The sequence below is a fragment of the Lactobacillus sp. ESL1191 genome, assembly GCF_058504435.1.
Window position 1 is genome coordinate 702,111 of the sequence record NZ_CP196365.1, and the last position, 57,671, is coordinate 759,781.

At 44.3% G+C, this 57,671-nt stretch carries 51 protein-coding genes, 1 other RNA gene and 1 pseudogene (2 of these 53 cut by a window edge); 10 read left to right on the plus strand and 43 right to left on the minus strand.

Annotated elements, in window-relative coordinates; translation table 11 throughout:
- Positions 1 to 206: the beginning of a DegV family protein gene (locus ACSYSN_RS03725; RefSeq protein ID WP_491712806.1), read on the minus strand. The gene continues 670 nt to the left of window position 1, outside the view; the window shows 206 of its 876 coding nt (coding positions 1-206); its start codon is at positions 204 to 206; its stop codon lies off the left edge, out of view.
- A gap of 70 nt (positions 207 to 276) precedes the next feature.
- Positions 277 to 696 (minus strand): MarR family winged helix-turn-helix transcriptional regulator, encoded by a 420-nt coding sequence (locus ACSYSN_RS03730; protein ID WP_491712807.1) that lies wholly within the window; start codon positions 694 to 696, stop codon positions 277 to 279.
- A 358-nt stretch (positions 697 to 1,054) separates the two neighbouring features.
- Between ACSYSN_RS03730 and ACSYSN_RS03735 the strand changes: the two genes are divergently transcribed.
- Complete coding sequence (locus ACSYSN_RS03735; protein ID WP_491712896.1) at positions 1,055 to 2,749, plus strand: Rqc2 family fibronectin-binding protein; 1,695 nt, start codon at positions 1,055 to 1,057, stop codon at positions 2,747 to 2,749.
- 38 nt (positions 2,750 to 2,787) lie between these two features.
- Here ACSYSN_RS03735 and carB read toward each other — a convergent pair whose 3' ends face one another.
- The 11 genes from carB to ACSYSN_RS03790 all read right to left on the minus strand — a co-directional run bounded on the left by carB (position 2,788) and on the right by ACSYSN_RS03790 (position 14,577).
- Complete coding sequence (gene carB, locus ACSYSN_RS03740; RefSeq protein WP_491712808.1) at positions 2,788 to 5,964, minus strand: carbamoyl-phosphate synthase large subunit; 3,177 nt, start codon at positions 5,962 to 5,964, stop codon at positions 2,788 to 2,790.
- Between the two features lie 2 nt (positions 5,965 to 5,966).
- A complete protein-coding gene (locus ACSYSN_RS03745; RefSeq protein WP_491712809.1) occupies positions 5,967 to 7,022 on the minus strand; it encodes a carbamoyl phosphate synthase small subunit in 1,056 nt (351 codons plus the stop codon).
- A gap of 4 nt (positions 7,023 to 7,026) precedes the next feature.
- Entirely contained in the window at positions 7,027 to 7,935 is a 909-nt protein-coding gene (locus ACSYSN_RS03750; protein ID WP_491712897.1) for an RluA family pseudouridine synthase, read from the minus strand.
- A complete protein-coding gene (gene lspA, locus ACSYSN_RS03755; RefSeq protein WP_317638193.1) occupies positions 7,928 to 8,392 on the minus strand; it encodes a signal peptidase II in 465 nt (154 codons plus the stop codon). The genes ACSYSN_RS03750 and lspA overlap by 8 nt, the downstream gene beginning before the upstream one ends.
- Before the next feature lie 8 nt (positions 8,393 to 8,400).
- Positions 8,401 to 10,077, minus strand: a complete 1,677-nt coding sequence (locus ACSYSN_RS03760) for a formate--tetrahydrofolate ligase (RefSeq protein ID WP_491712810.1) — start codon at positions 10,075 to 10,077, stop codon at positions 8,401 to 8,403.
- Between the two features lie 254 nt (positions 10,078 to 10,331).
- On the minus strand, positions 10,332 to 10,670 hold the full coding sequence (locus ACSYSN_RS03765; RefSeq protein WP_491712811.1) for an acyltransferase: 339 nt from the start codon (positions 10,668 to 10,670) through the stop codon (positions 10,332 to 10,334).
- An 11-nt stretch (positions 10,671 to 10,681) separates the two neighbouring features.
- Entirely contained in the window at positions 10,682 to 11,911 is a 1,230-nt protein-coding gene (locus tag ACSYSN_RS03770) for a metallophosphoesterase family protein (RefSeq protein ID WP_491712812.1), read from the minus strand.
- Complete coding sequence (locus ACSYSN_RS03775; RefSeq protein WP_491712813.1) at positions 11,908 to 13,035, minus strand: THUMP domain-containing class I SAM-dependent RNA methyltransferase; 1,128 nt, start codon at positions 13,033 to 13,035, stop codon at positions 11,908 to 11,910. The genes ACSYSN_RS03770 and ACSYSN_RS03775 overlap by 4 nt, the downstream gene beginning before the upstream one ends.
- Positions 13,036 to 13,104: 69 nt before the next feature.
- Positions 13,105 to 13,469, minus strand: an RNA gene (rnpB, locus tag ACSYSN_RS03780) — RNase P RNA component class B.
- A gap of 26 nt (positions 13,470 to 13,495) precedes the next feature.
- Positions 13,496 to 13,918 (minus strand): DivIVA domain-containing protein, encoded by a 423-nt coding sequence (locus tag ACSYSN_RS03785; protein ID WP_317638198.1) that lies wholly within the window; start codon positions 13,916 to 13,918, stop codon positions 13,496 to 13,498.
- 92 nt (positions 13,919 to 14,010) lie between these two features.
- Entirely contained in the window at positions 14,011 to 14,577 is a 567-nt protein-coding gene (locus ACSYSN_RS03790) for an SLOG family protein (protein WP_317638199.1), read from the minus strand.
- A 69-nt stretch (positions 14,578 to 14,646) separates the two neighbouring features.
- On the opposite strand from ACSYSN_RS03790, the gene recU reads away from it, so the two are divergent.
- On the plus strand, positions 14,647 to 15,270 hold the full coding sequence (recU, locus tag ACSYSN_RS03795; protein ID WP_317638200.1) for a Holliday junction resolvase RecU: 624 nt from the start codon (positions 14,647 to 14,649) through the stop codon (positions 15,268 to 15,270).
- Positions 15,270 to 17,603 (plus strand): transglycosylase domain-containing protein, encoded by a 2,334-nt coding sequence (locus ACSYSN_RS03800; RefSeq protein WP_491712814.1) that lies wholly within the window; start codon positions 15,270 to 15,272, stop codon positions 17,601 to 17,603. The genes recU and ACSYSN_RS03800 overlap by 1 nt, the downstream gene beginning before the upstream one ends.
- A 45-nt stretch (positions 17,604 to 17,648) precedes the next feature.
- On the opposite strand, the gene nth is transcribed toward ACSYSN_RS03800, so the two are convergent.
- From nth to ACSYSN_RS03835, 7 genes are all read right to left on the minus strand, one after another.
- Complete coding sequence (gene nth / locus ACSYSN_RS03805) at positions 17,649 to 18,278, minus strand: endonuclease III (RefSeq protein ID WP_491712815.1); 630 nt, start codon at positions 18,276 to 18,278, stop codon at positions 17,649 to 17,651.
- Positions 18,278 to 18,919, minus strand: a complete 642-nt coding sequence (locus ACSYSN_RS03810; RefSeq protein WP_491712816.1) for a DnaD domain protein — start codon at positions 18,917 to 18,919, stop codon at positions 18,278 to 18,280. Before ACSYSN_RS03810 ends, nth begins: the two co-directional genes overlap by 1 nt.
- A gap of 75 nt (positions 18,920 to 18,994) precedes the next feature.
- Complete coding sequence (gene asnS / locus ACSYSN_RS03815; RefSeq protein WP_491712817.1) at positions 18,995 to 20,293, minus strand: asparagine--tRNA ligase; 1,299 nt, start codon at positions 20,291 to 20,293, stop codon at positions 18,995 to 18,997.
- 64 nt (positions 20,294 to 20,357) lie between these two features.
- Entirely contained in the window at positions 20,358 to 20,840 is a 483-nt protein-coding gene (locus ACSYSN_RS03820; protein ID WP_317638206.1) for a hypothetical protein, read from the minus strand.
- The gene (locus ACSYSN_RS03825; protein ID WP_491712818.1) at positions 20,809 to 23,616 is read right to left on the minus strand and encodes a helicase C-terminal domain-containing protein; all 2,808 of its coding nucleotides are present in this window, start codon (positions 23,614 to 23,616) and stop codon (positions 20,809 to 20,811) included. The genes ACSYSN_RS03820 and ACSYSN_RS03825 overlap by 32 nt, the downstream gene beginning before the upstream one ends.
- Before the next feature lie 18 nt (positions 23,617 to 23,634).
- On the minus strand, positions 23,635 to 27,252 hold the full coding sequence (addA, locus tag ACSYSN_RS03830) for a helicase-exonuclease AddAB subunit AddA (RefSeq protein WP_491712819.1): 3,618 nt from the start codon (positions 27,250 to 27,252) through the stop codon (positions 23,635 to 23,637).
- Position 27,253: 1 nt separating this feature from the next.
- Complete coding sequence (locus tag ACSYSN_RS03835) at positions 27,254 to 30,727, minus strand: PD-(D/E)XK nuclease family protein (RefSeq protein ID WP_491712820.1); 3,474 nt, start codon at positions 30,725 to 30,727, stop codon at positions 27,254 to 27,256.
- Between the two features lie 76 nt (positions 30,728 to 30,803).
- On the opposite strand from ACSYSN_RS03835, the gene mvk reads away from it, so the two are divergent.
- The 4 genes from mvk to fni are packed head-to-tail and all read left to right on the plus strand — an operon-like array spanning position 30,804 to position 34,814.
- Complete coding sequence (gene mvk, locus ACSYSN_RS03840; RefSeq protein ID WP_491712821.1) at positions 30,804 to 31,712, plus strand: mevalonate kinase; 909 nt, start codon at positions 30,804 to 30,806, stop codon at positions 31,710 to 31,712.
- On the plus strand, positions 31,712 to 32,671 hold the full coding sequence (mvaD, locus tag ACSYSN_RS03845; protein ID WP_491712822.1) for a diphosphomevalonate decarboxylase: 960 nt from the start codon (positions 31,712 to 31,714) through the stop codon (positions 32,669 to 32,671). The genes mvk and mvaD overlap by 1 nt, the downstream gene beginning before the upstream one ends.
- Positions 32,672 to 32,705: 34 nt before the next feature.
- A complete protein-coding gene (locus tag ACSYSN_RS03850; RefSeq protein WP_491712823.1) occupies positions 32,706 to 33,788 on the plus strand; it encodes a phosphomevalonate kinase in 1,083 nt (360 codons plus the stop codon).
- A 9-nt stretch (positions 33,789 to 33,797) separates the two neighbouring features.
- Positions 33,798 to 34,814 (plus strand): type 2 isopentenyl-diphosphate Delta-isomerase, encoded by a 1,017-nt coding sequence (gene fni, locus ACSYSN_RS03855; RefSeq protein WP_491712824.1) that lies wholly within the window; start codon positions 33,798 to 33,800, stop codon positions 34,812 to 34,814.
- 40 nt (positions 34,815 to 34,854) lie between these two features.
- Here fni and ACSYSN_RS03860 read toward each other — a convergent pair whose 3' ends face one another.
- From ACSYSN_RS03860 to ACSYSN_RS03920, 13 genes and pseudogenes are all read right to left on the minus strand, one after another.
- Positions 34,855 to 35,643: an HAD family hydrolase gene (locus ACSYSN_RS03860; protein WP_491712825.1), complete on the minus strand. Its 789-nt coding sequence runs from the start codon at positions 35,641 to 35,643 to the stop codon at positions 34,855 to 34,857.
- A 10-nt stretch (positions 35,644 to 35,653) separates the two neighbouring features.
- Positions 35,654 to 37,045 (minus strand): RsmB/NOP family class I SAM-dependent RNA methyltransferase, encoded by a 1,392-nt coding sequence (locus ACSYSN_RS03865; RefSeq protein WP_491712826.1) that lies wholly within the window; start codon positions 37,043 to 37,045, stop codon positions 35,654 to 35,656.
- Positions 37,038 to 38,003, minus strand: coding sequence for an ABC transporter permease (locus ACSYSN_RS03870; RefSeq protein WP_491712827.1), 966 nt, complete (start codon positions 38,001 to 38,003; stop codon positions 37,038 to 37,040). The genes ACSYSN_RS03865 and ACSYSN_RS03870 overlap by 8 nt, the downstream gene beginning before the upstream one ends.
- The gene (locus ACSYSN_RS03875) at positions 37,993 to 38,757 is read right to left on the minus strand and encodes an SAM-dependent methyltransferase (protein ID WP_491712828.1); all 765 of its coding nucleotides are present in this window, start codon (positions 38,755 to 38,757) and stop codon (positions 37,993 to 37,995) included. The genes ACSYSN_RS03870 and ACSYSN_RS03875 overlap by 11 nt, the downstream gene beginning before the upstream one ends.
- A 105-nt stretch (positions 38,758 to 38,862) precedes the next feature.
- Positions 38,863 to 39,054 carry an LBP_cg2779 family protein gene (locus ACSYSN_RS03880; RefSeq protein WP_491712829.1) on the minus strand — a complete coding sequence of 64 codons (192 nt, stop codon included), beginning with the start codon at positions 39,052 to 39,054 and terminating at the stop codon, positions 38,863 to 38,865.
- Positions 39,055 to 39,113: 59 nt separating this feature from the next.
- A complete protein-coding gene (gene lepB, locus ACSYSN_RS03885; RefSeq protein WP_491712830.1) occupies positions 39,114 to 39,689 on the minus strand; it encodes a signal peptidase I in 576 nt (191 codons plus the stop codon).
- Between the two features lie 66 nt (positions 39,690 to 39,755).
- Positions 39,756 to 40,610 carry a hypothetical protein gene (locus ACSYSN_RS03890; RefSeq protein WP_491712831.1) on the minus strand — a complete coding sequence of 285 codons (855 nt, stop codon included), beginning with the start codon at positions 40,608 to 40,610 and terminating at the stop codon, positions 39,756 to 39,758.
- A 74-nt stretch (positions 40,611 to 40,684) separates the two neighbouring features.
- A complete protein-coding gene (locus tag ACSYSN_RS03895) occupies positions 40,685 to 41,545 on the minus strand; it encodes a hypothetical protein (protein WP_491712832.1) in 861 nt (286 codons plus the stop codon).
- A complete protein-coding gene (locus tag ACSYSN_RS03900; protein ID WP_491712833.1) occupies positions 41,545 to 42,249 on the minus strand; it encodes an ABC transporter ATP-binding protein in 705 nt (234 codons plus the stop codon). The genes ACSYSN_RS03895 and ACSYSN_RS03900 overlap by 1 nt, the downstream gene beginning before the upstream one ends.
- A gap of 10 nt (positions 42,250 to 42,259) precedes the next feature.
- Positions 42,260 to 42,613, minus strand: coding sequence for a GntR family transcriptional regulator (locus ACSYSN_RS03905; protein WP_317636786.1), 354 nt, complete (start codon positions 42,611 to 42,613; stop codon positions 42,260 to 42,262).
- Positions 42,614 to 42,960: 347 nt separating this feature from the next.
- Positions 42,961 to 44,212 (minus strand): annotated as a pseudogene (gene pepT / locus ACSYSN_RS03910) (peptidase T).
- A gap of 14 nt (positions 44,213 to 44,226) precedes the next feature.
- Positions 44,227 to 45,024, minus strand: coding sequence for a Nif3-like dinuclear metal center hexameric protein (locus ACSYSN_RS03915; protein WP_491712834.1), 798 nt, complete (start codon positions 45,022 to 45,024; stop codon positions 44,227 to 44,229).
- Positions 45,011 to 45,700: a tRNA (adenine(22)-N(1))-methyltransferase gene (locus ACSYSN_RS03920; RefSeq protein WP_491712835.1), complete on the minus strand. Its 690-nt coding sequence runs from the start codon at positions 45,698 to 45,700 to the stop codon at positions 45,011 to 45,013. Before ACSYSN_RS03920 ends, ACSYSN_RS03915 begins: the two co-directional genes overlap by 14 nt.
- Positions 45,701 to 45,835: 135 nt before the next feature.
- Here ACSYSN_RS03920 and ACSYSN_RS03925 point away from each other — a divergent pair, with 135 nt between their 5' ends.
- Positions 45,836 to 46,276 (plus strand): 8-oxo-dGTP diphosphatase, encoded by a 441-nt coding sequence (locus ACSYSN_RS03925; RefSeq protein WP_491712836.1) that lies wholly within the window; start codon positions 45,836 to 45,838, stop codon positions 46,274 to 46,276.
- 73 nt (positions 46,277 to 46,349) lie between these two features.
- On the opposite strand, the gene rpoD is transcribed toward ACSYSN_RS03925, so the two are convergent.
- From rpoD to rpsU, 10 genes are all read right to left on the minus strand, one after another.
- Positions 46,350 to 47,471: an RNA polymerase sigma factor RpoD gene (gene rpoD, locus ACSYSN_RS03930; protein ID WP_491712837.1), complete on the minus strand. Its 1,122-nt coding sequence runs from the start codon at positions 47,469 to 47,471 to the stop codon at positions 46,350 to 46,352.
- 13 nt (positions 47,472 to 47,484) lie between these two features.
- The gene (gene dnaG / locus ACSYSN_RS03935) at positions 47,485 to 49,284 is read right to left on the minus strand and encodes a DNA primase (protein ID WP_491712838.1); all 1,800 of its coding nucleotides are present in this window, start codon (positions 49,282 to 49,284) and stop codon (positions 47,485 to 47,487) included.
- A 22-nt stretch (positions 49,285 to 49,306) separates the two neighbouring features.
- Positions 49,307 to 51,373 carry a glycine--tRNA ligase subunit beta gene (gene glyS, locus ACSYSN_RS03940; RefSeq protein WP_491712839.1) on the minus strand — a complete coding sequence of 689 codons (2,067 nt, stop codon included), beginning with the start codon at positions 51,371 to 51,373 and terminating at the stop codon, positions 49,307 to 49,309.
- Positions 51,366 to 52,283 carry a glycine--tRNA ligase subunit alpha gene (glyQ, locus tag ACSYSN_RS03945; RefSeq protein WP_491712840.1) on the minus strand — a complete coding sequence of 306 codons (918 nt, stop codon included), beginning with the start codon at positions 52,281 to 52,283 and terminating at the stop codon, positions 51,366 to 51,368. Before glyQ ends, glyS begins: the two co-directional genes overlap by 8 nt.
- Positions 52,284 to 52,527: 244 nt before the next feature.
- Positions 52,528 to 53,283, minus strand: a complete 756-nt coding sequence (gene recO / locus ACSYSN_RS03950) for a DNA repair protein RecO (RefSeq protein ID WP_491712841.1) — start codon at positions 53,281 to 53,283, stop codon at positions 52,528 to 52,530.
- A gap of 1 nt (position 53,284) precedes the next feature.
- On the minus strand, positions 53,285 to 54,193 hold the full coding sequence (gene era, locus ACSYSN_RS03955; RefSeq protein ID WP_491712842.1) for a GTPase Era: 909 nt from the start codon (positions 54,191 to 54,193) through the stop codon (positions 53,285 to 53,287).
- The gene (gene ybeY / locus ACSYSN_RS03960; RefSeq protein ID WP_491712843.1) at positions 54,193 to 54,717 is read right to left on the minus strand and encodes an rRNA maturation RNase YbeY; all 525 of its coding nucleotides are present in this window, start codon (positions 54,715 to 54,717) and stop codon (positions 54,193 to 54,195) included. Before ybeY ends, era begins: the two co-directional genes overlap by 1 nt.
- Positions 54,717 to 55,673, minus strand: a complete 957-nt coding sequence (locus ACSYSN_RS03965; RefSeq protein ID WP_491712844.1) for a PhoH family protein — start codon at positions 55,671 to 55,673, stop codon at positions 54,717 to 54,719. The genes ybeY and ACSYSN_RS03965 overlap by 1 nt, the downstream gene beginning before the upstream one ends.
- A 15-nt stretch (positions 55,674 to 55,688) precedes the next feature.
- Positions 55,689 to 56,132, minus strand: coding sequence for a GatB/YqeY domain-containing protein (locus ACSYSN_RS03970; protein ID WP_491712898.1), 444 nt, complete (start codon positions 56,130 to 56,132; stop codon positions 55,689 to 55,691).
- Positions 56,133 to 56,280: 148 nt separating this feature from the next.
- A complete protein-coding gene (gene rpsU, locus ACSYSN_RS03975) occupies positions 56,281 to 56,457 on the minus strand; it encodes a 30S ribosomal protein S21 (RefSeq protein ID WP_046306945.1) in 177 nt (58 codons plus the stop codon).
- A gap of 189 nt (positions 56,458 to 56,646) precedes the next feature.
- On the opposite strand from rpsU, the gene ACSYSN_RS03980 reads away from it, so the two are divergent.
- Positions 56,647 to 57,474 (plus strand): pyruvate, water dikinase regulatory protein, encoded by an 828-nt coding sequence (locus tag ACSYSN_RS03980; RefSeq protein WP_491712845.1) that lies wholly within the window; start codon positions 56,647 to 56,649, stop codon positions 57,472 to 57,474.
- A 53-nt stretch (positions 57,475 to 57,527) separates the two neighbouring features.
- Positions 57,528 to 57,671, plus strand: partial view of a peptide-methionine (S)-S-oxide reductase MsrA gene (gene msrA, locus ACSYSN_RS03985; RefSeq protein ID WP_491712846.1) — the start only. Its footprint extends 399 nt past the window's final position; 144 of the gene's 543 nt are visible here — the first part of the coding sequence; it begins with the start codon at positions 57,528 to 57,530; the stop codon falls past the right edge of the window.

Consider the following 57,671-nt stretch of genomic DNA (forward strand, 5'->3'; position numbering starts at 1 on the left):
ATACTACCCATACTTGGTTGCGAAGTCTTGGGGAAGTCTGCCCCCTGTCGCTGCAAGTCAAATAGCTGGTCAGAAGTAATGTTGACCCCTTCCAGGTATTCTTTATTACCAATGATAATTGGAATAGGGACAACGATAATATGGTTGTCCTTGGCTTCTTGTTTGCTTATAACGCTAGTACTATCAGTAACTAATGCAATTTTCATCTAATTTACCTTTCGCTCTATTTGGATATGCAATATAGAAAATTATAGCATAAAATAACAAGCGATTCGACTACTGCTTAAAATGATTTTGGCTGGCAGTCTTATTTAGTAAAGTAGTGAAAATACGATTAAACTCGGTAACTTCTTGGTCTGAAGTGCCAGCAAACAAGGAGTTTTCAATTTCACTCAAAGTTTTTTTTAATTCAGCAACTTTCTTTAAGCCTGCCTGGTTAAGCACGACAGTCTTGCTAGAATCCGTTTCGGAGCGTGTAATCGTGACTAACTCCATGGTTTTCTTTTGTTGAAGTTGTCTACTAAGGGTGGATAATGAAATCTTTAAGTAAGTAGCCAAATCGCCCATTTTCAAAGCCGTATTATTGTTCTGCTGAAAATAAAGCAGAATTCTAGTTTGTGAAAGATTCAAACCACAGCGGTGGCTAATTTCTTTTTTGATATTTTCTGCGATTGTACTGAAAGATAAAATATCCATTTACATACCTTTTCCATTTAAAGAAATAAACAACAAAGTGGTCAACACGGTGGTAAAAAGACCAGACCAGGCAACCACGAACGCGTGAAACAATTAAGAAGTATTATTTTTAGCTTATAATTAATTGTAGCGATAACCTTACGCCTATGTCAACAGTATACCAGTTTTCTACTGTAAATGTCTTACCAAATGCTGTTGTTGATATATCAATAGTAGTAACTTATGTAAATGTCTTACCAAATGCTGTTGTTGATATATCAATAGTAGTAACTTATTTTCAGGTAATGGGTGTGGCACTTTTTTATACTTATGGTCAAATGATTGATATAATAGAGCTCGTTAGTTGAGGTGATAAATGATGGCTTTTGATGGATTATTCATTCACAGCCTGTTAAACAGTATTAGACCGATTTTGGTCAATGGTCGGCTGGCCAAGATATATCAGCCATTTGAACATGATGTAGTTTTGACTTTTCGCAAAGAACGTAAAAATTACCAGCTGCTAGTTTCGGCCAATCCGCAATTCCCTAAATTTTATTTAACTAAGCAGGCAATTCATAATCCTGACCAGGCTCCTACTTTTGTGATGGTTTTGCGTAAGTACTTAGAAGGTTCGGTTTTGCAGGAGATTGAGCAAGTTGGGCTCGACCGCATTGTTAATTTTTCATTCAGCAACCGTAACGAACTGGGTGATCAAGTTAAATTAGTGTTGTCAGTAGAGCTTATGGGCCGCCACAGTAACGTTATTTTGTATGATGCGGCGAGCGGGCACATTATTGACTTACTCAAGCGAATTGCGCCTGAAGAAAATCGGGTCCGGCTCCTTTTGCCCAAGGCCAAGTATGAGTTACCGCCACTAATCCCCGGAATTAACGGCTTTAAGCTGACTGAAAAAGACTTTGAGCAAAAGGCCCAAGCGCTTAATCCAGCAGATTTTGCTAAGCAAGTAAGCGGCTTGGATCGTGATGATCGCCGTGAATTAAGTGGTTACTTAGAGGATGCTTTTTCTTATTCTGCCTTTAAGACCTTTATGGGACAATTCGACCAGCCCCAGCCGAGCGCATTTCTATTAAAAACGCCTGACCATCAGCATAAGCTCTTCCCTTACCTGCCCTACCATTTGGACCTGATTAAAGAGGGCGTTGATCCCGACTTCAATCATGCACTGGAACAATTCTACCTTAACCAGTCCCAACATGATTGGGTTAAGCAAAAGGCGGGACAAGTTGAGCGGGTCGTGAAAAACGAACGAAAAAAGCTTAGCAAAAAAATCTCCAAGTTGGAAAAACAGCTTGACCAAGCGGAGAATTCTGAAAACTACCGGATTTGCGGGGAAATTCTTAACGCCAACTTGGGACAAGTGAAGTCTGGCATGACCAAGATTGTGTTACCAAATTATTATGACAATAACCAACCGCTTGAAATAAAGCTAGATTCAGCCCTCTCTCCTGCCCGGAACGGCCAAAAGTATTTTACTCGCTACAAGAAATTACGCGATTCGATTAAACATGTTAGAGAACAAATTACTTTGGCACAGAGCAATTTGGCTTACTTTGAGACAATTCAAACGGCCATTGATAATGCTGAGCCCCAAGATATTGATCAGATTACTGATGAATTGACCAATCAGGGCTATTTAAAACGTCCGCAGAAGCAGCGCCGGCGCAAAAAAATGACGGAACGTAACTTAAATCGCTTTCGACTTACTTCTGGTAAGCAAGTATTGGTTGGTAAGAACAATTATCAAAATGACTGGTTAACGTTCAAAAAGGCCAGCAAGACTGATATGTGGTTCCATGTTAAAGATATTCCCGGCTCTCACGTCATTTTGCAGGATGACCAGCCTAGCCCAGCAGATATACTTGAGACGGCGGAAATTGCTGCATATTTTTCAAAGGGAAAAGATTCCGCTCACGTGCAAGTTGATTATGTTCAAACTAAGCGGGTCAAGAAACCTAATGGTGCCAAGCCCGGCTTTGTCATTTATACTGGTCAAAACTCTATCGAGGTTACACCTGAAAAAGACCGTGTTTTAAGTAAAAGAATAGACTAAAAAAAGAGGATGCAAGCTGCTTCCTCTTTTTATGAGCGTTAAACCGGCTGAGTGGTCAATGATAGCGACTCTAAGACCGTTAAGATTAATTCCGTTGTTTCAATACTGGAAAAAACCGGGATATGGATATTCAAGGCTTCATCCCGAATCCTGATGGCGTCTCCGCTCGCGGTATCAGACAAGTTAGTGATGTTAACGACCAGAACGATTTTATGCTGGCGAATTTTCTCGAGCAGGTTATTGGGCTCTGAATGGACCTTGCTGACCACGCCAGTAGTAATACCAGCCTCGGCAAAAACGTTGGCCGTTCCCTCAGTTGCCACAATTTTGAACCCCAACCGGTCAAATCGTTGTGCCAATGCTGTCATCTTCTCCTTATCCTCGTCTCTGACCGAAATAAAGATTGTCCCAAAACTAGGAATGCGGAGCCCGCTTGCCTCATAACCCTTATATAAGGCCTTGGCCAATTGGGTATCCCGACCTGTAACCGCCCCCGAAGACTTCATTTTAGAATCAAAGGTGTTGTCGCTGTTGTAGTCAACATAGGAAAAGACCGGCATTTTGACGTAAATAAAGTTATTTGAAGGCCAAAGTTTACTTCTGTAATCAAGCTCTTTTAGCTTCTGACCAGTTAAAACCGCAGTGGCGCAGGCCGTAATATCTTTACCAAGGGACTTGGACAAGAAAGCAACATTATGTCCGGCAAAGGGTTTAACTTGTAAGAGGTAAATGTTTTTAGCAGCAGTCAAAAAATGTAGTGTGAAGATACCGCGCATGTGCACGCGTTTAATTAAATCAACCGCGTATTCCAGTAACAGTTTCTTGTTTGTTTTGGAGAGGGTTTGGGGTTTGAAAACGGCAATCGAATCAGAAGCATGAGATCCAGTCTGTTCTAGGTGTTCGATAATGCCCGGAATGGTAACATCTTGGCCATCAGAGATGGCGGTAATTTCATACTTGTTGCCTTCAATGAAATGCGATAAAGAAATCTTTGATAATTGGTTTTCAGCCAGATATTTTTTAAGGGCCGGTCGATCATAAACGACGGCCGACTTTTGTTTAACCCCCTGATTGTTAAAGCCACCGACCAAAATTGGAAAGTCGTGTGTATTGACGAAATTCTTGGCTTCACTGCTGTCCACCGTAGTCAAAAGTGGATTTTGCTTTAGGGTCTTCATGGGTCCGGTTAGAACTTGCTCAATTCGGTCTTTGGGGTTAACGCCATGCGTTCCAAGTACATTTAACCCGTACTCAACTAGCTTTTTACCCAGAGCATTGACCTCCTTACCCGAGAATTGCAGGAGGACATCTTTAATCTGCTCTTTAGCAGCGATATTCAGAATATTTTCAACGGAAATCGGTTCAAAGTATACCTTGTCTGCCCTGCGGTAGCTGGTAGCCACAGATTCATCATTGTTAGATAAAAGGACTGTGTCATAATTATTATTATGTAAAGTATCTAGTGCATGACTAATCATGTAATCGAACTCATTGGTGACTGAAACCTGCAGTGGTAGCATGCCCACTACCAGTATTTTTTGGTTAGCAGTAGGTGGTGCTGATTCATCCTCTACGTCATAGGCACTATAATAGGCCTGAACGCGCGGAGCGTAGATGCCGGCAGAGCCATCAATGCGCAGGTATGATGGTTTGAGCTGCAATTTGGCAAGTCGCTTTTTTAAGGTATCCAGGTTAATTGCGGTTAGCTCAGAAATAACTACGTTGGTAAAGCCACACTTTTTGGCTTCTAGTAGTAATTCATCCGTTACCTCTGCCTCACTTAACTGGCAACTAATTTTGGCCAGATGTTCCAGCTTTTGGTAGTAGACGGGATGAATGAAAATCAGGTGTTGCAACTCCTGATAGTTAAGGCCTTTGGAGATTGCCGCAAGTACCTTAATGAGGTGTAGTTCATCGGGATGTAAAAGATCCTGGATGATTTCATCTTTTTCCTTGGCTTTTTCTCGGCGAAAAACGCTTAACGCAATCTGCGTATTTATCGTTGACGTTAAGCCCTTCATAAAGGCCGTTTCAAAGTTGCGGCCAATTCCAATGGTTTCCCCACTAGCCTGCATTCGATTACCCAAATTGTAGTGATTGCAGCCAGATTGAATTAGTGACCAAAACGGCATTCTGATTGCTACCTTATCAAAAGTAGGTTCAATGGCAGCCGAGAGTCCTGATAAGGGGTCAGTAATTTCATTAAGGTGGTAACCAATCGCCACCTTGCAGACCACATAGCCCACGCTGTAGAGCGCAGTCCGTTGCACCCAAATAGCGCTGCGAGTTAGACGTGGCTTAATGGTTAAGATTTTGACGGCAAACTTGGTGCCCTCATGCCTAACTGCAAAGTGCATATTTAAAACTCCAACCATTTCGAGACCGTTAGCAATCTGCTGGGCAATTTGGCGGATTTTTTGTACCTGGTCATTGTTCAATGTTAGTGCTGGCATAACTGCAGCAGAGTCACCTGAATTAATCGATACTGGTTCAATGGTATCAGCTAAACCGGTAATGAGGGTATTGCCATTGCGATCGCGGATAATATTCAGGATGACCTCTTCCCAGGCTGATAAATCTTCCGTTAACTGGTAGCGGTCAGCTGAAAAGTCTTCGTTTTGCCGTTCTTTTTTGAAGTATTCAACTACTGCTTGAGCATTGGCAAATACAGCCTGTTTGTTGTGCTGGTAGTGCTCTTCCTTAATAACTAAGACCGGAAAAATCACGCGAGCAGCTAGTTGTTGTTCCAAATCATTGCTGGCAAAGTCAGATAGCTTCCAGTAGCGATTAACCGTCAGCTCGTTTTGCTCTAAAAAAGTCGCCATTTGTTGGTGGCTGTGCAGCCTTAGGGTCTGTTCATTAAGCGTCAACAAACGGATGCCCATCTGGTTAAGGATACCGTCATGAACCAATTCACGGGTTACCTTAAGTCCCATTGTTGATCCATAAGCTGGCATGATTGCACTCGGTTCTTCCATGCGGATAATTCGTTTGAGAAAGTCCAGCGACATGGGTTCCAGGTAGACGGTTACCCCAGGCTGTTTGTCAGTTGAAATAGTGGCCGGGTTGGGGTTCACTAGAATGACCTGAATGTCTTCTTCTAAAAGAGCCCTAATTGCATCTGAGGTTAAAACATCTGTTTCAGAGACATTACCAATTAGCGTTGGCCCTGAACCGATAATTAAAATTTTGGTCAAGTCGTTTTCTAAGGGCATCTTTACACCATCATCTTTATAAAATCATCAAAAATACTAATTGCATCTAAACTGCCAGGAGCCCCTTCGGCATTGAAGGCAGTCGCAATGACTTTATGCTTCTGGTTGCTGAAACCGGCAAGCAATTCAGTGTGCAGGTCGTAAAATTCTTCTGCCATTTCAAGCTGGACACTGCTGGGCAAAACCAATTGGTCAATATTCATGGTTACTTGCCAAATTTGATTCGAATTTTGCTCAATTATGGGATAGTTGGTGCCATTAAATACTTGTGGCAGCTCGACCAATTCAAAGTTGAGATAGTCACTGAGGGCCAAAAAGCCAAGTCCGATACCCCAAATCGGGTATTGTTGATAGAAGGCATCAAAAATTGGCTTGAGGTCTTCCTTAACCTCACTTACCTTGCCGGGGCCACCTGAAATAATGATCCCTTCCGGACGCAAGTTTTCAATGTCAGGTACGGAAACATTGCTAGGCAATACCGTTGCATTGATTTTGCGCAAAGATAGTTCGCGGAGCATGGAATGTTTGAGCCCTAAATCTACAATCGCAATCGTCTTACCAACATTAGGTACTGCATAGGCATTCTTAGTAGAAACGATGGCCGACTTGTTTTTAGGCAAAACTAAGGCCTTGATCTGGTCAAAGGCGTGTTCGTCATCGGTATCCATGATTGAAGCCTTAATGGTCTTTTGCTCGCTAAGACAGTGAACCAGAGCGCGCGTGTCAATATTGTAGATTGCCGGAATGTTTTTTTCTTGCAGAAAAGAAGCCAAATCTTGGAAGTTTTTGCTGTCGGAGATATTGCGGGCAATGTCATTAGCAATAATTCCCTTGACTGTGGGATTAATACTCTCATAGTCAATGGCATTAATGCCATTGCTACCGATCATGGGGGTCGTAAAAACAAGAATTTTGCCAGCATTGGTCGGGTCAGTCAAGGCTTCTTGGTAGCCAAAATTACCTGTCTGAATAGCTAATTCTCCAGTTGAAATAATGGCAGCGCCAAGTCCTTCACCAGCATATGAACTGCCGTTTTCAAGAATCAAATATCGTTTCATGTTATCACTGTGTTTCTCTTAATTCGGTCAAACGTTTACGAAAAATGGGCGGTACAGCTACTTTAAACTCGAGCTGCTCACCGGTTGTTGGTTGCGTAAAGCCTAAAGTTTGGGCGTGCAAAAACTGCCCCTGCCCTTGCAAAGTGTGGTGCGGACCATATAAGGGGTCACCTGCAACAGGATGGCCAATATAGGCAAGGTGAACTCTGATTTGGTGAGTCCGGCCAGTTTCGAGCTGGCAGGATAGCAGACTATAGCCCTTAAATTGTTCTAAAACCGTAAAATGAGTAACTGCGTTTTTCCCATTTTCAACTATAGCCATCTTCTTACGGTGGTAGTGGTCGCGGCCAATCGGCGCATCAATTAGGCCTGAGTCCTCATTGAATTTGCCATGGACGATTGCGAGGTATTGCCGCTTGTTACTTTTGCGGGCAAGCTGCCTTTCTAAACTTATCCGGGCCGGGCCATTTTTAGCTATCATTAAGAGCCCGGAAGTATCCTTATCAATCCGATGCACAATCCCAGGGCGAAACCCTTCCGGACTACTTGCCAGGTCTTTAGTATGGTACAAGAGCGCATTTACCAGAGTTTGGTCTGGGTGCCCGGCCGACGGATGCACGACCATTCCTTGGGGCTTGTTGACCACAATTACATCTTGGTCTTCATAAACAATATCAAGAGGAATATTCTCTGGCACTACATCTAATGCTTTAAGCGCTGGAACGGTTACCAGAATATGATCACCGGCTTGGACGTGGTAGGATACCTTGCTGCTTTTGCCGTTAACCAGCACCTGCTGGCTTTGAATTAAGTCTTTAATCTTGCTACGAGACAAGTCGTTGATCTGCTCGGCCAGTAACTTATCTAGCCGTCCCCGGTTATCCTCTATGTGGAATTCATAACGATTAGGCATGACTTGGATCACTTTCATCAAAAAACAGCAGATAAATAAAGACTAGAATGATGCCAACTGTAATAGCGGAATCGGCAATATTAAAAATATTGAAGCGCACAAAGTCTACCTGAATCATGTCAATTACGTATTTCAAGTGGATTCGGTCCAGCAGGTTACCAATAATTCCCCCTAGAACAAGCGCTACACCGTAGTTAAAAAGTTTACGCTGTTTTTTGACCTTGAAGAGGTAATATAGGCAGATGATAATTGCGACCGCACTAATAATATAGAAGAGCCACATTTGGCCGGTTAAAATATTCCAAGCAGCGCCGTCGTTTTGCACATAAGTAAACGAAAGCAAGTTGGGTATAACCGAATGAACCTCACCCAGTTGATAGTTTTGCGCAATATAGTTTTTTAAGCCCTGGTCAGCACCAACAACCAGCAAAGTAATAAGTAAGTATAAAAATTGCATCTGTAAATTTAAAATAAACCGCTAATCTTGCCATCATTGTCTACGTCAATATCAAGTGCCGCGGGTTGTTTAGGTAAGCCTGGCATGTCTAAAACATGACCAGTAGTAACAACGATAAAGCCGGCTCCATTCTTTAGACTGGCACCCTTGACGTGTAGCGTAAAGTCAGTTGGAGCACCCAGCAACTTTTGATTATCCGTAAATGAATATTGGGTTTTGGCGATAATAACGGGTAATTTATCCTTTCCCATTTTGACTAGTTCGTCAATGTCTTGTTCAGCTTGCTCTGAGTACTCGACCTGACTGGCATGATAAATCTTTTTAGCCACCTTAGCAATCTTACTTTTGACTGCATCATCCGCCTGATAAGTGGACTGCAGCTCAACGTGACCAGTATTGGCTAAGTTAACCACTGCCTTTGCAGCTTCAACTCCTCCGCTTGAGCCCTGCTCGTGATAGTCAACTACCCGAGCATCAATGCCCTGGTCCCTGACTAGGTTTTGCAATAGCTCAAGTTCCGCCTGAGTATCAGTGGCAAAGTGGTTAATCAGAACAATGACTGGAACACCGTAATTCTTCATGTTTAACATGTGGCGTTCGAGATTCTTGAAGCCCTCACGTAAAGCAGGAAGATTTTCTTCATTTAGCCGGTCTGTAGTACCCTCGGCTTGGTATTTCAAGGCTCGTACGGTCGCAACCACAACACTGGCATCAGGTTTTTTCTCCAAATGATTGGCAACGAAATCCATGAACTTTTGACCGCCAAGATCGCTGCCAAAACCAGCTTCAGTTAAGACGTAGTCACTAAGGTGTAATGCCAAGTTAGTAGCAATGACTGAGTTAGCCCCATGAGCAATATTAGCAAAGGGTCCGCCGTGCAATAATGCCGGAGTATGTTCGATTGTTTGTACTAAGTTGGGTTTTAAAGCATTGGCTAGCAGTGCCGCAATTGCCCCTTCAAAGCCGAGATCCTTAACATAAACGGGTTGTTCAGCCCTGCTGTAGCCGACTAGCATCAAGCCAATCCGCTGCTTAAGGTCAGCAATATCCGTTGCCAGACAGAGAATTGCCATCAACTCGTTGGCAACTGTAATGGCAAAACTCGACTTGTGTTCAATTCCATTGAACTTTGAGCCCTGACCAATAGTAACCTGGCGCAGACTACGATCATTAACGTCAATTCCGCGCTTTAACAAGATGCGGTCTGGATCCAGACCAACTTCATTACCCTGATAGATATAATTATCAACCAAGGCTGCCAACGTATCAATCGCAGCCGTTAGCGCATGCATGTCGCCAGTAAAGTGCAAGTTGATGTCTTCCATCGGGATCACTTGCGCCTGGCCACCGCCAGTGGCGCCACCCTTTAAACCAAAGACTGGGCCCATTGAAGGTTCACGTAAAGCTATCATTGTCTTTAGGTGCAGGCGCTGATTAATTGCATCCCCCAAACCAATCGTCATTGTCGATTTGCCTTCACCAGCAGGTGTTGGAGAAATAGAAGTTACCAGGATTAACTTGCCTAAGTCTGGGCTAGCCATTGCCTTTTTAATGGCTGGCCAATTGAGTTTAGCCTTATCTACTCCATATGGTTCAAGGTCCGTGGCGGATAGTCCAACTTGGCTTGCGATTGTGCTAATCGGTAGTGCTACTGCTTCCTGTGCAATTTGGATATCTGTTTTCATTGCGCATGCTTCTTTCTATATACATAAATTAAACGATCATTTCATCAATTGCCTTTGCACGATTAGAATTTAGGTCCCACCTTTTTCTTAATTACCTTAATTATAACAAAGATTGTTTAAGATTTATTGATTGTTGATTAGCGGGCTATTGGTAAAAGAAAAACCAAAACAAATTTAGCTGTTTTGGTTTAGAAAAGATCGTGAGTAAGTTATTGTCCCGGCAGTTGGTAAAAATTTTAAAAAGCAGATCATGACTAACCCTTGTACTCAATTCTCAATAAGTGGTACTTTTCAAGGGAATCTACCTGGATCCGGTATATCCGGAAGAAGCTCCAGCAATGGATTAACTCGGGTTCCACTTTACTGCTCATCTTGGCCTTGTAGGGCAATTTTAAACCCTGCTTGTTCCAATAGGAATTAATTAGCGTATAGCCGGTTAACAGCAAAAATAAGCTTCCCCAAATAATGGCAGGCCAGTTAAGGCTTTGGGTGCCCTCGTAAAGCATAATCATACTGATGAGGAGGACAATTAAGAGCCAGCTATAATAAACTAACCCCACCCGGCCCAAAATAATAAAGTGTTTCTTATTCATCAACTGCACCTCTAATATCTGATTTTGACAGCTAAATTGCTGTGACTACTAGTGTCATACAAGGTCTTCAAATAGTTGCTAAAACGCGGCATGGCTGCTACTAACGTGCGATACTCGGCTGAATCATAAAGCTGGTTGAGGGCCGGTTTACTAAGATGGTTGTGGCCCGTAAAGTAGTTATAATTCATTTCAAGAAATAAATGATTAACCCGGCTTAGTAGCGGAGACTCACTCTGACTGGCTGCGGCCTGGCACAGTGACTGATTGCTAAGGTTGCGTAGCTGAAGATCCTTTAAGTATTGGTGAAAATGAGTCAAAGTATAGTTCTGCTGCTCAATCTTTGTTAAGTATGGGTTCATGTTGAAAATCTGGCGGTGGTATGCGATTTCGTCTTGATTTACAGCAACGATACCATAGGCCTGGTCATAGGAACAAAAGCTGGAAGTCACAATTTCAGTTGTTGGCGTCGGGGCTTGTGGTCCTAAAATATTCTGGGCATGGATATGGCCTGAAAAAGCCACCTTGATGTCATAATCCTGACATATCCTGCGCAGGGTTTGCGCATTGTTTAAGACAAAGCCGCGGTTAACTGCGGGGTTATGAGCATAGAGGTTATGGTGCATAAAAAGCAGCGGACGCAGTTGGTGTTTTTGCGCATAAAGTAGTTGTTTTTTTAACCACACCAACTGGTCTTCGCTAATCTCCCCTGCAGTGGCCGGCGCACTACGACCTTCTTCTTGGCCATAAAAGTTTGAATCAAGCAGTAAGAGTAGGTATTGCGGGTTGAGCTGCACGCTATAGGCCAAAGAATGTGGGTCTTCATCCAGGGCACAATCATATGAGGGCTGAAAGCTTGTGTGCCACTCACTAGGGCTAATTTGACTAGTATAGAGCTGGTCTTCGCCTTTAAATTGGCGGGCCCAACCATCAAAGAGATCATGGTTGCCGGGTACCACCAATAACTTGGTGGTGGTCAGTTCACTGAAAATTTCCTGAAACTTTTGAGCAGACAGTAATTCACCGTTAAAAGTGACGTCACCGGTAACAATAATTGCGGCCGGCTTTTGGTCATTGGCCATCCGGCAAAAGGCACTCAAGGCTGACTCCTGGTATGCCAAGTCTTTGCCCTGACTCGTATTTTGGATCAACTTAAAAGCTGCCCCGTTATCATGCAAACTGTCAGCAATTAAATGGGTATCGGTAATTATCCAAAATTCAGCATTGGTCTGGTCTGTAATCATTTTTGTTTGGCCGCCCAATATTGGTAAAAGTCGACCCGGAGGTTACCATTGAAGAGTTTCCGTTTCTTGGTTGCTTTTTTACCAAAAAAAGTTTCGAAGGCAGGATCGCCGACTAGGTAATATTGGCTGAAACTGTCATATTTACTCAGGACCTCACCCATCTGGGTGTAGAGCTCCTCGGCTGTCTTCTGGTCTTTCAGTCGCATACCGTATGGAGGGTTAGCGATAATCACCCCATTTTCCAGATCGGTGGCAAAGTCTTTGACGGCCAGCTGCTTGAAGTAAATATCCTGCAAAACGCCAGCATTATTGGCATTGAGCTTGGCAATTTCCAAAATTGACTGGTCGATGTCACAAGCCCAAATGGGCTGTTCCAGTTCTTTTACCATGGTTTTGGCGGCATTAACGGCTTCTTGATGGAGGTTTTCGTCAAACCAGTCAAAGCCATCAAAGGCAAAATCCCGCCATGTTCCCGGAGCGATATTTTTACCGATTAATGCGGCCTCAATAGCCAAGGTACCTGAACCGGTCATCGGGTCAATTAGCGGGTGGCTGCCGTCAAAGGGGGTCAATTTAAGGAGGCTGGCCGCAAAATTTTCTTTCAGCGGCGCGCCCCCGTGTTCAATCCGATAACCGCGCTTAAATAGACTCGCTCCACTAGTATCAAGAGAAATACGGGCCTGGTCCTTGTACAGATGAACATCTAGCGGGTAAAAATTACCGCTTTCGGGCAAAAATCCCCGCCGGTGGTACTGGTCCGACATCTTGTTAACAATCGCCTTTTTGACGATTGATTGGATACCGGGTTCAGAATGCAGTTTTGAGCGCACCGACCGTCCTTGAACTGGAAACTTGGCATCAACGGGCAATAATTCTGCCCAGTCAAGGTCATAGACCTGGTCATAGAGCGTTTCGAAGTCGGTCGCCGTGAACTCCTTCAGCAGAATCTTGACCCGGTCAGCCGTCCTTAGCCACAGGTTGGTCTTGACGATATCTTCTTGGGTCCCCTTAAAGAAAACACGACCGTTTTCGGTCTGTGTTTCATAGCCCAAAGCTTGTAGTTCTTTAGCTACAACACTCTCAAAGCCCGCACCCATGGTCGTATAAAGTTGGTATTGTTTCATTAATTAACTCTTTCATTTTTAAAAAAAAGCGCTGAGCCCTTTGAAAAGCTCAACGCTGCCTGTGCAAATTTCTATAAGCCACGTTCTGTTCAGGTGATTTTTGGCAAAATCACCGTTGGCAGCCATCTATCTTTGCTATTGACTAGCAATCCAACCTTTAGTTCATTTTCAGCGGTTGAGACGCCCCCACCAAATTTGGGTTGCACGCTCGCAGGGTTTACCTCGTTCCACCAGTAGCGTTTCCGCTCCTGCTTCGTCACTGTGGCACTTTTCAGAATATTCATGCATATCTTGCGACTTAGCACTTTTTTCGCCGTAATCAAAAATCCTTTAGCTTATTGGGCTAAATACGAGCACTACAGACATCGCAGTCTGTGCGTGCGTGGACTTTCCTCAGCTCAGTCACAAGGACCAAACCGCGACTGCCCAAAATTTGCACTAGTAAAAATTATACCAGAGCTTAGTCCTTTTGTAACCCATAAACTCGTTGTTCGAGGTTGTACACCTTACGTTCAAGTGTAGAGATACGTTGGATAATGGCCATGTTAGTCGAATTTTCTGCTTCCGCGGCGGTACTGTCTTGACTATCAGAATGCTTAGTCGGAGTGTATCTTTTAACCCTTTCGGCATGCTCTTGCGGCTCTTCAGGTGTTTGGGGTTCAGTCGCAGAACGGTCATGATGTTGGTCATCCATTAGTTCGCGCTGCAGTTTGCCAATTTGCCCGTATAAGTCTTCGATGATCTGCTGGAAAGTATCATAATCATCGATTACCTGGTCCAAAAAGGTGTCAACTTCCTCTGGATCAACGCCCTTTACCTTGGTTCTGAATTCCTTTTTTAAAATATCATCTGTCGTTAATTTAACATTTTTTATATCTGTCATATCAGACAACTCCTTTATCAATCCTCTTTATTCTAGCAAAAAGAATAACGGCTTAAAACTAAAAACCTCACTTTAGGAAAAGTTTTAGAAATTTATTCATTAAATTGGTCTTCCTGGTCCGACTGATATTCCTCGGCAGTATCCTGGAGATCATAAAAATCGATTAAGTCTAGGGGATATTCCTTGGTTTCTTGGTATTTTTTGATTAAATGATAGTCAAACTGAGGTTTGCCCGGCTGCTCCTCATCATACAGTAGCAAGGCTCGGTCGGTGTGGAGAAGCATGAAGTTCTGGTAATTGCGGAGCTGGACAGGGCTTTGATATGGTTGGTTAGAGGTAGCCGCAAAAAAATCTACCGCTTTTTTTAACTGCAGAAACTTACTTTGATTGACCTCATTCCAGCGGCTAGCAAATTCCTCGTAAGGAATAAGCATTGCGACCCGCAGAGGATACTCCTTACGCAGCTCAATTGCAACTTCACTAGCCCATTGTTCAACGCCCAGATTAGCACCAGTGATGACCCAATCCAGCTGACTGTTGTCAAGTAAAGTGGTCAGGCGCTGGGTAAGCGCCAGCTTAATGATTTTGATTTTTGGATCCTGGTCGCCCAGAGTATTTAATTCGTAGTTGCGGTAACCGCTTACCCAAAGTCGTTGCATAATGAAAGAGGTGGCTCCTTGTTCAAAAACTTGTCCTTTATTGCTATAATGCTATCAGGAGTGAGATTGATGGTCAAATATCCAAGTGGCAGTGCTGCTGCATTACAAAAATTTACTAAGGTATCTCAAAAACGGGGAGAATCCCACCACCGCAAGGATGTTAGTTTTTCCGACCGTGGGATGACCCTTGAGCAAATGATTAATGAATCGAACAAATATTATCTGCTTAAGGAAGTTGCAGTTGTCCATAAAAAGCCCACACCAGTTCAAATCGTCAAGGTCGACTACCCTAAACGGTCGCGGGCGGTAATCAAGGAAGCCTACTTTCGGCAAGAGTCTACCACGGACTACAATGGTGTGTATAATGGTTACTACTTAGACTTTGAAGCTAAGGAAACCAAAAACAAGACCAGTTTTCCCTTGAAGAATTTTCATGAGCACCAGATTGTTCATCTGGAAAAATGCTTGAAACAAGCGGGTATTTGTTTTACAATTATCGGTTTCACCAGTCTTAACCGCTACTTTGTGACTCCAGCCAGTGCGGTGATCAAAGCATGGTGGACTAAAAGTAAAAGTTCTGTAACTTTAGCCGAAATCGAATCCTGGTCAGTTGAAATCGCGAGCGGTTTCCAACCTACCCTACCGTATTTAACGGCCGTGGATCAGTTTATTGCAGATAGGAAAAGTAACTAATGGCAAAAAATGATTATCATTCTACTAGTGGCCGTAAGTCACGCCAAGAATACCGCCATCACCAGTCTAAGCCGCGGTGGCGGCGAATTTTAAAGTGGCTGTTTTTAGGCGTCTTTCTGATCTTAGTGTCGGGGGTTGGCCTCTTTGCATACTATGCTAAGGATGCCCCTAATGTCAGCAAGGCTCAACTTGAAAGTGGCGGCTCTACCGGATTGTACACCAAAAGCGGTAAGTTTATCTTAGCTCTAGGCTCGGGCAAAAGAATTTACGTCAAGGACAGTCCAGACTTGCAATTGTTAAAAGATGCGATTGTTTCCGTTGAAGACAAGCGCTTTTACAAGGACAAGCTGGGAATTGATCCGATTCGTATTGCTGGGTCAATGCTAACTAACGCTCAAAGTAAGAGTATTGCTGCCGGAGGATCGACAATTACGCAGCAATTGGTCAAGCTGACGGTCTTTTCAACTGATGCGCCTGCCCAAAGGACGCTGCGGCGCAAGGCCCAGGAAGCCTGGCTGGCGATGCGAGTGCAGCGCGAGTATAGCCATGACGAGATTTTAGAATTTTACATTAATAAAGTCTACATGAATTATGGTAATTACGGGATCGGGACGGCTGCTGACTTTTACTATGGTAAAAAAGTTGGTCAGCTAGACCTCGCCCAAACTGCTTTACTTGCCGGAATGCCGAATCGGCCGACCGCATACAACCCCTACACATACCCCAAATATGCTAAATATCGCCGCAACCTTGTATTGAAGGCTATGCTGGATAATGAAAAAATCACTCATCAGCAATATGTTAAGGCGAAAAAAGAAAGTATCAAAAAAGGGCTGAAGCCGTACAAGCAAGAGGCGCAATCAAACTTGCGAAAAATCGATGATCCATACATCAAAGAAGCAATTGCGGAGGTTCGGGCGAAGGGCTTTGACCCCTATCGTGACAACCTAAAAATCACTGTTAATATTGACCAAAAGGCTCAAAACAAGCTTTATGAACTTGCCAATAACGGACAGGTGCCCTTTACTAATGACCGGATGCAGATTGGTGCTACCGTGGTTGATCCCGAAAATGGTCATGTTGTCGCCATTCTTGGTGGGCGCCACTTACCTTCGACGGTACAACTAGGACTCGATCGGGCCGTCCAGACAAGCCGGTCAACCGGTTCTTCGATTAAACCTGTGTTGGATTATGGACCGGCAATTGAATACTTGAATTGGTCCACGGCCAAGGTGCTTAATGATAGCAAGTACACTTACCCGGGGACCAATATCCAACTCTATGACTGGGATAACAAGTATGATGGCTTAATGAATATGCGACATGCGCTTGAGCAATCGCGCAATGTCCCCGCTGTTAAAACCTTGAAGGCGGTTGGAGTCAAGCGGGCGGGCCGGTTCGCTGGTAAGCTGGGGATTACTATCCCCAAGGATGCTGGTCTGTCAGTTGCCATTGGTGCAGAAGCATCTAGTTTGCAGATGGCAGGTGCCTTTAGTGCCTTTGCCAACATGGGGGTTTACCATAAGCCGCAATTTGTTTCGAAGATTGAAACTCCCGATGGATTAACGAGAAACTATGATTCCGAAGGCATCCGGGTCATGAGCAAGTCGACGGCTTATCTGATTACTGATATGCTAAAGGGAGTTATCAAACGAGGATCTGGTACCAATGCCCAAATCAAGGGCCTCTACCACGCTGGTAAGACTGGATCAGTCAAGTATTCTGAACAAGACTTGGCCCGCTACCCAAGCTATGCCGCAACTCCCAAGGATTCGTGGTTTGTTGGTTATACCCAGAGCTACACGCTCGGTATCTGGACCGGTTACGATAATCTGAAAGATGGGACGATATCTGGTATTGGGCAGCAATCAGCTCAGCTTTTTTATAAAAATATGATGTCTTATCTGATGCGCAATAAGCAGAATGTCAATTGGCAAAAACCAGACTCTGTGGTACGGGCCAAAATTGCCAAAAATTCTAATCCACCTGAAGTTTCTAGCAACGGTGAATGGCAGTTGTTTGTTCGTGGCCATGCTCCGGCTGGGATTGTTGATGACCCCAGTGATTATGATGAGGAAGACGAAGCAACAAAAAATAATAATTCCGGGTCAGCCAACAATACGGAAGCTAGTCGATCAACCGTAGAACGCCATAATGGGTCTCCTAAGCAAGCTAAAGAAAATCAAACTAACACTAATTCTACTAACAAAAAGAAGATCAAGCCAAAGGAACCTAGCGAACAACCCAAACCACCTGAGGCGAATAACAATCAGGATGATTCAGATGCCGGTAGTGGAACTACAGACAATCAGACGAGTAACAATAACCATTGATAACATTATAAAAACCACATCAAAATGATGTGGTTTTTACTTTACCTATTTTTGCTGGAGGTAGCTATAAGGATCGTCTTTGTCGCGAGCCGTCATCGAATAGCGGCCAAATAAAATCATGGCGTGATGAGTTTGAATCCACTCTTCAGGGGGCAAAATTTCCTCCAACCGTTTTTCGATTTCTGCGGGTTTAGCCGTTTGACTGACAATCTGAAATCGCTTGGAGATCCGTGCTACATGTGTGTCTACGGCAATCGCCGGAATGCCATAACCGTCTGCCAAGACAACATTGGCAGTCTTCTCTCCTACTCCCGGTAAAGTGACCAGGGCCTTTTTGTTAGCAGGAATTTGGCCATTGTATTGCTCGACCAAGATGGTAGCCATTGCCTTAAGGTGCTTGGCTTTAGAATGAAAAAGACCAATCTGGGCAATGTGTTCTTCAATGTCTGCTATTAAGGCCTGGGCTAAAGACTGGGGATTAGGGTAATCTGCGATAAAGCGCGGCATAATCCGATTAACCATCTTGTCGGTTGTTTGAGCACTCATCAAAACAGCACACAGCAAGTGGAATTTGCTGTCCCAGATCAGTTCACTCTTAGCATTTGGGTACAGCTCATTAATTCTTCTAAGTACTTTACGTGCCTCTGCAGTAGTCAATAATTTTGCTTCAGTCATTATCGGTTCCTCTGTAAAAATTTTTGTACTTCACTGCTTGTCTTTAAGTTGTGGCGTTGCCAATTGAGCAAAATGCGGTCAACATACTTGAGGCTGTATGCTTGGGCTAGTACGGCTTCTCTTAGCGCCAGTTTGATTATTTCTGGATCATAATGGTCCACATTTAGCCAGGCATCGACCTCCTCGCGTTCGATGGGACTTAGGTAACGGCCGAATTCTATTTCAAATTGACGCATTAGCTGGTTTAGTTGACTATTGTCGACTGCAGCAATTGTTTGTTCTGTATGCTCGCCCTGCTTGAGTGTCCCGAGCTGTTGGGTTAGGAATTCATCTATTTTGGTGTACAGCTGATTAAGCTCATAGACATTGCCAATTCTACCATTATCATCAGTGACCTGGGCGATGGTCAAATATTTTTGTTCAATTAATTGTTGAATGAGGCTTGCCACTTCTGCAGTCGAAAAATTAGTGTTGGCGGCTAATTGCTCATTTGAGGGAAAAGGTTCGTTTTTTTGGCTGAACATTTCCAGCTGAATAATCAGAATAAGCTCGGCGTCACTAATTTTAAGTTGCGGATAATAGGCGAGCAACCCATTGCTAAAGGTGGTAAAACCTAATATACGATAATCATTGTAATGCAAGTTCATGCTCCCTTTTAAAAAAAGTTGAACTAAGTTACCTAGTTCAACTTTTGAAAATATTTGGTTAGCTTAACTTTAAGGCTGAATGCGGTTGATCATTCGTGGGAACGGAATTGCTTCCCGGACGTGGTCCAACTTACAAATCCAGGCGATTACCCGTTCAAAGCCCATGCCAAAGCCGGAATGAGGCACACTACCATACTTACGTAAATCCATATACCAACTGTAGTCCTGCTCATTCAACCCTGCTTCCGCAATCTGCTTGTTCAAGGTTTCATAGTCACTTTCACGCTCTGATCCGCCCATAATCTCGCCATAACCCTCAGGTGCTAATACGTCGGCACAGAGGTACTCTTTTGGATTATCAGGGTTCTTCTTCATGTAAAACGGCTTAATGGCCGTTGGATAGTTGACAATAAAGAATGGTCGGTCGAATTGTTCAGAAATAAAAGCCTCGTCTGGGGCACCGAAGTCATCGCCCCACTTAAAGTCGCGTCCGTCTTCTTGCAGTAGCTTGACTGCATCATCATAGGAGAGTCTAGTATAGTTACCTTCAGCTGCTGGTGCTAACTTCTTAGGGTCGCGCTCAAGCAGCTCGAGTTCATACTGGCAATTTTCTAGGACTTGTTTAATTACATAAGCTAGGAAACGTTCTTGGAGGTCGAGCGATTCATCTTGGTGCATCCAAGCCATCTCAGGTTCCATCATCCAAAACTCAGTTAAATGGCGTCTAGTTTTAGATTCTTCTGCTCTAAAGGTCGGACCAAAGGTAAAGATCTTGCCAAAAGCTTCTGCCCCGACTTCGCCATATAGTTGGCCGGATTGTGATAGGTACGCATCTCCACCAAAGTATTCGGTATGGAATAATTCAGTCGTTCCTTCGGGCGCAGAATGCATAAAAATTGGGGCATCGAACTTAACGAAGCCTTCTTTTTCAAAGAAGTCAACAGTTGCCTTGTATACCGCGTTACGAATACGCATAATTGCAAAGGGACGTCTACTTCTTAACCAGAGATGGCGGTGATCAAGTAAGAACTCGATGCCATGTTCCTTGTTACCAATAGGGTAATCTTCCGTGTTAGTAACCAGCTCTAAATCAGAAATTTGCAATTCATAACCAAAGTGCGACCGTTCATCTTGGTGGACGGTGCCCGTCAGATAAAAGCTGGCTTCCTGGTGCAGGGACTTGGCAGTTTCAAAAACTGCTTCAGAGACATCATTTTTTCTGATGACCCCCTGGAAAAAGGCGGTCCCATCACGCAATTGTAAGAATACAATTTTGCCGCTAGAACGCTTGTCAGTCAACCACACGTGCATCTTAACTGTTTCATCGACATGCTGGGAGCAATCTCTGATTGAAATTAATTTTGTCATATCTTTCGTCTACTTTCCATATCGTATCAGCTTAATAATACCAAAGATTTTTAAACTTGGCGACCTAACCAATTAAATTTCCGTTCTTAAAGTCATATAACCGGTAATGGTAGGATCCAGCATAATTTTTGGAGGTTGTTTCCCAAACTGCCCGCCCGCGGTACCAACCTAGATTTACCTTGGTAATCTTTTCACCAGGGGTCTTAGCAGTAAATTTAGCCCTAATTGCCGCCTCGCTAAGCCCTTTTTGGGCCGGTAAGAGGTAGGCTCGTTTAGAACCAGGCAAATAAACAAAGTAATATTTTTGCTTATTTTTACCCACGCCCATTAAGGCGTAACTGTTAACGCCACGATCCAGGTGATAATTTTTGGTAATAGTGGTAATTGGTGTTTTTTGCCTGGCCACACGGTTAATTTCTTGTGTTTGGCTGCGCTCTGGCCTGCTTGCTCGGTAGAAAATAACTAGCGTGGCAAAGTATAGCAGCACCAAAGCTGCCACCAGCCAGGCAACAACTTTAATGGTCTGTCTTGTATCGTCTTTTATCATAGTTTTCCAACTTTTTTCGTACTTCTTTTAAACTGATTTTTTGCGCTTCTACCGGAATGGCTTGTAAAAATACTTTACCATAATCTTTGGTCCAAAGGCGTGAATCGAGGACTAAAAATTGCCCCTGGTCTTGTTCGCCGCGAATCAGCCGCCCCATTCCTTGCCTGAAGCGGATAACGGCCCGGGGCATCGTATCGGCTTGAAAAACATTGATTCCGCGATCTTGGAGCTGCTTCTGGCGAAGCCTGACCTCTGGTTGGTCGGGCGATTCAAAGGGCAACTTGGCCGCAATTACCAAGTCAACACCGCATTCATGGAAGTCAATTCCCTCCCAAAAACTGTCAGCACCAAGAATAATGGCCTTTTTGGCAATGGCGAAACGTTTGGAAATCCGATTATTAGAACCTGAAACGCCCTGCGCCAAAATTTCAAAATCACGTAAATTAGGCGAGTTCAAAATCGTCCGGAACACTTCTCTGATGGTGTCTAAATTAGTCATTAGGACGAGCACATGATTTTTGTGGTTTAAGTCATTTTCAATAAGCTGGGCTAAGACCCTATCGTAGCGCGAATTGTTGCTATCCGGTGCGTCAGTTACGGTCAGTACCTCCAAGTGCGCAGCTAACTTAAAGGTACTTTTGCCAAGATATGTTTGCGGCTGCAAGTCTGTTAGGGCTAGCTGCTTAATTGTGAACGTAAAATCGTTTTCACTGGTCAAAGTTGCACTGACAAAAGAAATATGATCAAAGCGGTCGTAGATTTGCTTTAGTTCACTGCTAGCATCAAGCATAATCCAGTTAAGGTTAGCACTTAAAGGATCCTGCGAGTTAGTCAAAGTGACAATAAATCCTTCTTGTTCCAACTTGTCTGCGCGATGCAATAAGTCAGACAATTGGTAGCTTTTAGAAACGTAAAAGTCCAACCGGTCAAGCTGAGTGGTCAGTTCGTTGAGCACGGCCTCTTGGTCAGCTGTAGAAGTGTCCAGATCATTTTCGAGTTTAAAGAGAATTTGGTTGGTTTTTTGCTGGACTTGCTCCAGCTTGCGTTGAAATTCAGTTAGTTTGGCCCGGAATTTCCCTTTTTTAGGGAATAAATCGGTCGTCTGAAAACTAAGTTGCACATTCCCGTTAGCCAGTGTGGTTTGGTTAACAGCTTTAGATCGCTTAGAATACAGCAAACGTTGCAGTTGATTGAGCACGTGGATGAGTTCACGGATAGCTGGGTTGATCTTTTCTAGTAAAAAATCGCACTGGACATCATTGCCATACTGACTGAGAATACTATCCTCAGCGTAATACAACATATTGCGCAGGTGGTTAAGCACGCCCCACAGCGCTTCAAACTGGAATGAGTCGTTGCGTGAATTAATCACGTTATCGTCGAAACGGTGTGCCTCATCGATGACTAGGTATGGATGTTGGCCCCAGATGGTGTCATGGTAGTGATTAGCCAAGTAAGCATGGTTAGTAATTAAAATATCGGCCTGTTCTTGCCTTTGGCGGGCCAGATTCCAGAAATCAGCCTCAGCAAAGCTGCTGGCAACGCGCGCATCGCCCGGATGGGTTATTTGGGTAAATAAAGGTGCCCGGTAGCTTGTCAATTGCAACTCATCCAGGTCACCGGTTTTGGTTTTGGTCAACCAGACCAAAATACGCATTTGCAAGATAAGGGTTAATTGGTTGTTGGCTCCCTGGTATAGGGTCTGATAAAAGCCATCGAGGTCAATATAATGGCTACTCGATTTAACTACCTCGGCGGTCAAGTCCAGACCAGTTACGTCTAGCAACTGCGGAATTTCATGGCCAATAATCTGCTCTTGCAAAACCTGAGTAGGCGTTGCAACTACCAACTTTCTTCCCGTATATAACTGGTAAGCATAGGCGAACAAGTAGGAAAAAGTTTTCCCCGTACCATTAGGTGCTTCGATCAATAGTGCCCGTTGGTCCGCTTCTTGTAAAAAGGCATTAATTTGATTGATTAAGTCGACCTGGGGCTTACGGTAGTTGATTTTTTCTTTAAATAAATTTTGTTTAACTTTATTTACCGGGAAAGTTGCAGCGGGCGCAGTCTGTTCGCGCCCATTTTTAGCAGTTTGCTTGCGCAGAACAATGGTACGAATTTGGCGATATTCCTTGCCAAGCGGCCGTTTTTGTTGACGCAGCTGATCAGCAATCTTAGTAAATACCCATGACGTGTCCCGGGTTAGGCCGTGACCTAGGGAACTGAGTGTATTTAGTGTTGCTTGGGGTAATTTTTCTAATTCAGTAATTGCCTTGATGAAGAGGACGGCGGTTCCATATGCATCAGAATCAGCCTTGTGCGGATTAAGGTGCTTAATTGCGAGTTGGTCAGTTAAGTCGCTTAACTTATAAGATGGTAAGGTTGGAAAAGCAATTTTAGTTAGTTCAACGGTATCAATTGCACGATTGGTCAGTGCTTCATAGCCGTGTTGAACAAGTTCATAATTTAAGAATGGTAAGTCGAAGTTAACGTTGTGGGCCACAAAGATGGTGTTTTTAAGAATTTTAATAATCTTCGGGGCATAGTATGAAAAATCATGCTGCTTCTCCACATCCACGTTATGAATATGTGTTAGGTTTTGCACGGCCAGTGGAATATCACGGTGGGGATTGATCATAAACGAGTAGGTTTTGACCACCTTCATATTCTTAATGATGGCGCACCCAAATTGAATGATGTGGTTATCATCCTCGCGTCGCGTCCCAGTAGTCTCAAGATCAACTACTGCAAAAGTTTCTTTAGTAAATGAGGTCATCTTTCCCCTGCCCCTCTTCTAGCTAACTTCGATAACTTGCTCAGCATCAAGCAAAATCAAATACTTGTGGCTGACCCGTTTGCTGGCAAAAGAATTTAGTGCCCGCTCGTACAAGCGGAGCTGGCCGGTGTACTTTTCTTTGATTTTGGAGATGGCCAGCTCCAAGTGGTCAGTATCAATATGGTCAGTCTTATAGTCAAATAATATGATACCATCATCGCCAGTAAAGTACCCGTCAATGGTACCATGAATCAAAATTTGTGCGCTAGGATCACTAAAATCAGCAAACAGTTTGGCCGCTGGTAGTAGACTCGAAAACTCGACTTCACGCTGCAAATTTTCCGGATTCCGCCAAAAATCGCGGGCAAAATCGCTGTGCACGAACCAATCAAGCTGATCTAAGTTTAGGCTGGGGACAATTGCCGCCTGCAGCTTATTCTGGTCCACTAGGTCATCCAGTTCGTGTTCTAACTGGGCCCGGTCACCGGGTCCGCGATAATCATAATATTGCAAAATAAGGTGCATTGCCGTGCCAATCTCAGCCCCGGTATACTTAGTTTCAAACAGAAAGTTGGGCTTAGTATCAATTGGTTGAAGGTAGCGATTTGTCGAGGACAATAGGTGGGCATTTTCCAGTTCGACATCCAGTGGATCGTTGAAGACTTTTTTGATTTCTGAGACCGATTGATAAGCCGTTGTTTGGCTGGCGTCCTTAAAAGGATAAGAAAAGTCATAAAGTTTTTGGGCGGTCTTCTCTAGCAAGGTGGCTGGATCATTTTTTGTTTCATGGTTTGCTGGCGCGACTACCGCTGCTTTAATCGGTTCTTCTTGGTAGTTGAAGATGAGCAGGTCTTGGCTTTCATCAAGGGCAGCAGTAACCTCACCAATGGTCTGGGGGACCTGCCGGTCCCACTTAATTGCTGGCCCAATGTAGCTCATGGGACTAGTTGCGGCTAACTTATCATGTAAAGTCAGCTGGCGGTGGTGAGCTGACTGCTGGTCCCAGACTTTGGTTGTCTGGGGTACGTTCTTTAAATCAGCAACAAGAATCAGCTTTTGCCGAGCTCGCGTCATTCCCACGTACATAATACGGGCCTCTTCTTCAAGCAGCTGTTGCTTTTTATCCAAATTGTCAGCGGACTTAAGCAGTGTATCAGCCCAGTAATGTTCCTGGCGGACCGTTAAGCCTACGTTATCGCCGCTAATGAGGTAGTTATTGCTGAGCTCACGCATTTGAAAGCGGTGTTGCAGGCCAAGGTAAAAGACAATGGGAAATTCTAATCCCTTGGACCCATGGATAGTCATCAATCTGACGGCGTGATCAGCTTCCTTAGTTAAGAGCGGCTGGGCCAAGTCTTTCTGGCTACGGCGCATGCGCTCGATAAAGTTAATAAACTGGTAAAGCCCCTTAAAGCCGGCGCTTTCGTATGAAGTTGCTCGCTCATACAAGGCCTCAAGGTTAACTCGGCGCTGCTTGCCGTTAGGTAAGGCTGTCATAATCTCTAAGAGGCTGGTTCGTTCATAGATACTCCAAATTAACTCAGAAATACGGTGGTTGGTTGAGAATTTTCGCAAATCTTCCAGTTGATTTAAAAAGTCTTTAACCTTTGAACTTAGCTGATCGCTTACCGTCAAATAGGCGGTTAAGGCATAATAAAAGCTGGTTTTAGGGCTCTGAATTCTGATCTTAGCCAGGTCCGCTTCAGTAAAGTTAAACACCGGCGACCGCAGCACTGCAACTAATGGAATATCCTGGTCGGGATTATCAATAATCCGCAGATAATTCATAATAATAGTGAGTTCCAGCGTTTGGAAGTAGTTTTTGGCGTCAGTTACCAGCAGTGGTAGCTGGTTTTTGGCAAATTCTTGCATAATTCGTAAGTTGTCACTGCGGCTCCTGGTTAAAATGGCAATGTCACTGTATTCAAACTTGCGTAATTTACCTATTTGCGAATCATAAACCTGCAAATTTTCATTGTTGAACTGCTTGATGCGGTTAATGACCATGGCAATCTCAGCAGAATCAAGCTCATCGTCATCATCCTGGCGCTCCTCATTAGCTTGTTCCTGATCATGATAAATAAGCTCGGTAGCTTGCGGCAAGGGGGCGGGATAGTAGTCGGCTCCCCAAACTAACTGTCCTTCCTCAGCATAATTGATGCCGCCAAAGCCGGTTGTTAGGACGCGGTCAAAGACCTGGTTGACAAACTTGACTACGGGTTTAGTAGACCGAAAATTCTCAGAAAGCAGAATACGTTCCGCACCCAGATTTTTCTGGTCGGCAGCCTGGTGGTACTTATGCAAAAACAGGGCCGGTTCAGCCTGCCGAAAGCCATAGATAGATTGTTTGACATCCCCCACCATAAATAAGTTGTTTTGTCCCTCATGTTTAATTAATTGGAGAATTTTTTCCTGCAGGGTATTAATGTCTTGATACTCGTCAACCATAATTTCTTTAAACTTGTTCTGGTAAAAGGAGCGCGCCATTTGTGAATTGGTGGTATCTTGACTGAGGATTTGGTAAGCGAGCTGCTCCATATCACTAAAGTCGAGCAGATTTTCTGACCGTTTCAATCCAGTAAAGCGATCAATTAAAGCCAGTTCAGCTCTGGTAATGGCCGTAGTGAGTTGCTGGCCCTTATCTAGCAACTCAACTTGCTCTTTTTCAGTGGTCGCATAAAAAGACGTAAAAATAGTAAAAACTTGTTCTGTTGCCTCATTTTTGAGAGCCAGGGCCTCGTCATAAAAGTCCAACAGATCTTCGTCCCATTTTTTGGACCGCCGCATTCCGCTAGCAAAGGTGCAGCTACGTAACATTGCTCGTTGTTGGTCATAGTTGGTATCACTTTTGAGTTCGTCTAAGTAGCAGGTTAAACACTTTTGAAACAAAGTGAAATTTTCTTTAACTTTATTCAGCTCCTTGCTCTCAAGCAGAGTTTCTTCTAGCAATTCTGCAAGTTTTTGCTTTAGCTCAGCAAAGATAGCCACTAAGTAGGGTTTAATCCTATCTTGCCATAAGGCAGATGCTACAATTTCGCCTTGAATTTCATATTTTTGTGCCAGGTCATTAAGCCAGCTGCGGTAATCGGGCTTGGCTAAGGCGTAGTCATAGAGGTCAAGCAAGAGGTTCTGGGCCGCTGCTACATCCCGGTCACCGGCAAAGTTTTGATAGAATGCAATAAAGCCCGGGTCTTGCTTTTCCAAAAATTCGGCTTCGATTTCCTGCAAAGCCCGCTCGCGCATTAAGCCAGCCTGAGTTTCATCAGTCAAAATGCTGAAGCTAGGGTCAAGGTCGATCACATAATAAAAACGGTGGATAACATCAAGACAGAAGGCATCAATCGTAGAAATATTGGCCGCATCAACCAGGTTAAGCTGCTGACGTAAGTATTGTGAATTAGCGGCCCGATTAACTTGTTTTTGTAATTCTGCCTTGATGCGGCTTTTCATTTCTTGGGCGGCAGCCTTTGTGAAGGTTACCACCAGGAGTTGGTCAACTCCAGTGCCAGCACTAATTTCTTGTAGCAAGCGTTGTACTAAAACTGTCGTTTTGCCACTGCCAGCTGAAGCGGAAACTAGGATGTCTTGATCGCGATCAGTGATTGCTTGTTGCTGTTTTTTTGTGAATTTAGGCATGTTATTCATCTTTTACTAATTTTGCTTTAATCTTGGCTAGTAATTCCTTTTTACTAAGATTGCCGATACGGTGATATTGATTCTCTTTAAGCATGGCATCAAAAAAGAAAATATCGCGGTAATCAGAATAAGCTAGTGCATTAACCGCCTTGCCGTATTGATAAGGGTTAAGCTTGATTTTGCCCGCGAGAATCTGGCTCGCTGCACCTTTAATCAAAGCTTCATCGTATTCCAGCAAGAGTTTGAGCTCATCGTCATTGAAGGCGTTCCCTCGAACAGTTATGCTGCCATCCTTTTTAGCGCTAATGCCAGCATAAAGTTGTGAGGACGAACTAGGCTGCTTTAATTCCGGCTCCGCTTCGAGCAACCTTAATTGGTCATTATTAATTAAGCCGGTGTACTTCAGCCGCACTTGACCATCCAAGCTAGGTTGCTTGATGGTAAGATCACTTGCATAAAGATTCTTGCCGTTCAAACGCTCAACCTGGCGCGTAACCGTTTGGTAAAAGGCGCCGAGTAACGCCAGTGGCTGTTGACCAGCGAAAAAGTCCTGGTTTTGCGCCAGCACATCAAGATATGACACCATCTGCAAGGATATTCCGTTATAAAATAGTCCAAGGTTGAATTTTTGTGCCGAAGATTTATAGTCAATCACTTGGGCCAATACCCCTTTTTGCTCTGGTACCGGAGCCAGGTCAACCCGGTCCATTTTACCGCGCAGGTTGACTTGGTGGTTGCCAGCCAGGTCGGGCAATTCGAAGTTTAGTCCGGTCACCTGCTCACCCAGGCCAAAGCTTAGCTCGGCATACTTGGCCCGGAGCGGAGTTTTTTGCACCGCTTGGTGCCAGTTCCCTGCTACAGCTGTGGTTGTCTGATCCAAACAGTTAAATAAAAATTGGTTAAACGGATCAGTCAGTAGTTGCTGGTATCTAGCCTCTGTTTTCATTTTACCGCGTACCAGGTCCAGCAGTTGCTTGAGGGTTTGTTCATCAATTTCTGCTAGATCAAGTGAGCGCTGGCTGAGTTCCTTAACCAGCCGGTCGAAGGTTTCGTGAAAGTAATTACCAGCCTGAATAACATCGAGTTCATTATCAAAGCGCTTCCGCAAACGTAACCCATAGTTCAAAAAGTACTCAAAGGAGTTGCCATAGAAGGTTTCAAGCTGTGAGACTGATGAATTGAGGTTTTCCCCGTATAGTTGCTGGGCCAAAGGCGCCCCGATATCTGTTGGTTCATTAATAAATTGACTGCCGGCCAGCACTAAGGCCGTTTTTTGCGGCAGCCGTTCCGCTGTCAGCTTGAGCAAAGCGTCGACTGCAACATTCTGGTCAGTCCGTTGCAGGTAGGTCAGATAACCTAGGCTCGCTTCAGGATTAGTCAAAAATGATAATAGCTCTTGCCGTTTTTCCGGTAAGTCATGTTGACAAAATTCCGCCGCCCCAGCCTTTTTAAAGCGTTCATAGTAAAGTGACGGCTCAACGGCCTCATTTTCGCTACCAGCAACGGCATAAGATAAATAAACCTGGTCTTGAGCCAGGGCCAGCGATAAGCCGAATTGGTAGTTCTGGTCTAGGTTACTGAGTTGCTGCCGGTCTTCAAGGTAAGCATCCTCGCCGAAGTTCGTACTCAATTGTTCCAGGTTTTCCGTACTTAAGAAGCCAGGGGTAGTCTGAATTTGCGGTAGACCATTACTGGTCGCCCCCAGAATAAAAACTTGCTTATAGCCATCAACTTGCACAATTCCAGTTTCGGAAAGATCAACGGCGTCTAAAGTGGACGGGATTTGTGAAAAAGTGGCTTCCTTAAAGCCATTAACCAGCACAGCAAAAAATTCAGCGGAAGTAAATTCAGCTGGATTGATCAAGAAGTAATCACGCAAGAGGTTAATTAACAAGTCCCAGACCTGCTCGGACTGGCGTGCTTGCTGCAAATCGCCCTGATCTTGGGCAGCTTCACGCCATCTTTCTAAGCTGCTTGGCACGCCGTTTTGCGTTAACCAGTTAAAGAAAACAGTAAGAGCCTGCTGGGTGTCCTTTTCATTGGCTAACTTGGTTAGGAGGTCCGTAACCTGCTTGACAAAGAAATTTTTTAACTTGTTGATTTTGGCCACCTGATCAGGGACCTGATCAAGGCGAATCGTTTTGGCGGCAACAAAGGACGTAAAGTCGCGCTGCCAGAGCTGATGGTTAATACCGTGGGCCAAGACAAAATTCTCCAATTGATCGACATCTTGGAGGTAGGCAGCCTCATCCTTGTACCATTTAGGAATGATTAGGTGAGTTTTCATAATTGTTAAGAGATTTTGCGTCTGTAGCGGCTTGGTTGCTAGCTGGGCAATGTTTTCAATTAAGACTACCAAGGGATGGTACTTCATTTCCTGCTCTAGATCATTGAAAAAAGGAATGTTATTTTGCCGTAAGATCGGTGTCAAATAGGTTTCGTACTCATGTAAATTAGGCGCTAAAACCAAAAAGTCGCGGTAGCGATAATGCTGTAATGCTACCTGCTGGTAGATGGTGCGGGCAACGAAGTAGGCTTCAGCATAGCGGTTATCTGCTCGAACTAGTTGCACCTGATTCAGTTCACTTGGAGCCGGGCTAATGCCGGTCCAGAAGTCATTCAGTCGTTCACGCTGGTTAAGTACAGGTGAGATTGGCACCGTTTCCACTTGATATGGCAACTTATGCTGGTTCATGTAGTTAAGCAGTTGGTTGATGGTCGTTTGAATAACGTAATCGTAGTCGCCTGGTTCAGGGTCCCGGTTGATATCACCGGTTTGGGTTTTAAAAGCCAGCGTAACACTACGGGCATGAAGCATAAGTAGTTTAATCGTTAAGCATTCTTGCAGGGTAAAGTGTGAAAAATCGCTAAAATAAAAGTCGGTGTGCTGTAAGTCTGGTTGACTAGCTAAATATTCGTTTAGCTGCAGTTGAACTTCATTAGAAGTGGAGAATTTACCCGCAATGCCAGCAATAAAGGCATCATAAATCACCTTCAAATCGGTCAGCTTATTCTTGGTTTCAAGATCCAGCTTTTCGGAGTCAATGTCATCAAGGTCAAGATTCCCCGTACGAACTTCTAAAATCGTTTCATAAAGCTGCTTTACGAGACCAGGACTAATATTGGCACTCTTAAAAAGATGTAATTCAGGTCGCTTTTGCTCGATTATTTTAGCAAGTAGCATGGCCGCAGCGGCATCGTCAAGCTGACTGGGGATGCTGGTGGGAGCATCTTTTAAAAAGAACCAAGCCAGCCGCGAAAAAGACAGAACCTGTAAATTTTTTACCGCTTGCTCAACCTGCTGCTGGCTGACGGCTAGTTTGCTTATTGCCCGTACTTCTGTGGTAAACTTAATGTGATTAGGGACAATGACAAAAGTTTCTTGTTCTGGTGACTGCTGATAATTTGTAACCGCCAGTTGCAAAACTTGTTCTTGCAGCTGGTCGGTCTGTCGACCGACTAAAATTTTGATCATTTGTGCTCTGCTCCTCTGCTACATATTTTAGCATAGGAGCACAGTTTTGATACAGACAATAAGGATTTTAAATTAAATGAAAAACAGTTATTTGGCTCATGGTAAAGTGATTTTAATGGGCGAACACGCCGTTGTTTATGGCTACGATGCCTTAGCTCTGCCCCTTAAGTCGCTGCAAATCAGGACTACGGTTGAACGTGCAGCAGAAATGTGGATGGCGACCGCCAAGTACCATGGTCCTTTTTGGGCGGCACCAGCTGAATATGATGGATTAAAGTACGTAGTAAGAACTATGCTGACCAAAGCGGCCAGTCAGCAGCCCCTTAAGTTCACTTATCGCGGTCAGATTCCCACTAAGCGCGGCCTGGGCTCAAGCGCCAGTGTTGCTCTGGCTACTACGCGGGTGCTGAACGATTATTTTAAGCTGGGGCTCACTGAGGCAGAAGTTATCGCTATTACTAACCAGGCTGAAACAATCAATCACGGCCAAGCATCAGGTTTAGACGCCGCCACAGTTAACTCTGACCACCTAATCTTTTTTAACCAAAAAAGGGGGCCGGTAGCCCTGCAAGCGGAACTAAAGGCAAGCCTGTTGATTATGGATACTGGTGAATTGGGCAGCACTAAGGAAGCGGTCGCACTAGTTCACCAGCAATTGAAGCAGTCCCCGGCAGCAGCAAGCAAGCTAGCGACTCTAGGACAATTAGCAACTGAAACCAAAACAGCTTGGCTTAAGCAAGACCAGCAAGGTGTCGGACACAACTTTAACCGCGCCCAAGCGATTTTGACTTCCTTGGATCTTTCCACTGCCAAAATTGCCGAACTGCAAAAAATTGCCCTCTCTCACGGTGCGTTGGGTTTTAAACTATCTGGCAGTGGTCTGGGCGGTATTGTCATTGCCCTGTGTAAAGACCAGGTACTGGCGCGGAGAATAGCTACTGCATGCCAGTCACTAGTTACTAATAGCTGGATTGAGGAGATTTAATGGAAAAAACTGTTCGTGCACACACTAATATTGCGTTAATTAAGTATTGGGGCAAAGCAGATGCTAAACTGCGTCTGCCCTTAATGTCTAGTCTGTCAATGACCCTGGATCAATTTTATACCGATACAAGAGTGGTCAAGAGCGACCAAGATCGCTTTTTTCTTAATGGCAGTGAACAAACCGGTTCAAGCAAGCAACGGGTTTTTGACTACCTACATGTCTTACAAAAGCGCTTGGGCCAGACTGGACATTTGCGGGTAGAATCCACTAACCACGTGCCGACAGCCGCCGGCTTGGCCTCATCCAGTTCGGCGTTTGCTGCTCTGGCTGGGGCTTTTTGTGCATATTATAAGGTGGAAGTCAGCCGTAAGGAGTTATCTCGGCTCGCCCGGCTCGGCTCGGGCTCTGCCAGTCGATCAATCTATGGCGGCTTTGCCATCTGGCAAAAGGGCACCGATGATGCTTCATCCTATGCCTATGCCCTGGATGAAAATCCAAAGCTGGACTTGCAACTGCTAGCGGTTGAACTGAATCAGCAGCCTAAGTTCTTGTCTTCAACTGGCGGGATGAGTCAAGCACCCTCCTCTCCCTTTTTTCAGCCCTGGTTAGCGCGCAACCAAGAAGAATTGGCGGCCATGACTAAGGCTATCCAAGACAACGACTTTTCTCGCCTGGGTCAGCTGGCTGAGTTGAATGCCAATGAAATGCATGCCATCAACTTGACCGCTGCATCTGGCTTCACTTATTTTGAACCAGCAACTATTGCTGCTATCAAGCTTGTCCAAAAAATCCGGGCTAGCGGCATCGAATGTTACTACACCATTGACGCCGGTCCTAATGTCAAAATTTTGTGCCAATTAAAAAATGTAAAAGAAATTACTAAGCAGTTTGTATCAGAATTTGAAAATGCTAAGATAGTAATGCAAAGTTTTGGTCCAGGTATCAGCTACCTGGACTAGTTGATGTTTTTAATGATTAGGAGAATGGATTCTTTTGATAACAGAACAAGCCCCCGGAAAGTTGTATATTGCTGGAGAATATGGTGTTTTAGAACCAGATTGCCCGGCTATCTTAGTTGCGGTCAACCAGTTTATTCGGGTCTCAATTACGAAAACTAATTCTGCTGCCGGAATAATTCATTCTAGACAATATTCCCAGGATTCAATTCATTGGGTACGGCGGGGCTTCAAGATGGTCATTGACAATCGGGATAACCCCTTTGAGTATATTTTAGCTGCTATTTCATACACTGAACGGTTCTGTCTTGAGCAGCATGTGAAGATGAAATTGTACGACTTGCACATTAATTCGGACTTGGATTCTTCCGACGGTAAAAAGTACGGTCTGGGGTCAAGCGCGGCGGTTACCGTAGCCACGGTTAAGGCGATTTTACGTTTTTATAATGTGCCATTTAGTAATGAACTGGTTTACAAGCTTTCAGCAATTTCGCATTATTCTGTCCAAGGTAACGGGTCAGCTGGTGACATTGCGGCCAGCGTATATGGTGGCTGGATTGCCTACCAAACCTTTGATAAGAACTGGCTCAAGCAAGAACTAAACCACAAAACACTGTCAGAGGTTGTTAATGAGGCTTGGCCTGGTTTGAAAATTCAGCTCCTTACCCCGCCAGTTGGATTGAATTTGATGATTGGTTGGAGCCAACAACCCGCCTCTACTTCGCGTCTGGTGGATGAAACTAATGCTAATAAGGCGGCCCTTAATGGTGAATATCAGCAGTTCATTGACCTTTCCCGGCAATGCGTCTTGGAAATGATTAATGGTTTTGAAAATAAAGACATTCACTTAATTCAAAAGCAAATCCGCGTAAACCGGCAATTGCTGCGTCACTTTGCGCGGATTAACCAAATTGCGATAGAAATTCCGCGCCTGTCTAGGTTAATTAACATTGCGGAAAGTTGCGGGGGGGCTGCTAAGACATCTGGCGCTGGCAACGGTGATTGCGGGATCGTCATTGCTGATGCCCAAACAGATGTTACAGCCTTAGAGCAAGAATGGCGCCAAAATGGGATCATGCCACTCAACTTGCACGTGCACCAAAGCAAAATTAAGCAGTAGAGGAAAAATATGTCAATCAGATCTAAGCGCAAAGAAGAGCACCTTACTTTAGCTAGCAAGTTTTACCAGCCTCATCAGGTCAACAGTTTTGACCAAATGCATTTGGTCCGGCCGGCGTTGCCGGAAGCACGGCTTAACTTAGCAGCTATCAGAACTAAGATGTTTGGCAAGGATTTAGCGGCCCCTTTTTTTATTAATGCCATGACGGGCGGCTCAGCCAGGTCCCTGGTAATTAACCGGGCACTTGGTCAAGTTGCTAGCCAAGCACAGATTGCCCTAGCTCTGGGTTCAGCTAGCATCCTGGTCAAGGAAGAAAAGCAGCTAGCCAGCTTTATGGTTGCTCGTGAAGAAAACCCAACTGGCGTAGTTATTGCCAATATTAATGCCAAGACTAGTCCTACGGCTGCTCAAAAAATCGTGACTGAATTAGCGGCTGATGCAATTCAAATTCACCTCAACACAGTCCAAGAAATAGCCATGCCAGAAGGCGAACGAGATTTCCATTGGTTAGCAAATTTACGTGAATTGCGCCAGGTCTTGATTGTACCCATAATTATCAAGGAAGTTGGTTTTGGTCTAGATGAAGCAACTATGGTCTTGCTCCGCCGCGAGGGTTTTGACTTGGTTGATATTGCCGGTGCTGGTGGCACTAACTTTGCTCAGATTGAAAATGCCCGTAATCCTGCCGACCTCTCCTATTTGGCCGACCTGGGCCTGCCCACCGTCGTCTCAGCTGTGATGGCTAGCCGCGCCCAAGTCGATTTCGTGGTTTCTGGCGGGGTGCGAAACCCGCTAGACGTGTTAAAGGGGCTTTGTTTAGGCGGTAAGTATGTTGGCATTTCCAACTTTTTCTTGCAAACTTTGCTTGACCACGATGCTGCCTACCTGCTACAACTGATTCAGGCTTGGCAGCAAGAACTTGCGGGGTTGCTTGCTGTCTATGGTCAAGCAGATCTGGATAACTTGGCAGCGATTAAGAGCTATTATGACTTGCCGTTAAAGAACGTACTTGACCAACTAAATTAATATTAAAAAATGCTAAGTAATTATCCTTAGCATTTTTTAGTTATTCTGTTAGCAGGCGCCAGATTTCTTTTTGGACAGCACTTTGGTTGCTGGAACCAATCACGTGGTTAGCTGCCCGCTTAGCACTAGGTAGAGCCGTTCCAGTGGCATAGCTCCGGCCCACATATTTAAGCATGCCGACATCGTTTCCGCTATCGCCAAAGGCAACCATTTCACGGGGATTAATCTTCAGCTTAGTTGCCAGGTACTTCAACCCGGTTGCCTTATTTAGCCCCTTAGTTGACATATCAATTGAATTCGCCGAACCAGCCACAAAGCTAAGCTGCGGGTATTCGCGCTCTAAATGTGCCAGCATCACCGGTAGCTGCTCATCAGCCACTTCAAAGGTGGCCTTGAGGATTTTATCGTCTAAGTGCTCAAAGTTATCGACCAGAGTGAGTTTTTCGTAGTATTTTTTTAATTCTTGGGCAAAGTCAGCACCGTCTTTAGTTAAAACATAGGCGCTAGCCAGGCCAGAAACGGTTACTTTTTCATCGAATCGCTTAATTATTGCTAAAACAGTTTGCCAATCTTGCTCGGACAAACTACTGACGTGGATAACCTGCCGGCCCTTGGCCACCAGAGCACCATTTTCAGCAACATAGTACAGTTTATTAGCTACCTGGGGAAAGCGTGAATAGAGATTTTCGAATTGATTACCGCTGGCCACGACGAATTTAATCCCCTGCTCTTGCATGAGAGCGAATTCGCGCAAGAACAGGTCTTCATCATAGGTTTTTTCATCGGTTAACCAGGTACCGTCCATGTCTGTTGCAATTAACTTAATCATTCTTGTTCACTCAATCTTTCTTTAATATTCGCAATCCTTTAGGATAAAAATTCTTTAAAATACCATTACCAGTTACTTTGCCAAAACTAAAAATGAAGTTGTGGTAGCTGACCAAAACGAATCCCCGCAGTGCTGTTTTAACCGGTAGTGTTTCACCGTGTAAATAGCTTAAATAAGCGGCTGCACTAAGGTCAATTACCCGCTCTTGCTTGACCTGCCCTAGTAGCATTGCGAGTTGGTGACCGGGTTCAAAGCGGTTTTTCTTTAACAAGCCCAACTCACTACCATTATTGACTACCTTAACATGTAAGTTAGCCGGCGGTAGAACTGGGATAAAGACATGGCCGTGACTAACGCGGCTGCGGTTAGTCCATTCTGCAAGGCAAGTTGGTAAAGTGAAGGAATCAAGTACGGTCGCCACCAGTTCTTGTTCAGCACGGTTTAGCCCACCTTGCGGAATTTTTGGCTTAGCCAGCTTTTTTTTCGGTGACGGGCATGATTGTGTTTCCTGCCTAGGTAGACTTAATTTAGCGACAAATTGCCCTTCACCCAAACCGTCAAAGGGCCAAAAGCGGATAGTCTGGCTTAAGCAAGTCTCGCCCTGGGCCCATTCAGGATGGCCACTAGCCACCTTAACCCCTGTTAGTGTCAGCGGTTGAACCTGGAAGTCAAACTGTTCCACTAGCCAAGAAACGACCTGTTCATTTTCTTCTGGCGCAAAAGTGCAGGTCGAGTAGATTAACTCTCCTCCTGGTTTCAGCATCTTGACTGCTGCAAGTAAAATTTCCTGTTGCCGGCGCTGGCACGTGAGGACGTAATCCTGTGACCAATACTGCGCTGCAGCTGGATTTTTGCGGAACATACCCTCGCCGCTGCAGGGTGCGTCCACGAGTATTTTATCAAAAAACTGGGGAAATTGAGCAGCTAAACTTGCTGGTGCTGCACTAGTAACTAGTGCATTCGCAATTCCCCAGCGTTCAATGTTTTCACGTAAAATTTGGGCACGACTGGCTGAAATTTCGTTGGCCACAAGTAACCCTTGCCCGCGCAAAGCCTCTCCAATAGCAGTACTTTTGCCCCCTGGAGCAGCACAGAGGTCAAGTACTCGGTCGCCCGGCTGGACCGCAGCGCTGCACGCTGGAAACATTGCAGCCGGTTCTTGCGAATACACGGTGCCACTGACCCATTCCGGATCGCGGCCGCCAACTTGGCCATACCAAGCATTACTGATGCCTGGGACGGGCCTGGCTTGGGAATATGATACTTGTTGAAATGACTTTAACTGGTTGATACGGTAAGCCTTTTGGGGCGCATCAGCCATTGCCGCAAAAAGTTCTTCGGCTTGGCCTTCACCCAGTAAATGGCGGTATTTTTGACAAAAAGTAGTGGGTAAGTTAAGCATGTGGGTCGCTCCTGCGCGTTAGATAAAAAATACTGCTAATGAAAGCAATCGAAACCAGCAACCAACAAGCTAAAAGTAGCCCAAGCAGGTGCTGTGTATTGGAAAAAAAGGCTCGCCAGCACAGGAAAAAGTAAGCTGCTAGGGCTAGCAATAACTCAATTAACATTATTCTGATACCGCGGTTGACGAGCCAGTTACGCAAGAGCTTGCCGTTCAGATGAGTCTTTTTAACGGTTTCCCAGTCAATTAAGGCCAGGAAAAAGTTACAGCTGCCCGCGAATATGATTAGACCAATGGCCAGTAAGATCTCCTTAACTACCGAAAACTTCCGGTTTTGATGTTTTTTGACAAAGGGCGGTGTTTTCAGTTTAGCGCCATAATGTACAGCTAGTTGGCGGCTTATTTTAACTGAACTATCAATAATGATTACATAGTTTTGCAATTTAAACCGGCCGGTTGGCTGCTGGGGTCCAGTGGTTAGATAGTATTCGTTTTGTTTCATTTGCCGGTAATGCTTGAATGTACCAATTACCGTATAATACTTGTTACCCAAGTCGACGTACTGGTTATTTTGAACTTGTAGTGTTTTGACGCGGGCATTTTGGCCCAAGACTGCGAATGAAACCTTACCTTTGAAATCGTCCCGGGTAAAGTAGCGCCCGTTTTCAGTTGGCAAGGTAACTACATCGTGATTGGACCAGATCAAAGTCTGATTGCGCTCATGCTGACTGGCTAAGTGAACTTGAATCTTGCGTTTGGGGTACTTTTTTTGTAAAAAACGCAAAAATGCACTAACCGTTTGCTTACTTTGTACTTTAAAGTAGCGGGTATTGTTGCTGAGACCGTATGCTTCCAAGAGTTGGTCTGCCTGGTCAGACTGAATGTTGGATAACATGCTACCGATGCCTAAAAAAGACAGAAAAAGGATAATGATTAATATAAATTTTTTAACTTTCATGTTTTAGCTCAAATATCTGTTCATTAATAAAATCAAAACTGTTAAAGGAACGATTGATGCGCTGCAAACCCTCTGAATGGAGAAAGTGCATGGAATGCCAAAAGGCAGCCGAGTTGGTTGCTCCGTTCCGCTCACCAACAAAGAGCAGGTGTGCATTGGGGTTGTACTTCCGCCAAGCATGAACTGCTTCAAGGTCGCTATGGTCAAAGTTGGGAGCCCAGGAACAGATAATCAGCTGGACTGCGGCAAATCGTTCGATGGCCGCCGGGGCAGACGCATCAATGACGGCAACACTTGGTCGGGACCCCGTCTTAGAAGTTTTAGCCCATTCAAGCGAGTCGGTTGCTACAGTTGCAATTCCGGCTAGATTCAGGGCCTTAGACCATAGAGCATTACCAGCCATAATTTCTAGCGCCTGCTTGATGTGCAACTGGTCTCTGATTAACCTGGCCGTAGTCAAATTGGGGATGGACCAGACACCGTAGTGAATTGCTAAAAACTGACGCAGGCTGTTAAAGAGCTGGTTGATAACCTTAACCTGGGTTTTTTTAGTTGGTGCAGTGCGAGCCATAATTTGTTCAAGTTCAGCAGGTGCAAAGCCCAGTGCTTGAGGTGCGGTAGCCGGTATTTTGGCTTGCGCAATCGTAGCTACCAGCTCCTGAACTACTTTTGCCTGCGCGTGGACTTCATGGTCGGCCAGCTCGGCATCTAGTTCATTGATTTTTGCTAGAAAGTTCATTTTAGAAGAAGTCATATAATGATTTTACCATTCGAGCGGGCAGATTTCAGTGATAAGCAAGCATAAAGCTGCAAATTAAAAGGCACTCAAGTTTTCCTTGAGTGCCTTTTTCACGTCAACTTAGCGACTAGCGGCCATGTAGTCATAGAGTTGGTTAATCTCCTCCGAGGTAAACTCCCCTAGGCCGGCCTTCATGGCGTGAATCTTTTCCACGGATAAGTGGCAGGCAAAAGCCAAGCCCGTATCAGTGATCTGATGCTTAACTTGATATGCGATAATTGCAGCGGATAATTCTTCTAGTTGCTCATTCATGATAAATTCTCCTTTACCCATATTTTAGCGAAAAAAACGGGCAAATTCAAAAATTGCTGCTAATAGCCTTGCATTTGGTTAAGTGGCCAGTACCTAAAGAAGACCTTGCCAATTAAGTTTGCCCGCTTTACGGGTCCAAAAATATGGGAGTCTTTAGAAATGTCACGATGATCACCCATTACATAATAGTATCCTTTAGGAACTTTATAGGTGAAGTTGTTGGTGTAGGTGTGGCCGGCATGATTAGCGGCCCGTTTGTATTGGTTATTCAGATAGGGTTCAGATAAACGTTTGCCGTTAACATACAGCTGATCATTTTTAGAAACAAGTTTGTCCCCTGGCAGACCAATGACCCGTTTAATGTAAAGGGCACCAGGAGCATCCTGGGCGGCTTTTGGTGCCTTTAAGACGACGATTTCATTACGCTTAGGCGTAAAGTGCCGAATGGCAAACAAGCGCTGATTATTTTCCAAGGTAGGCTGCATTGAACCACCATCAACCCGGTTATTGGATAACACAAAGGTGAATACGAGGTAGAAGATGCCTAAGAATACGGCCATCATTACCACAACATCGAAGAGAAACTTGCCTAGACTTTCTTCTTCGATTTGTTCTTTTCTTTTTGTTTTAGCCATAAAGCTGCTCCTTTGAGATAGATATTGCTTAATTATAATCAAAATTTGCCCGCTTGCAAGAGGAAGTCAATTCTTCTCCCGGGCTTCAAAGAACTTACTGATTAGAAGCGTGTTGGCGGTCATAAAAATGGCATCAATCACTAGCATGACCAGAACGACGAGGACCAAATCAGCACTGGTATTATTGCCATTACTCTCGATAAATTCAAGAGGAGACGTAATGATATACATGACAAAATTCTTAGACTTAACTAGAATCCAGGCTAAAATAATAATCAGTAAGACATGAATAATTTGGAGTAGCGCTTGACTTGAAACACCAGGAATAAAGTCTAAGATTGCCTGGCTTGAAAAATTAAGGAAACTAATAAAGAGGTAACCAAAAAGCATAGTTAGGATAATTAAGGCCAGCGTACTTAAGCAGTTAAAGACCACTTTTTCTGAAATATGGTAGTGCCCGATCGTACTCAGGAAGTCGCCCAGGCTCGCACGCAAGCTGGGGGCAAGGAAAAGCGACAGTCCATAAACGAAAAGCGCTGGCAAGATGGCTAACAGCAGGTAATACCCCATAGTAGCAAGAGAACTTAGCATGTTATCCAGATAAAATAGCGGATCGCTGATTGGCGTTAGCCGCAAGGTTGGGCTACGATTAAACCGTTCATTTTGAATGCAAGTGATGAGATAAAAGACCAAGCTGAAAAATAGTACAAAAACCAGGTAAATGGCAAGCAGTCCAGAAAAGAAGTAAGTAATGTTGATGTTACCCAGGTAAGTGCCGTTAGGCATGTACTTAGCACCCCGGTTATCAAAGGTCAAGATACTAAGAACCAGGACCCCGATGCATTGAATCAACAACAGGGCATAAGCCCCTCTACTCTTTAAGTTAAATAATTTGGTAAATAAATGCTTAAAAACTGTCATTTTACTCCCTCTTTCTTGGATACATATGCTGCTTATCTGTTCAGCTTACCGTAGCCTATTCGAAAAACTGCAAGTTATTTTTTCTCCCGGGCTTCAAAGAACTTGCTCATTAAGAAAGTATCAGCGACCAAAAAGACGATATCAATTGCCAGCATGACTAAAATTGAAATACCTAACTTGTTGCTGGCATTATCACCAGTCCCTAAAAAGAAATCAAGCGGCGAAGCAATTATCCGCGCTAGATACCCATTGGCCCGAGTTAGTAACCAAGCGATAAAAATGATCAAAACTAGCCTGATGATGCGCAGAACGGTCTTATTCGAAACATCCGGCAAGAAGTCTAGAATGGCGCTACTCGAAAAGTTTAAAAAGCTAACTATGAAGTATCCAAAAAAGCTGATTAAAATAAGTAACATCAAGATTCCCAGCAGGTTGAAAACAACGTCGCTGCCAAAGTTGATGTGGGCCTGTTGAAGAGCCGCTTGAAGATTTGAAAAATCAAGCTTCGTTACCTGTCGGAAGCTGGCATCAAACGTGTAAGAGGCCCCAAACAAGACAAAAATCGATAAGACATTCAAAATTCCATAATAAGCTAAAGCTACAAAGGAACTGAGAACATTATCGAGATAAAAGCGGCTGTCGCTAATTGGCGTCAAGCGGAAGGTCTGGTTCCGGTTGGTACGTTCATTGGCAATGCAGGTGGTAATATAAAAAACTGGGATAAAGAGAAAAGAAAGGGACGCATAAGTCGCCAAGAGTCCAGGGAAGAAACTGGTAAAGGAGTTATTTTTAATAGCTACTTGGGGAGAACCAACACTGATAAAAGTGATAATGATTAGCGCCAGTGCAACGACAAATTGAATGAGTAGCATTGAATAAGCCTTTTTCGTTTTCGACTTAAACAGCTCAGCAAATAAGCGGTTAAAAATTGACATTATTCTTCCTCCCCCTGGTAAAGCCCCTCGTAGTATTCTTCAACACTTACGTTGTTGGCCCTGATTTCTTCAGTCGACTTGTGCGCATAGATGGTGTTGCCTTTAATAATGACTACCTCATCGAGCATCGAAGCAATCTCATTAACAAAGTGGTCCGAAATTAGAATGGTGGCTTGTTCGTCCTTCCAGCGAATGATCGAGTTAATAATCTTCTTGCGGGCCATAGCATCAATCCCAGAGAAGGGCTCATCCAATAAATAGAGGTCAGCTTTACGGGCAAAGGTCAAAGCAATAACCAACTTTTCACGCATCCCCTTTGACATTTGCGATAATCGCATGTCTTGGTTCAACCGCATGAATTCGAGCAGTAAGTTAAACTCTTCCTTGTCAAAGTCCTGGTAAATCACTTCAAAAAACTTCACAATTTCTTTGACCTTGGTTGAGCCACCAAAGCCCGTTAAACCATCCGTAAAGGAAGTGTGTTCCTTGCGCTCAGCTTCGCGGCTAAAGCCAGCGACCTTAACTACTCCCTGGTAATTCTTGGCCATGCTACAGATAATCCGCATGAGGGTGGTTTTACCCGCCCCGTTCTCACCCAGAAGGGCCACGATCTTACCGGGAGTCAGGTCGAGGTTGATATCCGCTAAAATCGTTCTTTGGTTCTTCTTATAGCTTAAATCACTGATTTCTAAAAGATTTGCCATATTTTTACTCCTACTTTATGTATTCTTGCAAAATTGTACTAACTTGGTCGCTTTCCACGCCCAACTCTTTCATACTTTGGACAAATTTTGCTAATTCACTATTAATCAATTTCTGCTTGGTCTGCGCCAGCAAGTCAGTATCAGAGGTTACGAAGTTACCTTCGCCCCTTTTGGTATATAAAATACCCTCAACATTCATTTGTTGCAGAGCCCTTTGAACCGTATTGACATTAACTGTCAGCTGTACGGCCAGGTCACGCACCGAGGGGATTTTTTTACCGGGTTGCAGCTTGCCAGTAATAATTTGCCGGTAGAGGTACTGCTTGATTTGCAGGTAGATGGGAATGTTATCCTTGAATTCCACGAGTTCACCGTCCTTTTACACTGTATTATTTATCTAATACACACCTGATAATAACTCTTCTTAATCTTTTATGCAATCTTTTTAATTCATTATTTACAAGTTTAATTAAGCGCTGATTATTTACTTTAATTGCATCGTGTTCCACAAGTTTGCCGTATTGCCCTTAATTACCTAAAAAGGCCGATAAAAGCATTGCTAGCAATGATTCTACCCGCCTTTTTGGCGCTTAATAATAATTGTGCATAATTAGAATTGCTGGTTGAGCCAGGCAAAACCGTTGATTTAGCAGCTTTAGCAACAATAACAAACTTCAACAAAAAAGTGCTTTTGCTACCTTTTTTGTTCCACTAGTGACGGTTTTCGGCGTTCATTTTGACCATTTTGACCATGTTGACCATCACATCAACCGCCTGATACATGGCTTCTAACACGGTGTACTCAAAACGGCCATGCATGTTTTCTTCTCCCGCAAACAAGTTTGGGCAGGGTAAGCCCATGTAGGTCAACTGTGAACCATCGGTTCCGCCCCTAACTGGCTCCTCATTAATTGTTAGGCCCTCGGCCTGGTAGGCTGCTCTAGCCAAATTGACGATGTCCATTCGCTTTTCAAGTTCATCAGCCATGTTGTAGTATTGATCCCACATTTTTAACTTAATCCGCTCAACGCCAAAGTCTTTATTCATCTTATTAACCAGTGACTGCACTAGCTGCTTGCGTTGCTTTAGACCGGTGCGCTCAAAGTCGCGGATGATATAATCCAAGTGGGCATTATCGACCGTTCCGGAAAAGTTCATTAGGTGAAAGAAGCCTTGGCGACCAGCGGTTTTTTCAGGGACTTCGTCCTGGGGCAGCTGCTTTTGGAAGTCGATTCCCACCTGAATCGCGTTAATCATCTGTCCTTTAGCAACTGCTGGGTGGACGTTGACCCCCTGGATATCAAGCCCGAATTGGGCCGCTGAAAAAGTACCCCAGTCAAGTTTACCGGGCGCTTCACCGTCAACGGTGAAGGCGAATTCAGCACCAAAATCGGCCACGTCAAAATGACTGGCCCCGGTGCCAATTTCCTCATCTGGGGTGAAGGTGAGCCGAATCTTGCCATGCTTTATTTCTGGATGATTCAGCAGATATTCCGCCAAAGTGACCAGTTCAGCTATCCCGCACTTATCATCGCCCCCTAGTAAGGTATCGCCTGATGCAGTAATAATAGTTTGACCGCGGTAGTTTTTGAGCTTAGGAAAGACTTCTGGATCAAGGTAGAAGTCTGAATCTCCTAACTGAATTTTCGATTGACCATCATAGTTTTCATGCACCTGCGGTTGCACCTTTGTGGCATTAAAATCAGCAGTATCACAATGGGCTAAAAAGCCCATAACTGGTACCTCACGGGTCAATAGTGGTCGGAATTTCGGCGATTACACAGCCCGCTTGCTGGTTATAATGGACATCCGCCAAGCCTAATTCTTTCAGCTCGGGCATAATCACTTGCTTCTGGAAGTCCTCTTCACGCTTGCTTGATGGAAATCGCTCAGCATGTTCATCCGAGCGCGAATTAACCTTAACGTACTTTAAAAACCGCGGCAATAAATTTGAATATTCCATCTTACTCCTATAAATTAACCAAAATCTTGAAATGGATTAGTTGAAACCTGTGACTGGACAACGGGTATGGCCCTGCCCTGCGCGGCTAGCCACTGGTCCAAGCGCTCAGCTAATTTTTCTTTAAAAATCTTTTCGGTATAATGACCAGGATCAACCACTGTCAATCCGGCCGCAATCATATCATGTCCCGTATGGTAATAGACATCGCCAGTAATGAAGGCATCCAGTTGGTCATGAACGGCTTGATGCCAATACTTATTCCCATCACCGCAGATAAAGCTGACCGTTGAAATCGGCTTGTGATTATCAGTAGTAATTAAGCGTACCAGCTTAATCTTCAGCTTTTCCTTAACGTAATAAGCAAATTCCTCTGCCGTCATCGACTGCTGCAATTTACCCTTGCGGCCAATTGCAATGCCATCGTCATCAGGGCAGAAAGGTTCAATATCTAGTAAATCTAACTCTTCGGCCTGCCAGTCACTTGAACCATCTTGGGCCTTGTCGGAGTTAGTATGAATTGCATACACGGTAATTCCATGCTTGATCAGCTTAGCATAAATGGCATTTTGCGGGTCAGCAAAATCTAAATTGGGGGCTGGACGGAAGATTAACGGGTGGTGGCTAATGATTAGGTTCACACCCTGGTCAATGGCTTCGTCAACCACCTGCATGCGGACGTCAAGGGTGGTCATGATTTTGGTCACTACCTGTTCCCTTGATCCAAGCTGAATTCCTACTGGATCACCGCTGCTAGCTATTTCTTCAGGGAAGTGGCGTTGCAGCAGCTGGATTATGTCGCTAACTTGGGTCATCTAGTACTCCTTTAATCATGGTAATTTCTTCTTTAATTTGCTTGATGTGGACGCTATCCTTATTTTTAGCCTTATTTAGGTTAAGCAGTAGCTTTTCGTGATAGGCTAACTGGTCGCGCCATTTTTGGATAAAAACGAGGCTTTTGGTCTGTAATAAAAAAGGGCCAAAGTAAATCTCTTCCGGACTTAATTCTACCTTAGTCCTGGCTTGTCGGGCCTTGATTAGTTCGTAGGTGTGACCAGCTTCAGCCACAATGCTTTCAGCGGTGATGGTATAGTCATGATCTCGCAGCCACTGCCGGACTCCAGGTTCACCCACATTTGGTTCTAGCACCAAAGTGGCAAAACTCATTCCTTTAAGCCATGCCTCAGCTAAAATTTGTGTCATCAATTTGCCGCCCATTCCGGCAATAATGACGGTATCAACCTGGTCTGCTACCGTTATTGGTGCAAGGCCTGGACCCAAGCGAGTCGCAATTTTGGAGCTGAGGCCCGCCTGGCTAATGTCTGCCTGCGCGTTGGCCAGGGGTCCCTTAGCAATGTCGCTGGCGATGGCAAAATCGACTTTACCAGCCGTGACTAATTCAATTGGCAAGTAGGCGTGATCGGTCCCGATATCGGCAATCCGGGCGCCCGCGTCAACCATGCTTGCTAGCATCTTTAACCGTAAATTCACTCTATAACCCACCTTCTCTGTACTAAAATTTTAGCATACTCTGCTAGCTAAAGGGCGAAAAAATCGTCCCCGGTCTTTTTAACTTGTGTTAGCATATAATTAATAATTAATTAAGTAGAGAGGAAATATTCAATAATGGACAGAACCGAACGTGTGACTCTAACCAACATGTGTATGATTACCGCCAATCACCAAATTTTGGTTTTAGACCGCAAGGATCCTACCTGGCCGGGACTGACCTTTCCCGGCGGCCACGTTGAAGCTCATGAATCCTTTCATGATGCTGTCGTGCGTGAAGTTAAAGAAGAAACCAATTTAACCATCACGGATCCCCGTCTTTGCGGGCTTAAACAGTTTTATGATGACCAGAACCAGCGCTATCTAGTCTTCTTTTACATTGCAACTAAATTTCAGGGAACAGTCAAGTCTTCCCCTGAAGGTAACCTAACTTGGATGACCCAGGAAGAACTGCTTACTCACCAACTGGCTGAAAACTTTGACCGCGACCTCCTGGTATATTTCGATCAAACGCGGCAAGAACATTTACTCGATGGCGAGCGTGACGAGCTATTTTAGTAGTAAATTTAGTAGCAAACCAAAAAACTAGCTGATTGAACAGCTAGTTTTTTTGGTTAAGATTTTGGCATTTTTAATCTAAAAAGTCACGCAGTTGGTTGGAGCGACTTGGGTGGCGCAACTTGCGCAAAGCCTTGGCTTCAATTTGCCGAATTCGTTCACGGGTAACACCAAAAACTTTCCCGACTTCTTCCAGAGTTCTAGTTCGACCATCATCAAGGCCAAAACGCAGGCGCAAAACATTTTCCTCTCGATCGGTCAACGTATCAAGCACTTGTTCCAGTTGTTCCTTAAGCATCTCATAGGAAGCATGTTGCTCTGGACTGGTTGCATCCTTGTCTTTGATAAAGTCACCCAAGTGTGAATCGTCTTCTTCACCGATTGGGGTTTCCAGTGAGACGGGCTCCTGCGCGATCTTCAAGATGTCGCGCACCTTAGTGGTTGGCATGTCCATTTCAGCACCAATCTCTTCTGGTGTTGGTTCTCGGCCCAAATCTTGCAGTAACTGTCGTTGGATCCTAATTAACTTGTTGATGGTTTCAACCATATGAACGGGAATTCTGATTGTCCGGGCTTGATCGGCAATCGCACGGGTAATCGCTTGCCGAATCCACCAGGTAGCATATGTTGAGAATTTGAAGCCGAGACTATAGTCAAACTTGTCTACAGCCTTCATTAGTCCCATATTTCCTTCTTGGATCAAGTCCAAGAAAGACATTCCACGTCCGACATAGCGTTTAGCAATTGAAACAACCAGACGCAAGTTAGCCTCAGCTAATTCTTGCTTGGCTTCTTCATCGCCCTTCTCAATACGCTTGGCCAGAGAAATTTCTTGGTCCGCTTTAAGTAGCGGTACCCGTCCAATTTCCTTTAAGTACATGCGGACCGGATCATTCATGCGGACACTCGATGGTGCCGACATATCCTTTAATTCTGCTTTTTCAACGTCTTTTTGTTTTTTTAGAGCAAGTTTAGAAGGTTCGCCCTGGTCGTCTACGATACTGATGCCATTATCTTCAAACTCTTGTACCAGTTGGTCAACGGCCTTACCTTCTAGATCATATGGTGTGACTAGACGGTCAACAAACTCGGTTTCGGTAATCGCCTTATCCTTTTTAACGTCTTTGACCACCTGTTTAACTAGCTGATCTAAAGATAGTTCTTCTTTTTTGCTGGTTTTTTTCTTTTCTACCACAATAAGCCCCCCTTTAACCCTGAATTCTTTTTAACTGCAAAATTTTCTGCGTAATTGCCATAATTTCTTCCGTATCCATTTTTCTTTTTGCATCCTGCAACTTGCTTAGCTGCTCACGCAATTCAGCATTAACGCGGCGTCTTTTTAAGGCGTTTACTTGTTCATCAATTTCACGATCAGAAAAATCCTGGGGCATGTCTGTCATTTCAGCATTTACTATTATACCTTGAAGTTGCTCAGGAATGAAATTTAAAAAACTATTGACGGTTGGTTTTTCCTGTTCTGCACAAAAATTTAACCATAATTCAGCCAAGTTCTGGTAATCCTGGTCGGGAAACAAAAACTGTTGCTGCAACAGATAGTCACGCGCGTGGTCAGAATGCATGAACAGATAGAGCAAGCGCGTTTGTACTGGATCATTAGCCCGGGCCGCTGTTTCGCTTGCTGGTGCATAATTTGCTTGTTCGGCTAGGTCTGCTGCTAATGGGACGGTTTTACGTCTTTGAGCCATATTATTTTGGCGCCGATAGCGCAACAGGTTGACCTTGAGCGAATCACGTGCAACGTTCTGTTCTCGGGCTACTTTGTCTAGGTATAAATCTTGCTCAACCGGATTTGGTAGTTGGGCAATTGCTCTAATTGCCTCATCCAAGTAGGCTAGTTTTTCTCGGTCATTGTCCAGGTTGTATTTTTGCGTCAAGCGTTTTAAAAAAAAGTCGGTCGGCGTTAGTGCACCCTTAACTTCATCGAGGTACTTGGCACTGCCGTATTTTTTGACGTAGTCATCGGGATCCAACTTTTCCGGCAAAACAACAATTCCCAAGTTAAAACCACCTGTTTGAGCAAACATTTTGGCCGCCCGCTCCTCAGCGTGGATACCTGCTTCATCACCATCATAGTTGATAATAATATTAGTAGTAATCCGACGCAGCATATACACTTGCTGGTCCGTCAGACTGGTTCCCATTGAGGCAATGCCAGACTTAACCCCAGCCTTGTAGGCTGCAATCACGTCCAGATAACCTTCATAGAGAATCAAGTGTCCTTCACTGCGTGCCGCTTTTTTTGCCTCAGCAAAATGAAAGAGAACCTTAGACTTTTCAAAGAGCTTGGTTTCAGGGCTGTTGATATATTTAGCCTTGGTCTTGTCTTTAGTCAGTCGGCGACCGGAAAAGCCGATGACGTAGTCACCTTCATTGGTCAACGGAAACATCAGCCGGTCACGGAAGCGATCAAACATTTCCCCCGCTTTGCTTTGGACAAAGAGACCACTATCTAGCAGATCCTTATCCTGATAGTGATGTCCCCGCAAGTAAGTCAAAAGCAGGTTATTCTGCTTGGGCGCGTAGCCAATTCGAAAATGATCGATGATGTCCGCACTGAGATCTCGTTCCTGGGTATAATCGAGCCCGCGTTTACCTGCATTAGTTGAAACCAACACGCGGTGATAGAAGTCAGCTGCCGCCTCGTTAATTTTAATTAGCACATTGGAATATTTAGCCTTTTGCTGGGCAAATTCCTCAATTTCAATATGGGCTAGATCTGCCGCTTTCTGTACGCTTTCGGGAAAGGTCAGGTTTTCCTTTTCCATCAAAAAGTTGAACACATTACCGCCCTTACCGCAGCCAAAGCATTTAAAAAATTGCTTCCCCTCGTTAACGGTAAAAGAAGGAGTTTTTTCTTCGTGAAAAGGACAGAGGCCCACATAGTCCTTACCCTTCTTCTCAAGAGATACGTATTGGCTGATGACGTTGACAATATTGATATTATCACGGACTTTAGCAATTGTTTGCTCTGGGATTAATCCAGCCATCTGTTCACCTTCTGTTGTCGAATTATTTAATTACCAGCTTACTTAGGTCACCTAGCTGCTCAGTCAGCTGAGCCACTGTATTAAGTTGCGCTAGCCGGTTATTCCTTTGTGCTTCATCTTTGTCCATAATTAGGTTAGTTTCGAAGTAGTGGTTGATTATTGGTTGGAGGTCCACAAAAGCATCATACAGATCCGTTAAATCACTGATGGTCCGCAGCTTTTCAACAGCATCGTAGAGCTCTTGCTCACTGCTGTTGGTAAACAACCTTGGCTCAACCATAGTTTGTCCTTGGTATTGGGCTTTTTTCAAGATGTTATTGATCCGAATTAGACTTTCAACAACCGGTTTGAATTGGTCGTCATCATGGTGTAATTGCAGAACGTTAGCCGCTGCCAAAATCTGAATTGGATCTTGCTGGCTGGAAGCTAGGACGGCATCGATAATGTCATACTTGAACTTATTCTTTTGCAGGTACTGGTTGATGCGATCGCGAATGAAGGAGGCGATTTCTTCGTCCTGATCATCCGTTTTCGGCATCTTAGCCGGCGTTTGCCCATCAAGAGCACGCACTAGTTCCGGTAGAACTTCATTGAATGGCAAGGACCACTGTTGGTTCAGCAGGATGCGGACGATCCCATAGGCATAGCGTCTAAGGGCGTATGGATCGTTGGATGAGCTGGGGACCATTCCGGCGGCAAAAAAGGTAATGATTGTATCCAGTTTGTCTGCAATTGCCAATAACGAGCCAACCACCGACTGTGGTAGTTCACCTTCTGCCGTTTTCGGCATGTAGTGCTCTTTAATTGCCAAAGCGACGTCAGCCTTTTCTCCGGCCAGACTTGCATAGTGCATACCCATGACGCCTTGAAGTTCCGCAAATTCACCGACCATTTGGGTTACAAGGTCAAACTTGTATATTTCACTTACCCGATCAAAGTCAGCTAATGTTTGCTCGTCCAGTTCCCACCGCTGGGCCAGGAATTCACCAATGATGCGCACGCGCTGCATTTTTTCGGCCATTGATCCAACCTTGTCATGGAAGGATACATTAGCTAATTTTTGGACAAAATGGCTCAGCGGATATTTACGGTCTTCATCATAAAAGAATTGGGCGTCATCAAGTCGAGCAACTAACACCTTTTCATTACCGGAAACAACATTATCTAAAAAGTCCCGGTTACCATTACGGATTGAAATAAAGTGGTTGATCAATTGCCCTGCCTGGTTATAGACCTCGAAATAGCGCTGGTTATCCTTCATTGAGGTGATCAGTACTTCTTGGGGCATCTGCAAATACTTCTCATCAAAGGAACCGGCAAAAACAGTGGGGTATTCCACCAGGTTGGTCACTTCTTCAAGCAGGTTCTGGTCAAGTTTGATTTTCCAGTTATTTTGCTGGACCAGATCCTTCATCTGGTCCACAATCATTTCCTTGCGCTTATTCGCATCTACAACTACAAACTGGTCTTTAAGTGCATCCTGGTAGTCCCCGGCGTTAGCCAAGACAACCGAATCGCCTAAGAAGCGATGGCCCTCGGTTTTACGGCCGGCCGTAATATCCAGAATTTTAACGGGAATTACTTCGCTACCATACAAGGAAACTAACCAGTGCAGTGGTCGCACAAACTCGAAGTCCTGTGAGTCCCAACGCATCTTAGTCGGAAAAGTTAGCGCCTTAACTACATCGCTCATCCCCATAAGAATTTCATTGGCCCTTTTACCCGTTTTTTGGAGATGAATGTAGGCGTACTCAGTTCCCTTGAGTTCTTCGAAGTAAATATCGTCCGTCGTCATCCCTTGACCGCGAACAAAGCCTTGAGCCGCCTTAGTCCAATTCTGCTCCGCGTCGAGCGCAATCTTTTTTGCGGGGCCCTTTTTGACCTCATCAATATCATCCTGCTTTTCTGCTAAGTCTTCAACCAGGATGGTTAGCCGCCGCGGCGTTGAAAAGGTTTTAATTTCTTTAAAGGCTAAGCCATTTTCCTGGAGAAATTTTTTCGTTTTGGCTGCCAACTGATTAACACTGCTGGTTACCACGTGAGCTGGCATCTCTTCTATACCAACTTCAAACAAATAGTCTTTAGTCATAATCAAGACCTGCTTTCTTATCTTCTGCATTCTTTAACAGTGGGAAGCCACGTTTTTCACGTTCTTCAACATAAGCCGCTGCTACTTCATGAGCCAGATTTCTAATTCTGGCCAAATAACCGGCACGTTCGGTCACGGAGACTGCTCCGCGTGCGTCTAGCAAGTTAAAGGTATGTGAACATTTTAAAATATAGTCGTAAGCTGGTTGTACCAAGCTTAACCCGATTAATTCTTTAGCTGTTCGTTCATAAATATCAAAAAATTCCACGAGATCAGCCTGGTTAGATTTTTCAAAAGCATACTTGGAATTTTCATATTCAGCTTCCTTAAAAATGTCACGGTAGAGCACGTTGTCATTCCACTGCAGCTCAAAAACGGAATTTACATCTTGAATATAGGAGGCCAGCCGCTCAAGTCCATAAGTGATTTCACTCATCGTGGGCTTAACCTCTAATTCGCCGACTACCTGGAAATAAGTGAACTGGCTAACTTCCATGCCGTCCAACCAAACTTCCCAACCTACTCCGGCACATCCCATTGACGGATTTTCCCAGTTGTCTTCTACGAACCGAATGTCATGCTCTAGCGAGTTAATGCCTAATACTTGCAGACTATCCAAATAATACTGTTGAATATCTGCTGGAGCAGGCTTAATAACCACCTGAAATTGGTGGTGTTGGAATAACCGGTTCGGATTGTCCCCGTAGCGGCCATCTGCAGGTCGTCTTGAGGGCTCGACATAGCAAGCTGCCCAAGGTTCGGGCCCGACTGCACGTAAAAAGGTATAGGGACTCATTGTACCTGCCCCCTTTTCAACATCGTAGGAAGGCATCACCAAGCAGCCCTTGGAAGACCAAAATTCTTCCAATTTAAAAATCATTTCTTGAATAGTTAATTTTTTCTTTGTCATTGTTAATTCCTCCCTGCATCAGGCATAAAAAAAGCCTATGCAACAGCTGCATAGGGACGATTCAATCGCGGTTCCACCCTAATTCAGGGAATATCTTCCCTGCTCTTAATTCGCTTGACTAGAGGTGCCTCTTCCCAGGTGTCCTTACACTAACTGACACTCGCTTAAACTGGTACTTTTTAAATTCCTCATCATTATCAAAACACAAGAATATTCTATCATATTAGTCTAGTAATCTAAAGCACTAGACTAATAAATTCAATTCATCTAAAAATTTCTTGGTCTTCAGATTCAGGTCAATTGTATCTTGGTAGATCCGATCGATTGCCTTGCGGGTACTGTGCTTGATATTCTTACTGATTTGGATTGAACCCAGGCGCTCATACGGGAGCAGTCCAATTGTTCTTAGAACCGCTGTTTCTTTGGGATTTAAATGTAGGCGATCAGCATCTGTAAAAAAGTGCTGGCTACATAAGATCCCCCCCTGCTTAATCGAGTAATCGAAGTCCCCCTGGTCACGGCCACAAACAAGGCAGTGGCGCAATTCTGGTTCAACGCCGTAAGCTGCTAGCAACTGCATCTGTACTATTTGGGTAATCATTTCGGCATCTGCCCCCTGGTCGATTTTTTGCAGGGCAAAAACAGCCAAGTCATTGTATTTACCTAAACTTTGGTATTCAGTAAAGGCGTGGTCAATGAGGTCAAGGATGAATGAGGCATAAGCATTTTTAGTCAAATCGCTAAAAAGCCCGTCAAATTGCTTGATGTTTTTGTAGGTACGTAGCGTGCTGAGCCCTTGGCCTGAGGTATAAAGCACGTAAGTTCCATAAGAAAAATTGAGCAGAGCGGCGCTCAACTTTGACTTTGGCTTCAAAGCTCCCCGGGCGATCATAGTAATGATGCCGTTGTTTTGGGTCATGATTTTTGCTAATAAATCCGCTTCATGGTACTTTTGCCGCTTAAAAACAATCCCCTGAACTTCCTTCAGTTCACGTGCCATTTCACGAAAGATCCTTTTTACTATAACCAATCTGCTTCAAAAACCGCGGATCCGAACGCCAGTTGCGCTGGACCTTGACCCACAAACGGAGATTGACCTTTTCACCTAACAAATTTTCAATTTGCTTGCGCGCATTAATGCCAATCTGCTTGAGCATTTTGCCTCCTTTGCCAATAATAATCCCTTTTTGCCCGCTTTTTTCAACATAAATCGTCGCCTCAATTTGTAGCTTATTCTTTTCATGTTGATTCATCCGTTCAACCCAAACGGCCGCAGCATGAGGGACTTCCTCAGCAGTTAGTTGGAGTAGTTGCTCGCGAATTAATTCAGCCACCATAAAATATTCTGGTCGGTCGGTAATTTGGTCAGGATCATAGTAGTTGGGTCCTTCTGGCAAGTACTTGTACAGCACCTGAGTTAAGTCCGTAATACCGATCCCCTGAGTAGCTGAAATGGGCAAGAATTCCTTGAAGATGTTTAGGTGGCGGTAAGCATCGATTAATGGGAGTAATTCGTTGGGGTGGACCTGGTCGACCTTGTTAATCAAAAGCAGCACCGGTACCGTAGTCTTCTTCAAAAGCTCGATAATATATTCGTTTCCTGCCCCAATCTCTTCTGGTTCAACCATGAACAAAATTAAATCGACGCCGTTAAGAACAGACAGACTGGCCTGGTCCATGTATTGATCGAGTTCCAAGTGTGGCTTAAAAACACCAGGTGTATCAACAAAAACAACCTGCATGTTGGCGGTCGTGTAGATACCAGAAATCTTATTCCGGGTTGTTTGCGGCTTATTCGAAGTAATCGCTACCTTTTGTCCCACTAGATAATTCATTAACGTCGACTTGCCTACATTGGAGCGCCCAACTAGCGCTACAAAACCGGATTTATTTTTTTTGTTTTCAGCCATTATTTACCTCTACCTTGGTCTAACTGGTCTGGATACAGGGGAAGTCCGTACTTTTCTAGGACGCTCCCCTGGATACCAAACATTTCCTTTGCTTCATTTGGGTCAATATGATCATAACCGTTTAAATGCAGAAAGCCGTGAACTAGGGTATAGCCAAATTCACGGTCCCACCCCGTCCCATATTCTTTACTATGCCGGTTAATTACTGGAGGACACAAAAATAAATCGCCGATGTCCTGGTAAAAATCCGCGTCTTGGCCAAAAAAAGCCAGATCAAGCTGGTCTTCACCATCTTCAATGGCAAACGAGATAACATCGGTCGGTCGATCTTGCCCGCGATATTCCCGGTTAATTGCCTGACTACGTGCTTCAGCGATAAAGTTAACGCTCATTTCCAAATTGGTTTCGGGGGCTACTTCTTTTTTGGCAAGTAAGAGTAGTTCGTCAATCCAGTTCTGCCAATCGTGCTCCTGATCTTGCAAAAAGCCAACTTCGTCATTATAAGTAATATCAAGTGGGGTCATCAACTTTGTTCTTCTTCCTGTTCATAAGCGTTAATTATCTTGGCAACAACCGGGTGACGCACAACATCATTCGCAGAAAAGTGAATAAATTTGACCTGGTTAATTTGCTTTAAAATGTGCTGTGCATCGATTAAGCCACTGTGCTGCCGGCCAGGTAAGTCAACCTGAGTCATATCGCCATTGACAATCATTTTGGAATTGAAGCCCAGCCGCGTCAAAAACATCTTCATCTGCGCATCAGTGGTATTTTGGGCTTCATCCAAGATAACAAAAGCATCATCTAAAGTCCGGCCACGCATGTAGGCTAACGGCGCAACTTCAATCACGCCGCGTTCCATCAAGTGGTCGGTGGTGTTGGTCCCCAAAATGGCATAGAGGGAGTCATAGATTGGTCGCAAGTAGGGATCGACTTTTTCCTTCAAGTCTCCCGGCAAAAAGCCTAAGGACTCACCAGCCTCAACAGCTGGTCGGGTCAACACAATGCGTGAAACTTCACCCCGCTTAAAGGCTGCAATGGCACAGACAACCGCAATGAAAGTCTTACCAGTTCCAGCTGGCCCAATGCCAAAGACGACATCATTTTTGGCAATGGCTTCAACGTACCACTTCTGGCCCATATTTTTGACTCTAACCGGGCGGCCTTTAGCATCCCGAATTAAAATTTGCTGGTAGAGGTCAGGAAAATATTCGGTAGTCCCCTTATCTGCCATTTTCATTGCACTAACTACGTCAGGGGCACTAATGTTAATATTGGCGCTCACGACCTGGTCTAGAGCCCGCAAGACCGCAAGAACTTTGTTAGTTGGGGCTTCATCGCCCGCAATGGTAATTTGGCTGCCTGTATCGACGACACTGATGTCGTAATTTTCAGCTAGCAGGTTTAAGTTGCTATCATTTACTCCAACTAGTTTTTGAATATTTTCTGGATTTCTAGGAATAAAATTGGTTTGGGACAAGTTTGGCTCCCTTTCTTAACTTAATTGATCTTGAACTGCCTTAGCAGCAGCTTTGCCATCTGCCTTACCCTTGATTTTGGGCATTAACGCCTGCATAACTTTGCCGAAGTCAGACTTCCCCTGGGCGCCAACTGCAGTTATGGTTGTAGCCACGAGTTTAGCAAGTTCAGCCGTAGACAACTGCTGGGGTAAATAATTTGTGACAATCGCCAACTCTTTTTTAGTTTCTTCAACTAAGTCTGTGCGGCCACCCTTGGTATATTCTGCAATTGACTCTTCCCGCTGCTTTTTTTCACGGTTAAGTACCGTCAGCTCTTCATCAGCATTCAATTCATGTTCAACCTTGATTTGTTCATTCATCAAGGCCGACTTGATCAGGCGCACTGTGTTCAGTTTGATCTGATCGCGCTCTTTCATGGCATCCTTCAGATCAGCTGTAATCTGTTCCAATAAGCTCACCATAACCCCTTCTTTCCATGCGTATCTAGTTAAATTATAGCAAATCTACCGTCTAGTAGAAAAAATAAATTACTATCTACGGTAAACAAACGCTTAAGACTAAAAAACGACCTCTATTCTTTACGGATAGAAGTCGTTTCTCTAAGTACTAATAATGTTTGCGTTTGCGAGCTGCTTCAGATTTAAGCTTTCTACGTACGCTAGGTTTTTCGTAGAATTCGCGCTTACGGTATTCTTGCAAAGTACCACTTCTGGAAACGGAACGTTTAAAACGACGAAGAGCATCATCAATAGACTCGTTTTCGTGAACGACTGTCTTGGCCATATGTGATCCCTCCTTCCATTTCTTGACGTTGCCGTCATGGATTTACTTAATTATATCAAACCAAATTAATCGGTCAATACGTAGAGGCAATGTTTTTTAAAAAGATTGCTCAATTTCTCATTTAATTAACATTAAATCTGTTAAAGACCGGGGCTAAATTGTATAATTAAAAGAAAAAAGGAGCTTACTATGGTTGAAGAAACACCAAAAAAAGAAGTCAACATCGTTATTATCTCTGATTCTGCTGGCGATACCGCCTTTAACAATGCAGTGGCCGCTGCGGCCCAATTCCCTGACGCACAGGTCAATTACCGGCGCTATCCCTTCATTTTTAACCAAGAAAAGTTAACTGAAACACTTGCCGAAATAGTCCAGTTTCCTAACCTGGTAATTATCTATAGCCTGGCTAAGGATGAGATGCAAATTCCGATTATCCGCTTCGTGCGCGAGCACCATATTGAGAGCGTGGACATTCTTTCTCCAGCTATGGAAGCAATTCAAAAAACAACTGGGCTCCACCCCCAAAACAAGGTTGGCGCCCAGCACAAAATGAACCAGAAGTATTTTGACCGCATTTCAGCCATTGAGTTTGCGGTGATGTACGATGATGGTAAGGATCCCAAGGGCTTTTTAGAAGCTGATGTGGTTCTCCTAGGCGTGTCCAGAACTTCTAAGACCCCCCTGTCACTCTTTTTAGCCAATAAAAACATTAAGGTGGCCAACCTTCCCCTAGTTCCTGATACCCATATTCCTAAGGAAATTTACCAAATTGATGCCAAAAAAATCATTGGTCTAACCAATGACCTGTCCGTCTTAAATGAATTTAGGCGGCAACGGATGATTTCTTATGGGCTAAATCCAGATACGGTGTATTCCAACACAGATGCAATCAAAAATGAACTCAATTCGGCTCAAAAGCTTTATGATGAATTAGGCTGCTATGTGATTAATGTTGCCCACCGCTCAATCGAGGAAACGGCGGCCCTAATCATGAAGCACTTAGGAATTGAGGAATAGCGTACTTTAAGACGATAGTCTTAGCGTCGAATAAGTTTTATGAGGTAAAAGAAATGACTGATTCACAAGAAAAAAATAATTTAGCTATCGCAATTTTTGCTGGCGGGTGTTTTTGGTGCATGGTAGAACCCTTTGATTCATTGCCAGGAATTAAAAAAGTGGTTTCGGGTTATACCGGTGGCCATGTTCCTAATCCC

What these genes read in the sequence shown, in the direction of transcription:
- ACSYSN_RS03825 (WP_491712818.1), bottom strand. Translation starts at nt 23,616, where the DNA reads ATGACCTCATTTACTAAAGAAACTTTTGCAGTAGTTGATCTTGAGACT.
- ACSYSN_RS03775 (WP_491712813.1), bottom strand. Translation starts at nt 13,035, where the DNA reads ATGAAACAATACCAACTTTATACGACCATGGGTGCGGGCTTTGAGAGT.
- ACSYSN_RS03870 (WP_491712827.1), bottom strand. Translation starts at nt 38,003, where the DNA reads ATGAAAGTTAAAAAATTTATATTAATCATTATCCTTTTTCTGTCTTTT.
- lspA (WP_317638193.1), bottom strand. Translation starts at nt 8,392, where the DNA reads ATGCAATTTTTATACTTACTTATTACTTTGCTGGTTGTTGGTGCTGAC.
- carB (WP_491712808.1), bottom strand. Translation starts at nt 5,964, where the DNA reads ATGCCCTTAGAAAACGACTTGACCAAAATTTTAATTATCGGTTCAGGG.
- glyS (WP_491712839.1), bottom strand. Translation starts at nt 51,373, where the DNA reads ATGACTAAAGACTATTTGTTTGAAGTTGGTATAGAAGAGATGCCAGCT.
- ACSYSN_RS03860 (WP_491712825.1), bottom strand. Translation starts at nt 35,643, where the DNA reads ATGATTAAGTTAATTGCAACAGACATGGACGGTACCTGGTTAACCGAT.
- fni (WP_491712824.1), top strand. Translation starts at nt 33,798, where the DNA reads ATGTCAATCAGATCTAAGCGCAAAGAAGAGCACCTTACTTTAGCTAGC.
- ybeY (WP_491712843.1), bottom strand. Translation starts at nt 54,717, where the DNA reads ATGACCCCACTTGATATTACTTATAATGACGAAGTTGGCTTTTTGCAA.
- ACSYSN_RS03745 (WP_491712809.1), bottom strand. Translation starts at nt 7,022, where the DNA reads ATGAAACGATATTTGATTCTTGAAAACGGCAGTTCATATGCTGGTGAA.
- ACSYSN_RS03880 (WP_491712829.1), bottom strand. Translation starts at nt 39,054, where the DNA reads ATGAATGAGCAACTAGAAGAATTATCCGCTGCAATTATCGCATATCAA.
- ACSYSN_RS03770 (WP_491712812.1), bottom strand. Translation starts at nt 11,911, where the DNA reads ATGATTACAGACCAGACCAATGCTGAATTTTGGATAATTACCGATACC.
- ACSYSN_RS03865 (WP_491712826.1), bottom strand. Translation starts at nt 37,045, where the DNA reads ATGCTTAACTTACCCACTACTTTTTGTCAAAAATACCGCCATTTACTG.
- mvaD (WP_491712822.1), top strand. Translation starts at nt 31,712, where the DNA reads ATGGAAAAAACTGTTCGTGCACACACTAATATTGCGTTAATTAAGTAT.
- ACSYSN_RS03785 (WP_317638198.1), bottom strand. Translation starts at nt 13,918, where the DNA reads ATGACAGATATAAAAAATGTTAAATTAACGACAGATGATATTTTAAAA.
- ACSYSN_RS03895 (WP_491712832.1), bottom strand. Translation starts at nt 41,545, where the DNA reads ATGTCAATTTTTAACCGCTTATTTGCTGAGCTGTTTAAGTCGAAAACG.
- ACSYSN_RS03730 (WP_491712807.1), bottom strand. Translation starts at nt 696, where the DNA reads ATGGATATTTTATCTTTCAGTACAATCGCAGAAAATATCAAAAAAGAA.
- ACSYSN_RS03980 (WP_491712845.1), top strand. Translation starts at nt 56,647, where the DNA reads ATGGTTGAAGAAACACCAAAAAAAGAAGTCAACATCGTTATTATCTCT.
- lepB (WP_491712830.1), bottom strand. Translation starts at nt 39,689, where the DNA reads ATGGCTAAAACAAAAAGAAAAGAACAAATCGAAGAAGAAAGTCTAGGC.
- addA (WP_491712819.1), bottom strand. Translation starts at nt 27,252, where the DNA reads ATGCCTAAATTCACAAAAAAACAGCAACAAGCAATCACTGATCGCGAT.
- ACSYSN_RS03750 (WP_491712897.1), bottom strand. Translation starts at nt 7,935, where the DNA reads ATGCCTAATCGTTATGAATTCCACATAGAGGATAACCGGGGACGGCTA.
- ACSYSN_RS03760 (WP_491712810.1), bottom strand. Translation starts at nt 10,077, where the DNA reads ATGAAAACAGATATCCAAATTGCACAGGAAGCAGTAGCACTACCGATT.
- ACSYSN_RS03875 (WP_491712828.1), bottom strand. Translation starts at nt 38,757, where the DNA reads ATGACTTCTTCTAAAATGAACTTTCTAGCAAAAATCAATGAACTAGAT.
- ACSYSN_RS03735 (WP_491712896.1), top strand. Translation starts at nt 1,055, where the DNA reads ATGGCTTTTGATGGATTATTCATTCACAGCCTGTTAAACAGTATTAGA.
- ACSYSN_RS03835 (WP_491712820.1), bottom strand. Translation starts at nt 30,727, where the DNA reads ATGATCAAAATTTTAGTCGGTCGACAGACCGACCAGCTGCAAGAACAA.
- glyQ (WP_491712840.1), bottom strand. Translation starts at nt 52,283, where the DNA reads ATGACAAAGAAAAAATTAACTATTCAAGAAATGATTTTTAAATTGGAA.
- ACSYSN_RS03925 (WP_491712836.1), top strand. Translation starts at nt 45,836, where the DNA reads ATGGACAGAACCGAACGTGTGACTCTAACCAACATGTGTATGATTACC.
- ACSYSN_RS03800 (WP_491712814.1), top strand. Translation starts at nt 15,270, where the DNA reads ATGGCAAAAAATGATTATCATTCTACTAGTGGCCGTAAGTCACGCCAA.
- asnS (WP_491712817.1), bottom strand. Translation starts at nt 20,293, where the DNA reads ATGACAAAATTAATTTCAATCAGAGATTGCTCCCAGCATGTCGATGAA.
- rpsU (WP_046306945.1), bottom strand. Translation starts at nt 56,457, where the DNA reads ATGGCCAAGACAGTCGTTCACGAAAACGAGTCTATTGATGATGCTCTT.
- nth (WP_491712815.1), bottom strand. Translation starts at nt 18,278, where the DNA reads ATGACTGAAGCAAAATTATTGACTACTGCAGAGGCACGTAAAGTACTT.
- recU (WP_317638200.1), top strand. Translation starts at nt 14,647, where the DNA reads ATGGTCAAATATCCAAGTGGCAGTGCTGCTGCATTACAAAAATTTACT.
- ACSYSN_RS03765 (WP_491712811.1), bottom strand. Translation starts at nt 10,670, where the DNA reads ATGAATAAGAAACACTTTATTATTTTGGGCCGGGTGGGGTTAGTTTAT.
- era (WP_491712842.1), bottom strand. Translation starts at nt 54,193, where the DNA reads ATGGCTGAAAACAAAAAAAATAAATCCGGTTTTGTAGCGCTAGTTGGG.
- recO (WP_491712841.1), bottom strand. Translation starts at nt 53,283, where the DNA reads ATGGCACGTGAACTGAAGGAAGTTCAGGGGATTGTTTTTAAGCGGCAA.
- mvk (WP_491712821.1), top strand. Translation starts at nt 30,804, where the DNA reads ATGAAAAACAGTTATTTGGCTCATGGTAAAGTGATTTTAATGGGCGAA.
- ACSYSN_RS03900 (WP_491712833.1), bottom strand. Translation starts at nt 42,249, where the DNA reads ATGGCAAATCTTTTAGAAATCAGTGATTTAAGCTATAAGAAGAACCAA.
- ACSYSN_RS03915 (WP_491712834.1), bottom strand. Translation starts at nt 45,024, where the DNA reads ATGACCCAAGTTAGCGACATAATCCAGCTGCTGCAACGCCACTTCCCT.
- ACSYSN_RS03790 (WP_317638199.1), bottom strand. Translation starts at nt 14,577, where the DNA reads ATGCAACGACTTTGGGTAAGCGGTTACCGCAACTACGAATTAAATACT.
- ACSYSN_RS03890 (WP_491712831.1), bottom strand. Translation starts at nt 40,610, where the DNA reads ATGACAGTTTTTAAGCATTTATTTACCAAATTATTTAACTTAAAGAGT.
- dnaG (WP_491712838.1), bottom strand. Translation starts at nt 49,284, where the DNA reads ATGGCTGGATTAATCCCAGAGCAAACAATTGCTAAAGTCCGTGATAAT.
- ACSYSN_RS03820 (WP_317638206.1), bottom strand. Translation starts at nt 20,840, where the DNA reads ATGATAAAAGACGATACAAGACAGACCATTAAAGTTGTTGCCTGGCTG.